The organism is Candidatus Finniella inopinata (genome assembly GCF_004210305.1).
Lineage (GTDB): Bacteria > Pseudomonadota > Alphaproteobacteria > Paracaedibacterales > CAIULA01 > Finniella > Finniella inopinata_A.
The window spans coordinates 115,344-162,565 of sequence record NZ_SCFB01000007.1 but is presented as its reverse complement, the minus strand read 5'-3'; the positions used below and the strand labels follow the sequence as shown (position 1 = coordinate 162,565).

Annotated in this window: 38 protein-coding genes (1 of these 38 only partly in view); 22 read left to right on the top strand and 16 right to left on the bottom strand. The window is 42.9% G+C overall.

All coding sequences use genetic code 11. The features are described 5' to 3' along the window. Positions 1–90: 90 nt before the first annotated feature. Positions 91–1,194 carry a hypothetical protein gene (locus tag EQU50_RS06595; RefSeq protein ID WP_130154339.1) on the top strand — a complete coding sequence of 368 codons (1,104 nt, stop codon included), beginning with the start codon at positions 91–93 and terminating at the stop codon, positions 1,192–1,194. A gap of 107 nt (positions 1,195–1,301) precedes the next feature. Here EQU50_RS06595 and EQU50_RS08585 read toward each other — a convergent pair whose 3' ends face one another. Continuing rightward, entirely contained in the window at positions 1,302–1,430 is a 129-nt protein-coding gene (locus EQU50_RS08585; RefSeq protein ID WP_277986313.1) for a hypothetical protein, read from the bottom strand. 256 nt (positions 1,431–1,686) lie between these two features. On the opposite strand from EQU50_RS08585, the gene EQU50_RS06590 reads away from it, so the two are divergent. From EQU50_RS06590 to EQU50_RS06575, 4 genes are all read left to right on the top strand, one after another. Next, positions 1,687–2,835 carry an ISAs1 family transposase gene (locus tag EQU50_RS06590; RefSeq protein ID WP_130153184.1) on the top strand — a complete coding sequence of 383 codons (1,149 nt, stop codon included), beginning with the start codon at positions 1,687–1,689 and terminating at the stop codon, positions 2,833–2,835. A gap of 328 nt (positions 2,836–3,163) precedes the next feature. Beyond that, the gene (locus EQU50_RS06585; protein ID WP_130154338.1) at positions 3,164–3,538 is read left to right on the top strand and encodes an NADH-quinone oxidoreductase subunit A; all 375 of its coding nucleotides are present in this window, start codon (positions 3,164–3,166) and stop codon (positions 3,536–3,538) included. Then, a complete protein-coding gene (locus EQU50_RS06580) occupies positions 3,529–4,092 on the top strand; it encodes a NuoB/complex I 20 kDa subunit family protein (protein WP_130154337.1) in 564 nt (187 codons plus the stop codon). Before EQU50_RS06585 ends, EQU50_RS06580 begins: the two co-directional genes overlap by 10 nt. A 151-nt stretch (positions 4,093–4,243) precedes the next feature. Further along, positions 4,244–4,702, top strand: coding sequence for an OmpA family protein (locus EQU50_RS06575; protein WP_130154336.1), 459 nt, complete (start codon positions 4,244–4,246; stop codon positions 4,700–4,702). A 37-nt stretch (positions 4,703–4,739) separates the two neighbouring features. On the opposite strand, the gene EQU50_RS06570 is transcribed toward EQU50_RS06575, so the two are convergent. From EQU50_RS06570 to accB, 3 genes are all read right to left on the bottom strand, one after another. Further along, complete coding sequence (locus EQU50_RS06570; RefSeq protein ID WP_130154335.1) at positions 4,740–6,005, bottom strand: hypothetical protein; 1,266 nt, start codon at positions 6,003–6,005, stop codon at positions 4,740–4,742. Positions 6,006–6,089: 84 nt separating this feature from the next. Continuing rightward, the gene (gene accC, locus EQU50_RS06565; protein WP_130154343.1) at positions 6,090–7,436 is read right to left on the bottom strand and encodes an acetyl-CoA carboxylase biotin carboxylase subunit; all 1,347 of its coding nucleotides are present in this window, start codon (positions 7,434–7,436) and stop codon (positions 6,090–6,092) included. A gap of 42 nt (positions 7,437–7,478) precedes the next feature. Continuing rightward, complete coding sequence (accB, locus tag EQU50_RS06560) at positions 7,479–7,937, bottom strand: acetyl-CoA carboxylase biotin carboxyl carrier protein (protein WP_130154334.1); 459 nt, start codon at positions 7,935–7,937, stop codon at positions 7,479–7,481. A 1,184-nt stretch (positions 7,938–9,121) separates the two neighbouring features. Between accB and EQU50_RS06555 the strand changes: the two genes are divergently transcribed. From EQU50_RS06555 to EQU50_RS06545, 3 genes are all read left to right on the top strand, one after another. Continuing rightward, positions 9,122–9,619, top strand: coding sequence for a hypothetical protein (locus EQU50_RS06555; protein ID WP_130154333.1), 498 nt, complete (start codon positions 9,122–9,124; stop codon positions 9,617–9,619). Between the two features lie 98 nt (positions 9,620–9,717). After that, positions 9,718–10,911 (top strand): response regulator, encoded by a 1,194-nt coding sequence (locus EQU50_RS06550; RefSeq protein WP_130154332.1) that lies wholly within the window; start codon positions 9,718–9,720, stop codon positions 10,909–10,911. A gap of 177 nt (positions 10,912–11,088) precedes the next feature. Beyond that, positions 11,089–12,258 carry a response regulator gene (locus tag EQU50_RS06545; RefSeq protein ID WP_130154331.1) on the top strand — a complete coding sequence of 390 codons (1,170 nt, stop codon included), beginning with the start codon at positions 11,089–11,091 and terminating at the stop codon, positions 12,256–12,258. 21 nt (positions 12,259–12,279) lie between these two features. On the opposite strand, the gene xseA is transcribed toward EQU50_RS06545, so the two are convergent. Beyond that, entirely contained in the window at positions 12,280–13,623 is a 1,344-nt protein-coding gene (xseA, locus tag EQU50_RS06540) for an exodeoxyribonuclease VII large subunit (protein ID WP_130154330.1), read from the bottom strand. Between the two features lie 95 nt (positions 13,624–13,718). Beyond that, positions 13,719–17,015 (bottom strand): alpha/beta hydrolase family protein, encoded by a 3,297-nt coding sequence (locus EQU50_RS06535; RefSeq protein WP_130154329.1) that lies wholly within the window; start codon positions 17,013–17,015, stop codon positions 13,719–13,721. 116 nt (positions 17,016–17,131) lie between these two features. On the opposite strand from EQU50_RS06535, the gene EQU50_RS06530 reads away from it, so the two are divergent. The 12 genes from EQU50_RS06530 to EQU50_RS06475 all read left to right on the top strand — a co-directional run bounded on the left by EQU50_RS06530 (position 17,132) and on the right by EQU50_RS06475 (position 33,323). After that, positions 17,132–19,225, top strand: a complete 2,094-nt coding sequence (locus tag EQU50_RS06530) for a hypothetical protein (RefSeq protein WP_130154328.1) — start codon at positions 17,132–17,134, stop codon at positions 19,223–19,225. A 118-nt stretch (positions 19,226–19,343) separates the two neighbouring features. After that, positions 19,344–20,513, top strand: coding sequence for an RIP metalloprotease RseP (rseP, locus tag EQU50_RS06525; RefSeq protein WP_130154327.1), 1,170 nt, complete (start codon positions 19,344–19,346; stop codon positions 20,511–20,513). Positions 20,514–20,516: 3 nt separating this feature from the next. Continuing rightward, positions 20,517–22,772, top strand: a complete 2,256-nt coding sequence (bamA, locus tag EQU50_RS06520) for an outer membrane protein assembly factor BamA (protein ID WP_130154326.1) — start codon at positions 20,517–20,519, stop codon at positions 22,770–22,772. A gap of 9 nt (positions 22,773–22,781) precedes the next feature. Next, positions 22,782–23,351, top strand: a complete 570-nt coding sequence (locus EQU50_RS06515; protein ID WP_130154325.1) for an OmpH/Skp family outer membrane protein — start codon at positions 22,782–22,784, stop codon at positions 23,349–23,351. A gap of 76 nt (positions 23,352–23,427) precedes the next feature. Continuing rightward, positions 23,428–24,348, top strand: coding sequence for an Rpn family recombination-promoting nuclease/putative transposase (locus EQU50_RS06510; protein ID WP_130154324.1), 921 nt, complete (start codon positions 23,428–23,430; stop codon positions 24,346–24,348). Then, positions 24,345–25,364 carry a UDP-3-O-(3-hydroxymyristoyl)glucosamine N-acyltransferase gene (gene lpxD, locus EQU50_RS06505; RefSeq protein WP_130154323.1) on the top strand — a complete coding sequence of 340 codons (1,020 nt, stop codon included), beginning with the start codon at positions 24,345–24,347 and terminating at the stop codon, positions 25,362–25,364. The genes EQU50_RS06510 and lpxD overlap by 4 nt, the downstream gene beginning before the upstream one ends. Positions 25,365–25,374: 10 nt before the next feature. Continuing rightward, the gene (gene fabZ / locus EQU50_RS06500) at positions 25,375–25,869 is read left to right on the top strand and encodes a 3-hydroxyacyl-ACP dehydratase FabZ (RefSeq protein WP_130154322.1); all 495 of its coding nucleotides are present in this window, start codon (positions 25,375–25,377) and stop codon (positions 25,867–25,869) included. Beyond that, positions 25,870–26,709, top strand: coding sequence for an acyl-ACP--UDP-N-acetylglucosamine O-acyltransferase (gene lpxA / locus EQU50_RS06495; protein WP_130154321.1), 840 nt, complete (start codon positions 25,870–25,872; stop codon positions 26,707–26,709). It abuts the gene before it with no gap. 201 nt (positions 26,710–26,910) lie between these two features. After that, a complete protein-coding gene (rho, locus tag EQU50_RS06490) occupies positions 26,911–28,170 on the top strand; it encodes a transcription termination factor Rho (protein ID WP_130154320.1) in 1,260 nt (419 codons plus the stop codon). A 156-nt stretch (positions 28,171–28,326) separates the two neighbouring features. After that, positions 28,327–29,778: a hypothetical protein gene (locus tag EQU50_RS06485; RefSeq protein ID WP_130154319.1), complete on the top strand. Its 1,452-nt coding sequence runs from the start codon at positions 28,327–28,329 to the stop codon at positions 29,776–29,778. Positions 29,779–29,989: 211 nt separating this feature from the next. Next, the gene (locus EQU50_RS06480) at positions 29,990–30,913 is read left to right on the top strand and encodes a TerC/Alx family metal homeostasis membrane protein (RefSeq protein WP_130154318.1); all 924 of its coding nucleotides are present in this window, start codon (positions 29,990–29,992) and stop codon (positions 30,911–30,913) included. After that, entirely contained in the window at positions 30,903–33,323 is a 2,421-nt protein-coding gene (locus tag EQU50_RS06475; RefSeq protein WP_130154317.1) for an ATP-binding protein, read from the top strand. The genes EQU50_RS06480 and EQU50_RS06475 overlap by 11 nt, the downstream gene beginning before the upstream one ends. A gap of 26 nt (positions 33,324–33,349) precedes the next feature. On the opposite strand, the gene EQU50_RS06470 is transcribed toward EQU50_RS06475, so the two are convergent. After that, entirely contained in the window at positions 33,350–34,621 is a 1,272-nt protein-coding gene (locus EQU50_RS06470) for a hypothetical protein (RefSeq protein WP_130154316.1), read from the bottom strand. Positions 34,622–34,733: 112 nt separating this feature from the next. On the opposite strand from EQU50_RS06470, the gene EQU50_RS06465 reads away from it, so the two are divergent. Then, positions 34,734–35,882 carry an ISAs1 family transposase gene (locus EQU50_RS06465; protein WP_130153184.1) on the top strand — a complete coding sequence of 383 codons (1,149 nt, stop codon included), beginning with the start codon at positions 34,734–34,736 and terminating at the stop codon, positions 35,880–35,882. Between the two features lie 147 nt (positions 35,883–36,029). On the opposite strand, the gene EQU50_RS06460 is transcribed toward EQU50_RS06465, so the two are convergent. Further along, on the bottom strand, positions 36,030–36,317 hold the full coding sequence (locus EQU50_RS06460; protein ID WP_130154315.1) for a hypothetical protein: 288 nt from the start codon (positions 36,315–36,317) through the stop codon (positions 36,030–36,032). A 297-nt stretch (positions 36,318–36,614) separates the two neighbouring features. Continuing rightward, positions 36,615–38,348, bottom strand: coding sequence for a hypothetical protein (locus EQU50_RS06455; protein WP_130154314.1), 1,734 nt, complete (start codon positions 38,346–38,348; stop codon positions 36,615–36,617). Positions 38,349–38,557: 209 nt separating this feature from the next. Here EQU50_RS06455 and EQU50_RS06450 point away from each other — a divergent pair, with 209 nt between their 5' ends. Beyond that, the gene (locus tag EQU50_RS06450; RefSeq protein ID WP_130154313.1) at positions 38,558–39,043 is read left to right on the top strand and encodes a DUF2948 family protein; all 486 of its coding nucleotides are present in this window, start codon (positions 38,558–38,560) and stop codon (positions 39,041–39,043) included. Between the two features lie 31 nt (positions 39,044–39,074). Here EQU50_RS06450 and EQU50_RS06445 read toward each other — a convergent pair whose 3' ends face one another. From EQU50_RS06445 to EQU50_RS06415, 7 genes are all read right to left on the bottom strand, one after another. After that, the gene (locus tag EQU50_RS06445) at positions 39,075–40,553 is read right to left on the bottom strand and encodes an NADH-quinone oxidoreductase subunit N (RefSeq protein ID WP_130154312.1); all 1,479 of its coding nucleotides are present in this window, start codon (positions 40,551–40,553) and stop codon (positions 39,075–39,077) included. Between the two features lie 39 nt (positions 40,554–40,592). Next, a complete protein-coding gene (gene rph, locus EQU50_RS06440; RefSeq protein ID WP_130154311.1) occupies positions 40,593–41,312 on the bottom strand; it encodes a ribonuclease PH in 720 nt (239 codons plus the stop codon). Positions 41,313–41,435: 123 nt separating this feature from the next. Then, a complete protein-coding gene (locus EQU50_RS06435; protein ID WP_130154310.1) occupies positions 41,436–41,855 on the bottom strand; it encodes a ribosome-binding factor A in 420 nt (139 codons plus the stop codon). Beyond that, positions 41,852–42,748 carry an Rpn family recombination-promoting nuclease/putative transposase gene (locus tag EQU50_RS06430; protein WP_130154309.1) on the bottom strand — a complete coding sequence of 299 codons (897 nt, stop codon included), beginning with the start codon at positions 42,746–42,748 and terminating at the stop codon, positions 41,852–41,854. Before EQU50_RS06430 ends, EQU50_RS06435 begins: the two co-directional genes overlap by 4 nt. 12 nt (positions 42,749–42,760) lie before the next feature. Next, on the bottom strand, positions 42,761–45,490 hold the full coding sequence (gene infB, locus EQU50_RS06425) for a translation initiation factor IF-2 (protein ID WP_130154308.1): 2,730 nt from the start codon (positions 45,488–45,490) through the stop codon (positions 42,761–42,763). Positions 45,491–45,505: 15 nt separating this feature from the next. Further along, a complete protein-coding gene (gene nusA, locus EQU50_RS06420) occupies positions 45,506–47,047 on the bottom strand; it encodes a transcription termination factor NusA (RefSeq protein WP_130154307.1) in 1,542 nt (513 codons plus the stop codon). Positions 47,048–47,108: 61 nt separating this feature from the next. Further along, on the bottom strand, positions 47,109–47,222 hold the 3' end of the coding sequence (locus EQU50_RS06415) for a ribosome maturation factor RimP (protein ID WP_130154306.1). It continues 360 nt past the right edge of the window; the window shows 114 of its 474 coding nt (coding positions 361–474); its start codon lies off the right edge, out of view; it ends in the stop codon at positions 47,109–47,111.

Here is a 47,222-nt window from a genome sequence, read left to right as displayed (position 1 = left end):
GCCAAATCTACAAAAGACCACACACAATTTACTAAAACCACCTTGTGATAATCAACAATGGTGGTTTTTTTGTGCCTGGTGTTGATTTAGATGAATATTATCTCTATGAAGAATATATTGCAAAAACTAGAACATATAAGGGCGAATGTGTTTAAGCACGCATTAATATCGTTTCTTTTGGCGATACCTCTAGAAATACCACAAGCTGGGGCATCCGTTGCAGCATCGCATCAAATTGCATCGAATGATGGAGTGCCCACATTCAAAAGCCTTGGCCTTACCATCGTGAAGCCGTTGAAATTCATGTCTGCGGCAGAGAAAGAACCTGAGGTATATGATGCTGAAACCCTAAAGTCATTGAATATGACCCAAGATGAGTTCATCCAGAGAGAATACGAATTAAGAGAGTTAGCAGCTGACACGCTTCTTGATATATACTTTCAAATCAATAGAAATACAATTTCTATTGATGCTTCCCTTGAAAAGAAGAATTACGTTATACCTGGCAATAATTGGCAGTCTATTACAGGAACTAATTATGAATATTTAGTTCCCGTTTTAGATAGAGATCTTTCAAAGGCACTTGATGATATCAGAGGCAAAGAAAAATACCATTGTGACTGCACGATTGCTTCTGGATTTGCCATATATGCTTTGATAGAGAAATTTTTCCCCGAGTCTAAAAATGAGTTCCTTAAGTCTACACGTATCAAACATGTTCAAGAGAAGAGAGAGTTACGACGGGCTGAGCTGCAATCACAAGGTAGGCCATTTTTTGTGGACGATTACAAACAACAACTCGCAATGGAATTGGCAAAAGGACACACAATGGAGCCTCTACAAGAAGGGGCAAGGGGTATAAAACCGGGAGACCATATTTATTTTGAAGGACATCCTCAGTATCTAGCTGTACATCCAGCAGGCACTTTTAGAGGGGAATATCTTTTTTTTGTTGGATACAATCTTAAGGGTTTAAAAATGTATATAGGCTGTGGCGAACTCTTTGCGAAAGGACCAAAAACAGCTCAAGAAATTCAGAAAAATCTGGCGGAAAAATATTTGAAGGGAATGACATTTTCAGGAGAGGAAGCTAGGAATAAAGAATTAGAATCTGCTTACCAGTTAATACGTGGGATTCTTCCAACTAATTCTAAGCTGAGTGTCGCAATAATACTTGATCTCCAAAAGCCTTAGGATGTAAGCCTGCCAAGAAGTTCTGTTGAATAATTAGAAAATAGAGGGGTTCATGACTTCCCCTCCAATTCCCTTGTTTTAACTGAATTGTAACTTACTGAGCAGGTTTAGAAACTGGGTGTTGGTTGATCCAGTCGACCTGCAAGATCTTTATAAACATGGGGTGTAGGGATTTTAGAAGGAAAAGGAATACCGACGGGATCATGGGCCCGATCACTAAACCCAAGAAGATACAAATCGGATTCCCCTATTCGTTCTCTTCCTGGTGCTCCTTCTTGCCCAGAAAGCTGTCCTAAGTGGGCTTATAATGTCTTTGGCAGTTTTTGGGGTATTCATCGTCTTTGGCGTTTCAAGGCGATGGGTATGCATGGCGATTGCACTGAAAATTAGTTTAGTATTCTAAAAATTATTTCCTAATTTTTTATTCGGCTTTTCTGCTGTTCTATCCGTTGTTATTATTCTTTTTTCTCAATAAAGAAAAAGGAAACAGGGATGCAGTTATCAGATACTTTCCTCAAACATTTTGAACCTCTTGCCGATCCTCGTATTGATAACCACAACAAGCTTCACAAATTGCACGATATCTTGGTAATAACAATATTGGCCACAATTTGTGGCGCTGATAACTGGGTTGATATTAGTGAATTTGGCAAAGCCAAATACGATTGGTTATCAACATTTCTCGAGCTGCCTAATGGTGTGCCATCTCATGATACTTTTGGCCGTGTGTTTTCCATACTTGACCCAGAGCAATTTGAATCCTGCTTTTATGCATGGATCAAGTCACTCTCTATCGATGTTAATTCTGAGATTATTGCTATTGATGGAAAAACGCTACGGGGTTCTGGCAACAGAAGAAAAGAGAAAAAAGCCCTACACATTGTAAGTGCCTGGGCAAGCAATCAAAGTCTTCTTTTAGGGCAAGTTAAAACGGATGAAAAATCCAATGAAATTACAGCCATTCCAAAATTACTCAAGATGATTGATGTTACTGGTAGTACAGTCACCATTGACGCCATGGGTTGTCAGCAGTCAATTGCTGAAGAGATCTTAATTCAAGGTGCAGACTACGTATTAGCTCTAAAAGATAATCAACCGAAGCTTCATGAAATGGTCAAGGCAATTTTCCATATAGGAGAATCACGTCAGTACAAGAAGATGCTTAATCGACGGAAAGTAGAGAAGATCCATGATCATGGTCGCATAGAAACACGTCGCTATACATTAGTATCAGCACGCGATCCGGCAGTATTTCAACTTCGTTGGCCTGGGTTAAAGGGTGTTGGCATGCTTGAAACAACACGCACAACTAATAATCAGGTTGAGCGTAGTACCCGCTACTTTCTAACAAGTTTAGCCTATGAAAATATTGATCAGTTTATGGTTGCTGTCAGAAAACACTGGAACATAGAAATTAACCTGCACTGGTCTTTGGATGTAGGTTTTAGGGAAGACCATAACCAGGTGCATGTTGGCCACGCGGCCAAGAATTTGGCTGTCATGAGACGTATTGCTTTGAATCTACTCAAGCAAGAAAAAACGAATAAACGAGGGGTGAGCTGTCGACGGAAGGTAGCAGGCTGGGACAACAAATACTTATTGAAAATTCTAACCGCTGACCACAATTTAAAGCGCGTTTGAGCGGATTGACTGATATAAACGGTAAGTCTTTTAAAGGGGAGGATAGTGTCTAAAAATAAAAAAAACAGGAAGTAGATCTCTCAAAACCTACAAAATCAAATCAATCTACAAAAGTTTGGGAAATAGCAGAAACCGTAATTTTAAAAACTAGGCTGAGGAGATGTCAGTGCAATCGCCATGGATGGGTATGTCGCACCTCCTGGGGTATATTCTTTTTATTTTAATAAAATTATAATCTAAATTATAATGGCGTGTCTGATAAAGTCACCCTCTATGATGAGATGATTCTGCTCTTGACAACCTACTTTAAAAGCCAGAAATTGGGTATATGATTGATTTCGCCGATTATCTTCCGATTTTGCTGTTTTTAGGGCTGGGGTTCGCTCTATCCCTGGTGATGATGGCTGTTTCCACCTGGCGCAGCAAAAGAAACGCCTATGCTCAAAAGTCTTCTTCGTATGAATGCGGTTTCGAAACCTTTGACCAGCCCAGCCAAAATGCCCGGGGGCGTTTTAATGTGCAGTTTTATCTGGTAGCGATTCTATTTATCATATTTGACCTGGAAATTGCTTTTTTATTCCCGTGGGCCATTTGTCTTAGAAAGTTGGGACTGTTTGGATTTTGGTCGATGGTCTTATTCCTTGGCGTCCTGACGTTGGGTTTTGTATATGAATATTGTAAGGGAGCGTTAGAATGGGATTGAAATCGTCTTTAGAAGATCTAAAACCTTATCTGTCAGCCGAGCTTCAAAATGAAGGCGCACTTTTTCAAACAATTAGGCAAGAAATTGACGAAAAGGGTTTTTTGCTGACCCAAATGGATAAGTTGGCTGCGTGGGCACAAAGTGGTTCTTTATGGCCTATGACATTTGGTTTGGCCTGTTGTGCCGTCGAGATGATGCATACTGCCGCCAGCCGATATGATTTAGACCGTTTTGGGGTGGTATTCCGCCCCAGTCCCCGCCAGTCTGATGTGATGATTGTGGCTGGAACCTTGACCAATAAAATGGCCCCGGCGCTTAGGAAAGTTTATGATCAAATGCCAGAGCCTCGTTGGGTGATTTCCATGGGCAGTTGTGCCAATGGAGGGGGGTACTACCATTATTCATATTCTGTTGTCAGAGGGTGTGACCAGATTGTGCCCGTTGATATTTATGTGCCAGGGTGTCCACCCACAGCGGAAGCTTTGTTGTACGGTATTTTGCTGTTACAAAGTAAGATAAAGCAACAGCACGTGTTTAATCGCCAACAGTTATGATCAAAAGTAATGTGTGGCTTTTTCCCTACAGCTTCAAATAATCCTTTTGCCAAAACCTTTTTTACGTTCTTTCCTAAATTCCCTTTGTTTGTTACCGTTAATATGGTTATGCTGTTAACAGCAAATTTGTTTTAATTAATAGGATTTTTAAATGAAAAAGATATTATTCCCCGTATTAGCAGCCGCATTGCTTTTGACAGCTTGCGAAACTGCAACTGATTCACAAAATGTAAACGTTGGAACAGCAGCTGCGCCAGGCACAGCCGGTGATTTCAAAAACAACATCAAAGACCGGGTTTTCTTCGCTTATGACAAGTCAGCTGTATCTGCTGATGCGAAAAAAGTTCTAGAAGCTCAAGCAGCTTGGTTGAAGACTTATGGCACAACATCAGCCACTGTAGAGGGTAAGACCGACGCACGTGGAACATCACAATACAACATGGCATTGGGTGCGCGTCGTGCGGATGCCGCTAAAAAAGCCTTGGTTGGTTTAGGTGTTGATACAAACCGTCTGAAGACAATGTCTTATGGTAAAGAGAAGTTAGAAGTTATGGGCGATACAGAAGAAGCTCATGCACAGAACCGTGTTGCTATAACCGTTATTAACTAACCGTTAAGTATCATACTTTTTGTGGAACCCGTTGTTTTTATGAGCAACGGGTTTTTTGTTTCCAAGCTTTTTGTAGAATACGAGCAGCTTGGTGTCTTCGGGTTATTTCCAGGTTCTTTTTTAAAGTGTCAGCTGACATTTGGTTAAGCGCTTCAGACGTATAAGCCGTTCGTATGATTGGCTTAAAGTTTAAAAAATCACTGACATTCATTTTAATAATTTCCAAACCATTTTTGATGGTGACTTTACCAGCAGGGCTTATCACATGATGCTGGTGCAGTATCTCGACAGATTGTTTTAAATTGTAAGGCGACGGACGGTAATGACCGCTGTTGTTGTCAATTTCAAGAATTTTTCCTTTTGCAAGTGTGCATTCACCTGCACAGATGACAGCTTCACCATTCAAAAATTGATTGTGCTTTGACAGCGATATGGTTCGCCAAAAATCAAGTTCGTTGTTGGTTTTTTGTTCTTGAGTTGTTTTTCGGGCTACTGCCAGGTCTGTTGGGTACACATGAAAATTTTTAGTAAGATCCAGAACATATAAGTAATTGCCCTCAAGAGGGTTGTTTTTCGAATTTAATACCAATCCACCCTCCTGATATATCGTTTGTGTGCTTGAATGAATGGTCTCTAAGTCATGTAAATTCCGAAGCTTCATTGTTTGTGTTTCTTGCCCCTCCAGCCACATGAAATAACTGGGGTCCGTTGGTGTTAGCCCCCGGTACCATTGGTAGTATAAGGGGCCAATTTGTCGATGACAGGGATCTATATCTTCGCAACCGATGGCAGCGGCAATTAGACCACGGGCCACATTATTATTGCCCCAAAAAGAGGGCAGTAGACGACTTTTAAAGATTTCTGACGGGGTTTTTGATTCCAATTTATAAAGTTGGCTTAAATACAAATGGCGGTTATCGACGTGCTTTTTCAGTTCGTTCCATCGCCAGGGGGAATTTTCCTGGATAAGGCCCTCCCTACTTTTGGGATGCGTTTCTAAAAGTTTTTCGACATTTTCTTGGATTGTTTTTAGATGATTTAAACGGACCGGTAATAATTTTTTGTCTATCTTTTTAACTGAATGGTAAGCATCAATGGTTATGCGCAGCGAATTAATATCAGGGGCTGCAGGCGCCGTTTCAAAGGGAGCAACACCAAAATATTCCTGGCTGGGCCTTAAATCGACCCAGGGCTTATCTTTAAAATAACTGAAAGGTGAATCCTTTGGATTGGAATCTGCCGCTTTAAGGGAAAATGCTATGGCAAATAAGATCAATAACTCAACGAAAAGGCGCAAAACCATACAAATTCCCCAAACAAAGGCGTTTGGGAAGTAAGTAGGGTTAAAAGATTAACAAATAGTAAATTTTGAGGTCTTCTCGTGAGCTTATTTTAGCGTTGTCTCAAGATTCTTCTCTAGCCAATGAATATCGTACTGACCATCCTTAATATCAGAAGAACCCACCAATTTAAGGTGCAAGGGCAACGTGGTCTTGATGCCATCAATCACATACTCGCCTAATGCGCGTTCCAGACGGCTCAGGCATTCCTCGCGCGTCTTGCCATGGGCAATTAACTTGGCGACCATGCTGTCGTAATGTGGAGGCACTGTGTATCCCTGATACAGGTGGCTGTCAACGCGAATGCCAAATCCACCGGGCGCATGGTAGCTGTTCACCTTTCCTGGTGAGGGGATAAAGCTCTGAGCGTCCTCGGCATTGACGCGGCATTCAATCGCCCAGCCGTTAAAAGTTATGTCCTTTTGGGTAAAAGACAAAGGGAAGCCAGCGGCGACTCTGATCTGTTCTTTCACCAAATCAATACCCGTTACCATTTCAGTAATGGGGTGCTCAACTTGAATGCGGGTGTTCATTTCCATAAAGAAAAATTCACCATTTTCAAATAAAAATTCAAGGGTCCCAGCGCCGCGATAGCCCATCTTGCCAACGGCCTTGGTTACAATTTCACCTAAGTGGGTTCTTTGGGCGGTTGTAAGGCCTGGGGAAGGGGCTTCTTCCCATACCTTTTGGTGGCGCCGTTGCAAGGAACAATCCCGTTCGCCCAGATGCACCACATTTCCATAGGAGTCAGCCAAAATCTGAACTTCAATATGGCGGGGTTTTTGCAAATACCGTTCCATGTAAACCTGGTCATCGCCAAAGTTGGCCTTGGCTTCGCTTCTAGCCAATTGAAAGGCGTTGACAACTTCGTCGGCCGTTTTAGCAACTTTCATGCCCTTGCCACCACCACCAGATGTGGCTTTGATCAAGACCGGGAAACCGATTTTTGTTGCCATCTCTATGGCCTGTTCTTCGGTATCGACAGATCCGTCCGATCCCGGAACCACAGGAATACCCAGATCGATCATGGTTTTCTTGGCTGTAATTTTATCGCCCATGCTGCTGATATGTTCGGGAAATGGGCCAATAAACGTCATACCGTGTTCTTCGATCATGGTGGCGAAGGTCGCGTTTTCCGATAAAAATCCCACACCGGGGTGAATCGCATCAGCACCTGTGACCTCGGCCGCACTGAGGATGGCTGGGATATTTAAATAACTTTGACGGGACGGTGCGGGGCCAATACAAACGCTTTCATCGGCCAAACGGACATGCATCGTATCTGCATCGGCCGTTGAATGAACCGCCACCGTTGAAATCTTTAATTCTTGGCAAGCGCGCAGGATGCGCAGGGCTATTTCGCCACGATTGGCGATCAGAACTTTTTTAAACAGTTTATGCGTCAAAGTATTAACTCTTTTTTTGAATTGCGAAGACTATTCGATCACTAAAAGGGGCTCGTCGTACTCTACGGGGCTGGCGTCTTTTACAAATAGGTGTGTTATTTTACCAGAGGTAGGGGCTTTGATGGGGTTCATGACCTTCATGGCCTCAACAATTAGCAGAGTTTGGCCTAAAGAGACGGTATCGCCAACTTTAACAAAAGGTGGGGCGCTGGGCTCTGGTGACAGGTACGCGGTGCCAACCATGGGGGATCGAACCGTCCCAGGATGTTGGGAAGGGTCAACCGCAGCGGGTGCCGCAGGTGCTGCATCAACAGACACGGGATGCGCAGAAGGGACGGAGTGATTCACAGCGGCTGTCGTCATCTGTTGTCGTGAGACGTAAATCCTGTTTCCTCCAGCCTCATATTCAATTTCAGTAAGTCCGGTTTCCGTCAATATTTCCGCCAATTTGCGTACGGCTTCACCATCAAACTTGAATGTTGCTGTCATGAAATATCCTGTTTACCTATTGTTATAACGAATGCTTAAATGTGCTTAAGGTATATACCCATTTCAAACCATTTCCCAGGTTTTTCTGTTGGGTCTTTTACCCATAAACGGCGTTTCAAAATCCTTCCATAGCTGGCTATGCCTGTATTTCTCAACTTGTTTCTGGGTAAAATCTCTGCCATAAAAATCCTGCAAAATGATCTGAATTGGGTATAGCAACTCACGCGCTAAGAAGCAATCTTGGTGTTATGTCGATTTCGCTTCGAAATCTATGAAGTGATCGGCTCTAATTTTCAGATTTGTTTTTCTAAATTTATAGGGAATGAAAACTATACATGTGAAAAAAATTCATTATAAGGTTGTGGTGTTTGTGAAATAGGTTTACAGTTAATCTGTATAGAATATTTTTAGTGTATCAGAAAATGTTTTTTGTTCTTTTCTATTTATTCCTTTTTTTGTCTATTCGGTGTTTTGCTTTAGCAAGCGAAGTTGTGCCGTATAAGCAAGATCAGTCCAGAATTCTGTTGATTGAATCCAACTTCCAAGATGCGAAACCAATCAGTGAATACGTCGAAACATTAAATAAAAAGAACTATCGTTTAATCCTTGATTGGGCCAGTGATTCTCAAGAAGGAATTGATAAGTACAAAAAAAGTATTTATAAGCCTTTTTTTTGTTGTTCAGCAGGGGCAGTGCCTTTTAGTTTTATTTTCATGGGACTACAAATATCTAAGGACTCCCATAATATTCAGAACAGCTTTGAACAGGGGAATTCGACAGTAACAACGTTTTGTAAACTTGGGTATAAAGGGTACGTATGCGCAGTAATCAATGATGGAGCAGATTCAAACCTCCTAATGGCCACACAGGGCTCTTTGTTTGCAAGTTGGGGAGGTAGGATAAGCAGTGCTGATGAGTTGGAGTACATGATTCAACACTCAGGGCAACGTCCCCCCCCACTGAAACTCAGTAGTGTGCTCACCAAGCCAGAATTAGGCTCCGTCTCCAAAAGACCCCCCACCCCTAGGGCGCAGGATATTTCCCCCCTTGTTAAAGAACGAAGTATACGTCGAGGGTCATCAAGGAGTTCTGGTATCGTTCTGGCAAACTCTTCTTTGTCTCTAAGAAGTCCTCCCATAAAAGACGTTTTCGCAAAGCTTGATAAGTCTGTAAAAAATGGGGTTATGCCAACTGCCGTTGATCAGGGTTCAGAATGCATCGTAAGACGGGTCCTTTCTCCTAAACAACCGACTGCCTATCAACTTGAAGTGACAAAAAACTTAAAATCAACATCACGGGCAATATCACCCTCAATTTTCAAATCTTCGAAAAGATTCGCTAGGCAGGCCATTATCATAATTCCTGAAACTAGGGGGATTATACGTTCTCAAAAAACAAGAATTCGCCACAAACATTCCCCAATTCGAATTGTAATAAAATCGGGAACGCCAAGTACTTCATCGGACAATATAAAAACCCAAAGAATTAAATCACCAAGCTTTTTAGAGGCAAGAAGAATGAGTTTAAAAGAAAGGATGAAAGCCTATAACGCGTTTATGCTTGAAGCAGAATTAGAAGAAACTTCTAACCAAGAAAAAGTTGCGCAGAGTTCTAAGCAGATTCCATCTACTTTCACTCCGTTTAGTGACAACGGTCATGCAGCAGTCCTACCGTTGAATTGAAAGGCTATTGGTGTATATAAATAAACTGTTCTATGTTCTTGATTTTTGAACAAAAAAAACTATTTTTTATTTAAAAGATACTTTTTATTGTGTTTAAGATGTTTTTTTTATTTTTTTATTTTTTTTATTCGGTTTCTAATGCGAGTGATTATGTTGTTCCATATACATCGCCGCCCAGCAAAAAAGAATTTAGAATTTTATTGGTCGAAGATATCTTAGGCATGGGGGGAATGGGCAAAAAATTTGTCCAAACTTTAAATGACCAAGAAGATTATAAAATAACTCTTGATTGGGTAAAAAACGGAAAAGATGCCGTTGATTCTTATAAGAAATCCATCTCAACCTCTTTCTTTTGTTGTCTGTCAGAACCCCAGGTGCCCTACGACCTTATCGTGATGGATATAGAAATACCCAATACCCACGAAAGTCTTGCAGTGAACCCTTATGGAGGTTTTAAAACTGCAAGAAAAATTCGTAAACTGGGATACAAAGGCGCCATGTGTGCTGTAACATGTTATTTTGACCAAGATCTTTTCAATCTAAAAGTTGAATGCCCTGAATTATTCACAACCTGGGGAGGCAAGATTAGAAGCTGTGAAGAATTGAAACATATGCTTTGCACTTCAGGGCAGCGTCTCAGTTCCATCCCACACGAAACCCCAATCGATACGCCAATCGTTAGTCCAAGGGTTATGAGGCCAGTCGTTATCAATCAAGAAGTGGTCTGTAAGCCAGGAAGACCTTTAACTCCGAGGCCAGGGGATCTTAGGCCTCCTATGGATGAAAGATTAGCTCAGGGGCAATACGCCATAAGCACCGTTTTTGTTGAACTCAATACTCCAATGCAGTTAGAAAGCGGTTGCAAAGATGTTGTCTTAAAAAAAACTGATCAGTTTTCGCATGATACATTAAGCAGCGGGAGAGATGCATCTGAGCAAATTGAACCTCATAATCCTCTTTCACTCCACCAAGCTGCCATCCCAACAACATTAAGTGCCGAAATCAAGAAATCCAACCCGCCAATTCATTCGCCAAGAAGTGCCAGGGATGCCGTTCTTATAAGTCCTGCCCCTTCAGGCGGCGGAATGTGTTTTAGCCGAAAACCAAGAAGACGGCTCTACCATGCGCCAATACGAATTTCCTCTCCACCATTAGCGATGAATATTTTAATAAACAAGAGGGACGTTAAGTTACCAGGTTATTTTATATCCAGAAGACATTTCTTAATAGCAAGGCTAGGTTACCCAATACTGGAAAAACAAAAATGGGTTCAGATGGATCCGAGACATTAGGTCGAGCGAAGCGCCCTGAATGAATTAAGATCCAGTTTTTAACTTATACATAACAGCTTGATTTTTGAACAAAAAAAACTAGTTTTTATACATATAAGAAATTTTTTTATTGTGAATGGTATGTTTTTTATATTTTTTTATCTATTTTGTTCGATTTCTAATGCGAGTGATTATCTTGTGTCACATACTTCCTCGCCCAGCAAAAAAGAATTTAGAATTTTATTGGTAGAAGATATGTTAGGCATGGGGAGAATGGGCGAAAAATTTGTCCAAACTTTAAATGACCAAGAAGATTACCAAATAACACTTGATTCGGTAAAAAATGGAAAAGATGCCGTTGATTTTTATAAGAAATCCATCTCAACCTCTTTATTTTGTTGTCTGTCAGAGCTCCAGGTGCCCTACGACCTTATCGTGATGGATATAGAAATACCCAATACCTATGAAAGTTGCAGAGTCGACATCTATGGGGGTATTAAGGCTGCACAAAAAATTCGTGACATGGGATACAAAGGCGCCATGTGTGCTGTAACCTGTTGCGTTGATTATAATCTTGAATCTTTAAAAATTATATATTCTCATTTATTCACAAACTGGGGAGGTAAAATTGGAAGTTGTGAAGAATTAGAACATATGCTTCTAAAGTCTGGTGCGCGTTTCTCATCTTCAGATTACCATAAGTCATGTGTTGGGATTAAAAGGTTGCATAAAAATCCAAGCGGACACTGCCAAATGCCTCATCCCAAAGAACGGTGCACTATAATCCCTTTGCCTCCACACTTGGGTAGGTTTGAACTGGTTTTGGTTGAAAAATCATCCCCTGATCAGGGACCTTCAACCGATACACAAAGTTCTTCTAGAATGATATTAACGCCCCGCTTCGTCCCCTCGCCCCGTGTGTTTCCAAGCATTACTGGGGACGATATTGTATCCAGCAGACAAGCGGTTTCATCACAAAATTTGAGTCTTCCAGGACAGACTTTTTCAAACAATCTGGAAGCATCGCCCAGAGAAATATCAATGTTTGGTTTGAGTTCTTCTCCTAGAGTGTTTTCAAGCAATGTCGAGGAGAATTTGGCATCTGCCAGACATGCGGGTTCATCAGAAAACTTGAGCCCTTCAGGACAGATTGTTCCAGGCAGCCTCAAGGTGTCGCCTAGGCACATCTCAACAAAGCCGTTTTTTGATTCTGCGCCCTGTTTGTTTCCAAAAGGCATTGAAAGTCCTGTGTCGGGCAGACGTCCGGCTGCTTCTGACTACTTGCGTCCTCCGGGGCCAATGCTATCAATCAATGTCCAAAATTCCCCCAGAAGAGTGGGTACCCCGAGATTAGAGGCCAATCAATAAGCGTGGTATCAATTTCATGGCCTAAGGCCTGAAAGCATTGGTTTCGACTTTTACCGTTCCATCTGAAAAATGCAAATCAACGGATGCATGGGGGTTCTGACGGAAATAGTCCACGCTGCTGACCACATGGTCACCAACGGTGATAAGAGAAAATCCCCGTTTCAAGATGCGCTGGTACGAATTCTGCTCTAAACAGGTGCTTTGTAAAGTCAGACGATCCATCAGCTGGTTCAAAAATTGCTGCTGGCTGTATATTAAACGATCCGCCAATTGACCCACTTTCTGGTTCCCTGAGTCTAATAACGGCAACGGGGCACGCAGACGGGTCCGTTGAAAAACCAAAGATTGATGTTTGTAATTCAAAAATACACCATAGGCCTGTGATAGTCGGTCACCCCAATCATCGACCCGCAGCATGGTTTGTTCCAAGACTTGTTGAGGGGATGGCAAAGCTCTTGCCAGATTGGTTAAATGAAGGCTGTCGTTCGTGAATTGACGATCCACCAAATTATAAAGCCGTTGGCTGTGTTGCCGGATGGTGTAACGGACCTGCGAAAGAACAGGCGTGGCCAGTTCGGCTGCAGCCGTTGGTGTGGGGGCTCTAAGATCAGAGGCCCAGTCAATAAGTGTGGTGTCGGTTTCATGACCCACGGCCGAAATCAAGGGGATCTGACTGGCAGCAGCTGCTCGGACCACATTTTCCTCGTTAAAGCACCATAAATCTTCCAGGCTGCCGCCCCCTCTGGCCACAATCAGTAAATCAGGTTTTTGCTCAAGGGCGTTAAACCCGCGAATGGCTGCTGTGATTTGATCGGCAGCGCCAGGTCCCTGAACCAAAACTGGCCACACCAGAACGTGACACGGGTAACGGTCACTCAGGCGGTGCAAAATGTCTTGGATAACAGCACCTGTGGCCGAGGTGATCACGCCGATGGTCTTGGGAAAAGCGGGCAGGGGGCGTTTGTGTTCAAATAACCCTTCGGCCTGAAGGCGTGCTTTTCTCTCCAGCAGTACCTTTAATAGGGCGCCTTCGCCAGCGGCTTCGGCTCCATCCACCACAATTTGATACTTGGACCGCCCAGGATAGGTTGTTAAACGGCCGGTAACAATAACTTCCAAGCCATCTTGCAACGGGGCCTTTAGGTTTGTGCCCCGCCAAGATACCGCATCAATGATCGAATCTTGGTCTTTTAGGGTGAAATAGGCATGGCCCGATGTGTGACGCTTGAACCCAGAAATTTCGCCACGCACTCGCACCCGCCTAAAATGCCCCTCCACCAGCTGTTTCAAACTAAGCGATAGGTCGGTCACCGACAGAATCGGCAACTCGACAGGTTGTAGGAAAGAGATGGGCTCGGGTAACATGGCTATATTTCGCTATTCTATTTATATCTTACTTCATACCTTATAAGAGGGGGAAAAGGGTAGGAAATCTCAGAAAACTTTTGTTGGAAATCCGCCTATTCAATGGATAATCCAATCTCTTTTTCAAGTTCACCGGTGGGCTTTCCTTCCATTAAGGCGGCCACAAATTCGGGGTAACAGGGATGCGCTGGAGGGTTATGTCTGCCAGAATGCAAATATAAAGGGACATTTTTACGCGCTTTTTTTAGAGCCTGTTTAAAGTCTTTTATATACGCCGCAGAACAACGCACGTCAGTAACGCCATGCACAAGGTATAGAGGTGCTGACAAAGGATCTGTCACCCTGTTAATAGGCATGATTTTGCGGAAATAATCTGCTGGATTACCTAATGCATCATCAGGTAAGGCTATTGCAGATACATCAGGGTTCGAATCCGAACTGACCAATGCAGCATCAGCCACAATGGATTGGAAATGAAATTCCTCCGCAAGACCGGCTTCTTTGTGCAATTCTGACCAACGCAGGGCAAATGATGCGGCAACAAATCCACCATAGCTGTGGCCATACAAGCTGACTTGGTTGATGTCTGGAATTAAACCTTTTACTTTCGCATCGTAAAAAACATGAAGAAGCTGATGTAAGTTTTTGCGTCCCATTTCTCCAATGCCTTTTATAAAATGCTTCCAACCATATCCAGTACGCAAACTTTCCTGGGGTATGATCACTTGCCAGCCATTTTGCGTATAATAATGGATTATGTCTGAGAAGGCTCCTTCATAATAACCAATAGGGCCACCTTGCATAAGGATTAGAGTTTTTTTATTGTTATCTTTAACGGGTGGCAAATAATAATAGGGTACATCATGACCATCGACTTTTACTGTTTGAGCTTGAAGAGGCGGATGCAACGTGTGATTAACTTTATCAAAATATTCGGACCACTCAACAAGCACCTCTTCCCCCTGCAAAGAAGCTAGCCCATTTATGGCCATGTTTTGATGGAAGAAAAAAGCTATTTCACAAATTTGATTATCGTTCAGCTTGAACTCTGAAACTGTTAAAGGAGCAGTTGCGAATTCTCTACCTTCTTCCGTCCATTTTGCCTGGAGTTTGTCACGAAAGCTGTCATATTGTTTAGAAAGGTTGGTATCTAAAAATTTCCATTGTGCTAGCCCATTGTGGTAGTCTTTGACAGCCACAATAACACGCGGATCTTCTTGTGACACAATAAAATCCCTGCTCTCATGATCTGTTACGGATACAAGTGTATTCTGTACGTTTGTGGGTTCAAAGGATAATGTATCGGGATTTAAAAGCTCTAATGTTAATCCGGCCTCATTATATGAAGACCTGTACACCCTGTCGGTGTTGGCGAAATTTACTTTGTTTAGACAATATTTGAAATTTTCTCCATTGTACAGCAGATGCCATTCGCCGTTTTTTAAAGTCCAATATTCACTTTTTCGTCCATGGTTTGTTACGCGTGATGCCAATAGAAGATCACCATGACCATTAAATTCAACTTCGTGCCAGTTTTCTATAGTTTCGTGAGGGGGCAATGCATTTTCAAGAACGTCGTTAACAAGTTTCTTCGCACAAAGTTTTCCATCTAGCTCTTTGTAAGATACTACACGAGTATTACCAGGCACATACACGATGCTGTCGGCCTGAGCGACGAAAAGTTGGCGTTCAGAATAGGTGCGCGCTCCAGGATTCCTGGTGAAAATAACGAACCTTTCCTGGGTAACAGTCTTTGGGTCACAAAGTGATGTTAAAATTTCGTTAGGGGAGTAACTAAAAAAATTTATCCCTATTTCTGGATATTGGGCCTTAAGATATGCCTGCGCTTCATCAGAAGAAAGTTCACGCTCGTCTTCAGAAAGCTGTTTCCAACTGTCTGTGTCAGTATTGTACGACCAATACTCACATCCCTCTGCGCCTGGTTTTTTTGTCTTAATCTCCAAAGTCCGCTCTTTATATTTATATGTATACGAGAGAATATCAACATATTCTTGGGGATATAATGACTCTAAACAACGGTCGACACCAGAGCCCTTAAAACGCATTAAATGCCACTTTTTATCAGGACTCTGCCAAGCTAAAGTTTTGCCTGTTGGATAAAGAAATCCGTCTAAATGAATATCACCAAAATCCTGAATTTCAACAGAACAATCGGGTTTTTGTGTGGACCAGACTATTCTCTGGAAACCATTTTCCCCTTTAAACTTGACAGCCGTTGAAAAATGAAAAGGATCAAACTGTTCACTTTCCAGTTCAACATTCTCCGCGGTTCCAAATTCTTTCTTAAGGGCGGCTTTTAGGCGCTCAAGAATATCTTGCCTATTTTTAATCGGATTCCATCCGGGAAGCCTTTTGCTCCACTCAAATTCTTTTGACCAAATCCACCAACATCCTTCGGCCTTTGCAAAGAACAGAAAGCTGTTACCGCAGTAACTTGTATACGTGTCTTCCCACTCAACAATACTTGGGTGGAATATCGGGGTTCCAAAATAGTGAAATCCAGGCACATTAAACGGAACGTTTTCTTTTTCTGGATTTATAAGACTCCATGCCAGTGTTCTGAAATTTGGGTGGCCATAAATACATGACAACGGATTTTGATAATGAATTTGCCCAAGGGTTTTTTCAAAGGAAGGCAGAAAAAATGATACGTTGGTGGATAGCCTAAAATCGTCAACTGAGTATGGGTCCACCCCCGATGTCGCGCGTAAGTGGCTATAAACCGATGCGGCACATTCTTGCAGGGCTGCGAAATGAGCAGTCTCTATTGGTGAGGATTGTGCTTTTTTGGATTCCAAGGATTTTATAATACCAAGCGGGTAGTATTCATGAACCGTAGCCAGCCCAGAAACAACCCGACCATAAATCCTCTTCAAATGATTGATAGTATCGTCAGGTGTAGGTTGGTCAGAAATTCCCCAACATCCTGCAAAAATTTGTTGCATGAGTTGGTCGAATAAAGTGGGGGCATAGAAATAAGCGTTGTCATCATCGGCACTTTTCCCTGAATAGGCCGCAAAAAGTCTGGATTTGGTTTGGTCTAACAAATCGATCAAGTCAACGGTTGAAAATTGTTTTTTTGTGACCTGTTGATAAAAAGTCACCCATGCATTGACGTCGGGTTGATAGAAAAGCCTGCGCAACTGTTCGTCATCTCCTACGCGCATATGGTTAACAACCGCGTCTATAAGTTGGCTGCAGTCATCAGGGGCGTTTGTGAAAGGCGACGCTGATTTGTCATCTTTGAAGGTATCGCCAAGAAACTTCGCAAGTTGTGATTGTTCAGCTGGGGCTTGTGCCGTGTGTCCTTGAAGGTTAATGATGGTAAAAAAGACAAATAAAAATAAATTTCTTATAAATAGTAATTGCATTAATGCTCTTTGTTGTTGGGTTTATTTTTCACTAGTGTATTAGACATTCAATAGTATTCAAAATTTTTTTTGGACCCCATTTTGGGTGCGGTATGGCCAGAATTTCCCTGTATCTGATGAAAGAAACTGATTTAAACAAGCGTCCCCTTGAATTTATATTATATTGTGCGGTTCAGCTACTGTATAACTTTCTGGTTTTTTTTAGGCAGCTTGTGTATTATAGATTCGTTATGTTGATTTTATCTGAAGGTATAAATATGAATAGCTTATTTCCATGTGTTGTTATGCTGATTGTGTGTTGTGTTGGCAGTCCTTATGGCTATGGCGGAGCGGAACTTTCAGATCCTCTTAACGCCTCGGAGTTGAATAAGCCAAAAGAGATACCGGCCATGGTTTGGTTTTGGGATCTTGTAGAAAAAAGAGATAAATTTGAAGAGCTAGCAAAACCAGAGAGTGACAATATAGAGGAGGTGATTAGAAATATATATAAGTTTACCAAGGAAATCTGCGCCTTGCTGGGTGGTAAATATGGTATCGATAATACCAGGCAAGCAACGAAGGATGAAAGAGAGGCGATTTATACATCTATATATAAAACGCGCTACTTTTTCCCCGCCGAGGCAAACATAATACCCAATCTATACCTTGATCAGGGGCTGCAGAATGGCCGCGAAAACATTCTATCTGATGATCAGTTGGCACAAAAGGCCAACAGTGCAGGGGTGGATTTAGAAACGTATAAAGCACACATAGCCACAATAGCCGCGGCTGATGGAGCTAGCTTTTTATTAATAGGTGCTAAGCCTCCTTCCCCTTTAACCTCTGAGCATATGATACAGGGTGTCCTTTATACCCACCACCAGGTATATCGGCAGGGTTTGGGCGAGTTGCTTGCAAAGCATGTAGGTGATGAGGGCAAAAATGCCATCATTAAAACCCTAGCGGAAATAAATAAGGTTTCAGGAGGCTCAAATGATATGTTCCTAAACTTAAGCCGAGAGAAATTTCGTCAGTGCATTAAGGTTTATATCGGAAAAACATCAACATTAAACGATGTGACTTACATCGATGCCTATCCACCTTTGGGCGTTGAAAGTTTCGATGCTTTCTTGAAAGATATTTCAGATATTACTGGTTCTAATAACCAATATGTATCTAGAAAAGGTGCTGAACTGCAAATAAGCCGTCCCGATGCAACACCTGATCATTTAATAACGGCATTGGGAAATGTGCCCCCCAATGATTCTGATGTGATTAAGGAAGCTTCGCTAAAGATAATGAACCATCCTGAGGCAACGCCTTCTGAGTTGATGATTGCAGGGCGGGAGTTGCGGCGCTGCAACCTGAAAGAGCTCTCAAAAGCGGCTTTGGTAAAGGTTCTAAAACATCCCGAGGCAATGGCTTCTGATTTAGTGAAGGCAGGGGAAGCTTTGCTATGGAATAAAGAGTATGATTTAGCAATTCAGGCTGGGGTAAAAATACAGAACCATGAGAGCGCAACCACTGGTGATTTTGTGGAAGCCCTTAGATTCTTTATAGCAGGGAAGATGGACGATTTAGTAACAACACTTCTTGAGCGGATAAAGAATCAGCTAACCGCCAAACAATTGAACAATGTAGCATTCAATTGTTATGCCTTTGAACAAAAAATGCGAGCCGTGGAGCTTTATAAAATGGTAATAGATCGTGCCGATGCAACGATCTCTGATTTAGAGACCGCGGCCAAATCGTTAGAAGAATTATTAAAGGGTACGAATGATGCAAAGATAATAGAAGCTTGGAAAAAGGTGGGAGCCAAATTACTGAATGCTTTTGATTCCACTGTTCCTGTCTTAGGTGACGTGGCTAGAAAACTAATTGAACTAAATGAATCCGCATTAGCGAAGCAAATGTATGAGAAAATATTGAAAATGCCTATAAGAGGTGAGCAAATTACTCGTCAAGGAGGGATTGGGGCTGGTGGGCAACTCTATTCATATGATCGCATATCTTCCCAACCTATGCTAGACGATCTTTACAGATTTCAAGGCGTTGCGATGGATTTGGAGAGATTTCGAGAAATAGATTTAGCAAAGAAAGCTTGGGAGAAAATAAAAAATTTTAGTAATAATAATGCTGGATATTGTTGGGAATTTTCCACTCATGCGGAGGCAGCTTTAAAAAGGTTGGAACCCGCCACTTCTTCTTCTTCTTCTTCTTCTTCGAAATAACTTATAACGTTTGAACAAGATGGACCAACATATTAAACGCACGCACGCTGACCAAGATCCGCCTCTTTTTTTTACACAAAATTAAGTCATATTTTCGTAAAAACAGAAGGGGTGGTTTTTGTTAAAAGAAAATGCTACCTTGTCCCCAACTTCATATTCTAGCTGGAATGCTTTTGTGTCTTGGGTCATCGCTAAATTCCTTCCCTTCTTTGTTATTCTGACCATTTTGGTTTTTATTCATGAAATGGGCCATTTTTTGGTGGCGCGTCGAAATGGCGTAAAGGTGACTGTCTTCTCCATTGGGTTTGGTCCTGAATTATTTGGATGGACCGATCGGCATCAAACACGCTGGCGTTTCAGTCTGGTTCCTTTGGGCGGCTATGTAAAGATGTTGGGTGATGCTGACCCCAGCAGCGGCCGGTCCGCTGACGACGGTCTTAGCGAGGAAGAAAAAACACAAACACTTCACAGTAAGACCCCTTTGCAACGTATGGCCGTCGCTGTCGCGGGCCCTGCGGCCAATATGATTTTTGCTGTTGTGGCTTTATGGGCATTAATTGCCATCAAGGGTGTTCCTTTTTTGGAGCCTGTAATTGGTAAAGTTGAACCAGGCATGCTTGCTGAAAAGTCGGGACTTATGGTTGGTGATAAGATTGTGAAGGTTGACGATGCATCCATTGAAGATTTTCATCAGCTGCGTCATGCCATTACCCAATCTACAGGTAAAGATGCCGTTTTTCAGATTGAGCGAGCCGGCGCTCAGCTCACAAAAACAGTATCCTTTTACGAGACTGACACAGCAACCCAAGAAAAAAAAACCATCGCCCGTTTAGGAATTGCGCCAGGTGAACCCCACTACGTTCGTCATAACCCCCTGATGGCGGCTTTTTACGGTCTCAGTCTGTGTTGGGATTTGACTGTGGAAACCATTAACAGTTTGTCGCGGTTGGTAACGGGCAAAAGCGGATCCGGTGAATTGGGGGGGATCTTGTCTATTGGAGACATGGCAGCGCAAAGCACAAAGAACGGTATATCATCGGTGATTTGGCTGATGGCCCTGTTGTCCATTAATTTGGGGCTGATCAATCTTTTGCCTATTCCCGTTTTGGACGGAGGGCACATCCTTTTGGCTGGCCTTGAAATGGTACGAGGAAAGCCCTTGTCGGTAAAGGCGCAAGAGTATATCTTCTTGGCTGGGTTTCTGGTTGTTGCGGCCGTCATGTTGTATGCCACATGGAACGATTTGCTTCGTTATAAAGTTTTTCACATTATTAAAAGTTGGTTCTAAGTCATGTTTAAAAAAGCCTTTCTGTTTACTTTTGTATTCATTTTTTCTCAATCCTTGTGGGCTGATCCTGTTACGATTAAGGACATTAAAATCCAGGGTAACCAACGTATTGAGTCTGAAACGGTTCTGTCCTATTTGTCTGCAAAAGTTGGCCAGACCTTAGATCAAGGAAAATTAGACCAATGCTTAAAGGATTTGTTTGCAACCGGTTATTTCATCGATGTGCATGTGCGAATCAATGGCCAAGTTTTGATTGTTGAGGTTGAAGAAAATCCGATTATTAATCGTGTTGTCTTTGAAGGGAACAGTAAATTAAAAGACGACATTATCACCCAGGAAGTTCGCTTGCGCCCCCGTGAGGTTTTGTCTCGGACGCGCATTCAAGAGGCTCAACAACGTATCTTAGAAATCTACCGTCGTATGGGGCGATTCGGGGCCAGGGTTGATCCAAAAATTATCAAGTTGCCGGAAAACCGTGTTGACCTGGTTTTCGAAATTAACGAAGGGCCTGTCACGTACGTGCGGTCGATTCAATTTGTTGGCAATAAGCATATTTCCTCGAAAAAGTTAGAGGAATATATGTTGACTAAACGGGCCCGCTGGTACCGTTTCTTTGCTGTTGATGATGTTTATGACCCCGATCGTTTTATCGGTGACCAACAGACCCTTCGTAAGCTTTATAATGACAGCGGTTATGCCGATTTTCGCATATTGTCCGCTGTGGCTGAATTAAGCCCCGATCAAAAAGACTTTTACCTGACCTTTACCGTTGAGGAGGGTAAACTGTATACGTTTGGTAAGGTCGATATCGTGTCGCATATTCCAAGCATCAAGGCGGAAACTTTGCGCAGTGAAATTGCCTTTGCTGAAAAAGAAACCTTCAGTGGCCGTCTGATTGAAAAAAGCGTGAATGCTATCACGCATGCCGCAGGAACACAAGGGTTTGCGTTTGTTTCCATTGAACCCAAAGTTGTCAAAAATCCTGAAACGCAGACGGTTGATATCACGTTTGAAGTCAAAGAAGGTCCCCGCGTTTATATCGAAAAAATCGTTTTGGTTGGTAATGATCGCACCCACGATGATGTGATTCGTCGTGAGCTGATGCTTCATGAAGGGGATGCCTATAATGCAGCCAAAATTAAACAATCCGAAATGAATTTGAAAGACCTTCAATACTTCAAAACAGTTACGGTGGAAACAGAACAAGGCAGCGCACCGGACCAGGCGCAGTTGATTGTAAAAGTTGAAGAGCAGTCTACGGGTGAGTTGGGCCTGTCTATTGGGTATTCAACGATGGATGGACCTTTGGCAAACGTAAAGATTGTGGAAAGAAACTTCCGTGGAAAAGGTCAAGTTGTGCATGCTGACTTTACCGTGGCCAAAAAGCGTCAGGATTTTGATATTGGTATTATCGAGCCTTATTTCTTGGGGCGGAACCTTCAGGCCAGCGCCGATATTTTTAGTGTTCGGTCTACGCGTTTTAACGCCTATCATCAGCTAACGAACGGTTTTAATTTGGGCTTGGGTTATCGTCTCAGCGATTATTGGAGCCAGGGTTGGAACTATGGTTTAAAGCAAGACAAGGTCGATCATATCTCCGTCTTCGCATCGCCTATTATTCGTCAACAGGCCGGTAACTCCCTGACATCTGCCTTGACTCATACCATTTCTTATGACAGACGGGATAGTCGCGTCATGCCAACATCGGGTTATATCTTAAGCCTTAGCAACACGTATGCAGGTCTTGGGGGCAGCGTTAACTATTTGCGTAACGATGCGAATGCCAACTGGTATTATTCCCCGTTGGAAGAAGTCGTCTTGGGTTTGAAGGGTGCTTTGGGTGGCGTAGAGCGTGTTAACAAGACCATTCGCGTCACAGACAGCGTTATGTTAGGGGCCGATTCTTTCCGCGGTTTTGCCTATGGTGGGTTGGGACCAAGGGATATGAGCACACAAGAAACGGATCCTTTGGGTGGTACGCGGTATTGGACAGCAACCGCAGAAATGATGTTCCCACTTGGCTTGCCTTCAGAGTTTGGTATTCGCGGCGCTATCTTTACAGATGTGGGTAGCCTGTGGCGTCCTGGTAAGTCGAGCAGCACCGTCATTGACAAAAGAACGATGCGCCAGTCAGTGGGTATAGGTATCGCTTGGTCATCACCGTTCGGGCCTTTGCGTATCGACTATGCTCTTCCTGTTAGAAAAGAGAAATTCGACAAAACTCAGCGCATATTGCTTGGTTTTTCAACGCGCTTTTAAGAGTGAGACGTGAATCGATTTTTTAGAGTCTCTTTTGTTGTTTTCAGTGTCGCGGTGTGTACCATTGCCGCGACATTTTATTTCGTTTTTTATTCGCACAAGATTGAGTCCAAATCCATTCGTGTGGCTGTTGTAGATAGTAACTTGATTAAGTCTCAGTCGTTGCCGTTTGCAAAAGTGCGCGAATTGTTAGAGGAAGAACATAATCGTATTCACAAAGACATTCTTGAGCAAGAGGCGAGTCTTCGTGAAGAGCATCAACGCCTAAAAAAGACAAAAGCCAAACCAGAACAAAAGTTGGAATTTGACAAGAAAATCTCAGGCCTTGAACAACAAGTACAAAAAACAAAAGAGAAATTAGAAAAACAATTTACTTTATTAACAAATTTGGTGGAATCAACTCTCAATCAGGTTATTGCAGATATTGTTAAAGAGCATGGATTTAACTTGGTTTTGAACATGACAATCCAAGAAACCAGGTCTATTTTATACCATGAAGAAGCTTTGGATATTACGGCTGAGGTGATTAAGCGACTGGATAAAATTCTGCCGAATTTAAAGTTGCCCGCGGTGGAATGAAACTCTTTTTCTATTTTTCTTTTGAAGGCCAAATTTATGCTATACTTAGCGTCAAAGTAAAGCCGGAGAGTAACATATGCTAACCAAATTCTTAGATCCTAAAAATGATGTCGCCTTCAGACGCATCTTTGGCACCGAACGGAACAAGGACATCCTGATCGATTTCCTGAACGACATGATCACCTTTAAAGAAAAAGCGACGATTACGGATGTGACGTTTTTAAAGACTGTCCAAGACCCTGAGGTGGCGGCCAGAAAGACCAGCATTGTGGATGTCCTGTGCACCGATCAAAACGGCCATACCTATGTGGTTGAGATGCAGGTTGCGAAGGAAAAAGGTTTTGAGAAACGCGCCCAATATTATGCAGCGAAGGCGTACGCTTCTCAGCTAAAAGTTGCCGGAAAATACTATACCCTTAAAGAGGTTATTTTCTTGGCCATCACGAACTTTGTGATGTTCCCTGATAAGCAGGCCTATAAATCCGACCATATTATTTTGGATAAGGTCAGCCATGAACATGATCTGAAAGACTTTTCCTTTACCTTTTTGGAATTGCCCAAGCTGGATAAAAGCCTTGAGGAGTCCACCACCAAGATCGAGAAATGGGTTTATTTCTTTAAGCATGGGGAAGGTACGCCTGAAAAAGATGTGGAGCATTTGCTGAAAAACACCAACACCCTTTACCGAGCCTATGAGGAGCTGAACCGCTTTTCTTGGAGCGAGCAAGAGCTGATGGCCTATGAACAGGCCGAAAAGCAAGAGGCTGATTATATCGCCGCCATTGACCAAGCCATTGATGATGGAATTGAACGGGGAAGAACTGAGGGCAGGGCTGAGGGCAGGGCTGAGGGCAGACAAGAAGGCAGAGAGGAAGCAAATTTAGAAACCGTCTTAACACTATTAAAAATGGGTTTAAGCGACGATGATATTATCAAGGCAACCCAGTTAACCCCTAAACAATTGGAAATCCTTAAACTAGGTCAGCACAAGATATGATTGATCCACGTTTCTTTAAAAAATCAAACCCATTAAGTTTGGAACAGATTTGTCAGCATTTGGACGTTGTTGTCCCCGATGGTTTTGACAAAGACAGAATCTTTGAAAGTGTAGCTGTTTTAGGTGATGCTGATTCAAAAGATGTTAGTTGTTATAACAATGCCAAATATTTGGAAGACTTAAAGCAGACCAAAGCTGGTTTGTGCTTGATAACGGCCAAAGAAGCGTCGAATGTGCCATCATCAACCCTGTGTTTGGTGGTTGATCATCCTTATCGGTGTTTTGGAAAAATTGCCAGTTTGTTTTACCCGTCCTTTGCCAACCATCAAGGAATTTCTGATCATAGTTTTATTGACCCAACGGCAAAAGTTGGTCGTCATTGCGTGGTCAGTGCCTTCGCGGTGATTGAAGCTGACGTCATAGTGGGTGACAACTGTTTTATAGGTCCCCATTGCGTGATTCAAAAAGGAACAATTCTTGGTGATAATTGCCATTTAGAGGCCCATGTTACGGTTGGGTGTGCCATTCTTGGTAATCACGTTTATATCAAGCCAGGGGCGCGGATTGGTCAGCCGGGTTTTGGTTTTCATATGGACGAGAAAGGCCATTTTGATATTCCCCAACTGGGACGCGTAATCGTTGGGAATCACGTACATATTGGTGCCAATACGACCATTGATCGGGGAAGTTTCGCCGACACACTCATTGGAAACGGTGTTCGTATTGACAATCTGGTTCAAATTGCCCATAACGTAGAGGTTGGTGATAACAGCGTTTTGGTGGCGCAAGTTGGGATTGCAGGCAGCACAAAGTTAGGAAAATTTGTGATTGCCGCGGGCCAAGTCGGCATCGCTGGTCATTTGAAAATTGGTCATGGTGTTAAAATTGCTGCCCAAAGTGGTTTGATGCGCGATGTCGCTGACAAAGAGACTGTGGCTGGTTCACCCGCTGTACCTGTGAGAGATTGGCACAAACAAACGATTGCCGTACAACGACTAATCAAAAATAAGGTTTAAAAAGTATCTTATGTCCATTCATCAATTGAGACCCCAAAACATCATGCAAAATCTAACAATTAATGCTCAAGAAATTAAAGAGCTTATTCCCCATCGTTATCCATTTTTATTGATTGATCGGATTGAACAGGTGGAGTTGGGGCAAAGTGCGGTTGGCATTAAAAACGTGTCTTTGAATGAATGGTATTTTCAAGGGCATTTCCCTGAACATCCCATTTTACCCGGCGTTTTGATTATCGAGGCCATGGCGCAAACAGCAGGCGCCTTAGTTGTTAAAACTTTGCTGTCTGAAAATCAAACCACTGAAAAGCCCAACAACATGGTTTATTTTATGTCAATAGAGGGAGCAAAGTTCCGAAAGCCTGTTGTTCCAGGGGATGTTTTACAGCTGCGTGTCAAAAAAGAAAGAAGTCGTGGGCAAATTTGGAAATTTAAGGGTGAAGCTTGGGTTGGTCAAACGCTGACTGACGAAGCCACCTTTACCGCGATGATTATGGATCAATAAATGAACGTTTCCGTCAGTCCATCTTATCAAAACACCGTCCATCCAAGTGCCAAAATTCATCCGACGGCGATTGTTGAAGGGGGATCAGAGGTTGGCGCAGATGTCGTCATTGGCCCCTATTGTCATTTAGGTCCACAGGTCAAACTGAAGGATGGCGTTAGATTAGTCTCCCATGTTTCGCTGGCCGGTGATATCACGTTGGGCGAGCGGACGTTGGTTTACCCGTTTGCTTCTTTGGGTCACCCCCCGCAAGATTTGAAATACAATGGCGAACCTTCGCAGACAGTTATTGGTCACGACACAACGATTCGTGAATATGTGACGATCCAGCCCGGTACAAAAGGCGACAAAATGTTAACCCAGGTTGGGAATCATTGTTTGCTGATGGTGGGTTCTCACGTGGCCCATGATTGTATGGTTGGTGATCATGTTATTCTGGCCAATAATGCAACTTTGGCAGGACATGTGCAAATTGGTAATTATGTGATTCTTGGGGGATTGTCAGCTGTTCAGCAATATGTTCGTATTGGTGAGCATGCTATTATTGGCGGCATGTCGGGTGTTGAAAAAGATGTGATTCCGTTTGGAATGGTTTTAGGTGAGCGCGCGTATCTAAATGGTTTAAATTTGGTGGGTTTAAAACGCCGAGGCTTTTCATCAAAGATTATTCAACAATTGATGGCTGCCTACCAAAGTTTGTTTGAAGGTGATAAAATCATGCCTCTTGCAGATCGTATTCAAAAGGTAGAGGTTGATTTTCAAGACAGCGCAACCGTGGCTGAGCTTTTAGAGTTCATAAAATATGATTCTAAAAGGGCTTTGTGCTTACCGAAGGGGTGAGATACCTGACCCCTGCACAAAAATACTTTGCGTTTTAGGCGCACTTGTGTTTCAATCCTTTTTAGATCATCGTCGTTGGTTCCTGCTAACGGTACTCATAAAAAAAACCCCCTGACTTTAACGAAATATCATCATTATCATCTGTGTGATTATTAAATCCTTCTTTAAACCTTCCCTTAAATCTTTGTCTTAGGAACTTTTATGAACTTGCAAGAATTAAAACGAAAATCTGCAGCTGAACTTTTAGTGATTGCTGAACAGCACGAAATCGAAAATGCCAGTGCTTTACGCAAACAAGATTTGCAATTTGCAATTTTAAAAAAGCTGACAGAAAAAGATATTATCATTTTAGGCGAAGGGGTTATTGAGCTTTTGCAAGATGGATTTGGCTTTTTGCGATCACCGGAATCAAATTATTTGCCAGGACCCGACGACATCTATGTTTCACCAAACCAGGTGCGTCGTTTTGGCCTTAGGACGGGCGATACGGTCGAAGGGCAAATTCGTGCCCCTAAAGATGGCGAGCGGTATTTTGCGCTTTTAAAAGTGAACAAGATCAATTTTGAAGAACCTGAAAACGTTAAACATCGTATAAACTTTGACAACCTGACGCCTTTGTACCCAGAGCAACGCCTTCACTTAGAAATCGAAAACGATCAAACAGGCAAAGATTATACATCGCGAGTGATTGATTTGGTGACCCCCCTTGGTAAGGGGCAACGTGCATTATTAGTGGCCCCACCTCGCACCGGAAAAACAGTGATGTTACAAAATATTGCCCATTCAATTACGACCAACCATCCTGAAATTTATTTAATTGTTTTGTTGATTGACGAACGCCCAGAAGAGGTCACTGATATGGCCCGCTCAGTTAAAGGCGAAGTTGTCAGCTCGACCTTTGACGAGCCAGCGTCCCGCCATGTACAGGTGGCTGAGATGGTTATTGAAAAAGCCAAAAGATTGGTTGAACAGAAAAAAGACGTGGTTATTTTGCTGGATTCGATAACCCGCTTGGCCAGAGCGTATAACACCGTTGTCCCATCATCTGGTAAAGTTTTAACCGGTGGTGTGGATGCAAATGCGCTGCAACGGCCTAAGCGTTTGTTTGGTGCGGCCCGTAATGTGGAAGAGGGCGGATCGTTGACGATTATTGGTACAGCCATGATTGATACGGGTTCGCGCATGGATGAAGTAATCTTTGAAGAATTCAAGGGTACTGGTAATGCCGAAATTGTGATGGATCGCAAGTTGTCTGATAAGCGTGTGTTCCCCGCCATTGATATCAACAAGTCTGGTACCCGTAAGGAAGAGTTGTTGGTTAATAAGGCTGAGCTTTCCAAGATGTGGGTTCTGCGTCGTATTTTAAACCCTATGGGCACGACCGAGGCTATGGAGTTCTTGCATGACAAGCTGAAATACAGTAAATGCAACGCCGACTTTTTTCAGTCGATGAATTCATAGTTTCTTTTAGGTTAATGTCATCCTCACGCAAGTGGGGATTTCAAAAAATCTCTTCTCCCAGTTTATTTGCTTTTTAAAATTTCTTAAAACTTTATTCATACTCTCAAATTTATAATATTCAATATTAGAGTTTTTATTTAACATTGGGATTGTGTTTTGAAGAAAGAAATTTACGTATCGGCCATTCTGTTGTCGTCCATCGCATCAACCATAGCTGCATCAAGTTCCTCGGGTTCTGGATCTTATCACCAAAGTCTTAGAAACTCTGATTGCTCCGATGAGGATTTAGCGCTTTTTAGCGGATGCGCACATGGTGCTGCTTTGGCCTACCCCATAAATCATGAAGAAGATTCATTTTCAAGGCATCGTCCATCAATTTTAGAAGGATTTGAATTGCATAATTTTCGTTCATCAAAAGATGGAAGCATTCATGTTTTAGCAATTTATGATGAAACAACAAATACGGGTAAAATCATCTTTAGAGGAACAGACACAAGTAATCCAAAAGATCTTGAAGCTGACTATGGGATTGGTATTGTTCTTGCGAATACGCTAACTGGGGACCAAAGAATACCAGATTATTTTGGCAACGTTGTTGTGAACGCCACGTCAGCTTTTCTAGGATCACGCCCTTCATCCGTTGTAAGCTCAGGCGCCACATACTCAGGTTGGTTTTCAAGATTTGCGTCCTCTGGCACGCTGAACGTTAGAACACTTGGGATTCCTGTTGTAAGCAATGTTCTAGATTTGACAGTGTCAGCGTCTACATTAAAGAAATCTGGAGCAAGCCTCATTTATGATGTATCACGAGGAATGAAATATGGCGCTGGAATAGGTGTGGCTGTAGGGGGGCCGGTGGCCTGTACTGGTTTTGGGGCGATTGCGGGGGGTTCTTTTGCGCTGGGAGCAACGGCAGTTGGTTTTGCTGGTGGCTTGATAAAAGGGTCTTATAACATGATTACACAGGGTGGGTATGCGGCTTGTGATAAAGGTTATGAACGCAGACTGCATTTAGAAGCCATGAAGGAGAACGATCCTGGGACTTTGGCTCTCTACCTTGAACATGGAGCTGATTTTACGAGCGAGGCGATTAAAATTTTTAGACGTGAATCACATGATGGGAACCCAAAAATCATTTTTGTTGGACATTCTTTGGGAAGATTTTCAGCAGGGGCAGCTTATTTGAATTATTTAGGAAGACAGGACCGTGTGCAAGACAGCGGGCCTGGGGAAGAAGGAAATCAATTGGTGAGCAACATTGGTTATAATGGTCCTGCAGGGTGGCAGGGTTTGGGGGGATTACCCACACTTCCTCAGGAGATTAAAAATAATATAGCCCGTGCCACTAGTCATTCTCAAGTTTTTACAAGGATGATTCATATCAGACGTGAAAATGATGTGGTCGCAAGTCTAGGACAAGAGCTACCCCAAGGAACAGTTTATTCTGTGCCTGATGTTCGTATAACTATGGAGACAGGAGCGGCGGAAGCTGTTCTTGCTAACCATGGGATTAAACAAATGGTAGCGGATTTGCAAGCTCCACGACGAGACGAGGAAGAAAAGAAAGAGAAAGAATTATCCAAGGATGAGATTGCAGATTCTTTGTAAGAATTCAATATTATACCCCTTTCAGATGATTTTTCTGGTTTTTCTGTTTGATCTTTTTTCCATAAACGCCGTTTCCAAATCCTTACGTAGCTGGCTATGTGCGGATTTTTCACCTTGTTTCTGGAAAAAATCTCTGTCACAAAAAGCCCGCAAAATTATGTGAAATGGGTATATGATAAAAAGATAAAATAATAATCTATCTTTAGTTATCATGTCATCTTACTCACACACCCTTTTGCCTTGGCTTGTTTTCAATGCTGGCGTGGTTTTTATGCTGGCCTTGGATTTGGGATTTTTCCACAAAAAAGCCCACTTACCCAGTTATGCTGAAGCTTTACTGTGGAGCTTTGTTTGGTTCATTTTTGCCCTCCTTTTTGGAGGGTGGATCGCTTTTGATCAAGGGCTTGATTGCAGCCTGTTATTCTTTACAGGGTATGCCATTGAAAAAAGCCTAAGCCTTGATAACATCATGGTGTTCGCGATTGTTTTTCAAACTTTAAAAATCCCCAACCAATATCAACACCGTGTCTTATTTTGGGGTATTATTTCCGCCTTGTTATTGCGCCTGGCGATGATTTGGGGGGGCATTCTGCTGCTGCAAAAATTCCATTTTATTCTTTATATTTTTGGGGGAATCTTATTTATAACGGGTTTGAAAATTTTATATCTTGGTGACCGCGAGACAGATTTAAAAAACACGTGGGCATGGAAAAGTATGCAAAAATTTTTCCCCCTTAAAGACCAACTTAATGGTGATAAATTTAGCATTAAACAAAATGGTAAGATTTATGGGACGCCGTTGTTAGCAGCTTTGATTCTTATTGAATTTTCCGATGTTATTTTTGCCCTTGATTCTATTCCCGCCATCTTTGCAATCACCCAAGACCCATTTATTATTTATACCGCGAATGTGTTTGCCATTTTGGGGTTACGATCCCTTTACTTCTTGTTGGTGAATGCCATGGATGATTTGCGTTTCTTGAAAAAGGGATTAGCAGCTATACTGTGCTTTGTGGGTTTAAAAATGCTGGGGATTGTTAACATTCAGACTCATCATTCTTTGTTTGTTATTTTAATAATCTTAGGTGGCACTGCGGTTGCCTCGTATGTTGTAAGGAAAAAAGATGGCGTCTAAACGGCTGGCTTATCTTCTTGGTTTTGTGGGGATCGTTTTGTGGGGTGGCAGCCTTCTTGCCATCGCTACCTTTTCTGATGATTACCGAATCACCATTGCCTTAAGCGTACTTGGTGCCCTTAGTTTGGTTGGAATGGGGATTTACTTCTTTTTCCAGCGATTTCATAACAATCATCTTCATAAAACCAATCTGACAGCTGTTATTCACAACACCTTGGCCAATTATCACGAAGTTCATCTTTTTGATGAAACGGGAAAAACTCTTTTTAGTACACATCCTCACCTGTACGCGCATAAGAAAGAGTTTTTGCGTCGCTTGATGCTGCGCGTTCAGGCAAGCCCCGAGACAACGCGGTTTAAAAAATGGCTGGAAGAACATTATCCGGGCGAGATTCTGTTGGCAGAGGGTGGGGATGGACTGGGTCAACAGCAGCGGTGGTGGCTGGCTCATGTATCGCCGATTGATCCTTTATTGGTTGGTGGGCGACATCTTTTGTTGGTGACCATGACAGAGGTTACAAAATACTTAACACCGTATCACCAACTGAAAGCCGCCTATCATCAGTTGGAAAGCTTTTTAGATAACGCCCCCTTTGCCCTTTTTTATACCAATCGTACCGGGCATATTGTGGGTTCTAATGATACATTTGGGCAATGGCTTGGCCTTGATCGCAACGAAATTTTGGGCCAACCACTTGCAGCCTATATTGAAAACTGGAACAGCGGGCAGGCGTTGCCTTTAAAGCCCTTAGTGATCACCTTAAAACCATCCAAAAAATCTGCATTTAAAGCCCTGTGGTTCCCGCCGTCTTTACAATCAAAAGACCAAGTGTCGTTTTTATGCCGTCTTGATGATCAATTGATCGCAGGCGGATTGCAAACCCATAAAGGGGGCGGCATGGATGATACCTTTAATCAGGCCCCTATTCCAGCCGTGGTGATTCAAGAGGATGGGCGCATGTTGTCCTTTAACCCCGCCTTTGCTGCCATGATCAGTGACGTTATTACCGTTAACCACGATCGCTTAAAACTTGGTGGTAATTTATATGAAATTGTTCATCCCTCTACCAGAGGCGAAATTGCAAATCGTTTAAGAAATATTGCCAGCCAACAAACGGCGGCCATCCCTTTTGAAATGCGTTTTGAAGGGATTAAAACTCACACGACGGCCTATGCCACCCCCCTAAAATCATCCATGTCGCTCCAGCCATCTTTGTTGATTCAGTTCATTGATATTTCTGAGCAGAAACGTCTGGAACAACAGTTCATTCAATCGCAAAAGATGCAGGCGGTCGGTCAATTGGCGGGAGGCATTGCCCACGACTTTAACAACCTGTTAACGGCCATGATTGGCTTTTGTGATTTGTTGTTGCAACGGTACATGCCAAGCGATCCTTCTTACACGGATATCATTCAAATTAAACAAAATGCGAATCGGGCGGCAAATCTGGTCAGGCAACTGCTGGCTTTTTCAAGGCAACAAAACCTGCAGCCAAAGGTGATTAACATTACCGATACGTTGGCCGAACTATCAGCCCTTTTACGGCGTCTGATTGGCGCTGGCATTGACTTGCAAATGATTCATGGGCGCGATTTGTGGCCCGTTCGCGTTGATGCGAGTCAGTTGGAACAAGTCATTATCAATCTGGCTGTGAATGCCCGTGACGCGATGTCACAAGGGGGAAACCTTATTATTCGCACCGGACATTACCAATTGCCACGGCCCCGGCAACTGGGGCATGAAACGATGCCCGTTGGGGATTATGTGCTTATTGAAGTTGTGGATACCGGTCATGGCATTCAACAAGAACATCTGGACCATATCTTTGAACCTTTCTTTTCCACGAAAGAGCTGGGCTCTGGCACAGGTCTTGGGTTATCAACCGTGTATGGGATTGTCAAACAAACTGGTGGATTTATCGCCGTTGAAAGCGAACAAGATCACGGTACTATTTTTAAACTTTTTCTGCCGCGTTATGATGGGGTTGAACCCATCAGCACCATAGAACACGAACAACAGACGACCGATTTAACGGGGTCTGAGACCATCTTGTTGGTGGAGGATGAAGACGCGGTTCGGTTATTCAGCGGGCGTGCCTTAAGGGAAAAAGGCTATCGCGTTTTAGAAGCCAACAGCGGGGATGCAGCGCTTGACATCATCAAAAAAGGGGAGGTTTTGGATTTGCTGATCACCGACGTGGTGATGCCAAAAATGGATGGACCCACGTTGAACAAAAAGGTTCGTGACCTGTTGCCCCACATTAAAACAATTTTCATTTCAGGTTATGCCGAAGACACCTTCCGCCGAAATCTGGACGATAATGCCCAGATCCATTTCCTGGCCAAACCGTTTACGTTAAAAGATCTAGCGGCCAAGGTGAAAGATGTTTTGCATGCGAAGAAAAGGTAAGGGATTTTCTTCATATTAACCTCTTCTTACATCCAGCTGCTTATATAGCCAGGTGTTAGCGTGATGCCTGTTTCCTGTTCCCGTTGGGTTGCCTTGACCCAGTCAATCAACGTTTGGGGGGTGGTTTTTTTGGGGATCAAAACAGTGGCATGGTCCTTATTATTATAGGTGTGACTGAGTGATGAAAGGGGGAATTTTTGAGCAAGCTCTTTATCGTTATGGTCTTTTAATTCAATTTCGTTGTCTTTTCCTGTGGGGCTCCAATTAACAAATGGCCTTTGATTGGGGATCAAGAGGTACAGTGTGTTCATAACGCCAAATAAATCACGCACATTAGATAGGCTTCTTTTTGAATCTTTAATAACTTCATTTAAAATTGCGTACAGGAATGAGGGGTCATTTTGCAAAAACCCTAAAATCTGTTTAAAAGTAGGTTTGTTTTGGAGGCCGGGGATTGCTTGTTCTTCATTAATTTTTTTCCAGAATTCATCATAAGTCATAGGCAATTTTTCTTTGAAAAAATCGTTTAATTTTTGTGATAAATGATCCCGCCCGGTGGTGCCGAGCATGTAGATTACATTATTTACCGCAAAATTTAAAAACTGCGCCATGATGGCTGGTTCGTCTGTCAGATTGTCAATTAATAATTCCACCATGTCCCACGGTTCTTCAAAGCCATAGTCATACATCTTTGAATACCAATAACACCCGTTATTGGGGTTAATAGCAAAAGCCATCATTTCATGGGTGGTTGTGTTCGTTTTAAAGCTTTTTCTTTTATCTGCTGCCTTTTGTTGAGCACGGACTTGATATAAGGCCAGACTCTCAAGTTTTTGCAAAGCAGTGCCTGCTACGCCCCATAATTTGGCATTAAATACTTCGTTACCAAAAAAATCCCTTTTATAAATCTCTTTCATCCAGGTGGGAAGATGGCGAGTGTTAATGCCACGCCGCACAAAAGTTGGCAGATCAGCCTGTTCTTTTGGGCTGGCAAGCTCGACTTGAACAGAACGGGCAACAGCATACACAACAGTTAAATGGCGTTGTTCATCTTCATTTTTTACGTGTCCTTCAAGATTGTTCTTATCTTTTGATAGATAAGCCCCCTGTATCGTTTTTTTAGAACCATAAGGTTTATCTTGCTCTGGTTTGCAAAAAGAAAAGGAATAATGCCCATCACTTAAGGCTGCAGCTGTTTCAATTGTCGAAATGGCATTAAATAAAGCCTTTTCCTCATCAGGGTTCGCATAGCAGTTATCACCATGGGTTTCCCGGGTACGGATCCATGGCGATTGCACTGAAAATTAGTTTAGTATTCTAAAAATTATTTCCTAATTTTTTATTCGGCTTTTCTGCTGTTCTATCCGTTGTTATTATTCTTTTTTCTCAATAAAGAAAAAGGAAACAGGGATGCAGTTATCAGATACTTTCCTCAAACATTTTGAACCTCTTGCCGATCCTCGTATTGATAACCACAACAAGCTTCACAAATTGCACGATATCTTGGTAATAACAATATTGGCCACAATTTGTGGCGCTGATAACTGGGTTGATATTAGTGAATTTGGCAAAGCCAAATACGATTGGTTATCAACATTTCTCGAGCTGCCTAATGGTGTGCCATCTCATGATACTTTTGGCCGTGTGTTTTCCATACTTGACCCAGAGCAATTTGAATCCTGCTTTTATGCATGGATCAAGTCACTCTCTATCGATGTTAATTCTGAGATTATTGCTATTGATGGAAAAACGCTACGGGGTTCTGGCAACAGAAGAAAAGAGAAAAAAGCCCTACACATTGTAAGTGCCTGGGCAAGCAATCAAAGTCTTCTTTTAGGGCAAGTTAAAACGGATGAAAAATCCAATGAAATTACAGCCATTCCAAAATTACTCAAGATGATTGATGTTACTGGTAGTACAGTCACCATTGACGCCATGGGTTGTCAGCAGTCAATTGCTGAAGAGATCTTAATTCAAGGTGCAGACTACGTATTAGCTCTAAAAGATAATCAACCGAAGCTTCATGAAATGGTCAAGGCAATTTTCCATATAGGAGAATCACGTCAGTACAAGAAGATGCTTAATCGACGGAAAGTAGAGAAGATCCATGATCATGGTCGCATAGAAACACGTCGCTATACATTAGTATCAGCACGCGATCCGGCAGTATTTCAACTTCGTTGGCCTGGGTTAAAGGGTGTTGGCATGCTTGAAACAACACGCACAACTAATAATCAGGTTGAGCGTAGTACCCGCTACTTTCTAACAAGTTTAGCCTATGAAAATATTGATCAGTTTATGGTTGCTGTCAGAAAACACTGGAACATAGAAATTAACCTGCACTGGTCTTTGGATGTAGGTTTTAGGGAAGACCATAACCAGGTGCATGTTGGCCACGCGGCCAAGAATTTGGCTGTCATGAGACGTATTGCTTTGAATCTACTCAAGCAAGAAAAAACGAATAAACGAGGGGTGAGCTGTCGACGGAAGGTAGCAGGCTGGGACAACAAATACTTATTGAAAATTCTAACCGCTGACCACAATTTAAAGCGCGTTTGAGCGGATTGACTGATATAAACGGTAAGTCTTTTAAAGGGGAGGATAGTGTCTAAAAATAAAAAAAACAGGAAGTAGATCTCTCAAAACCTACAAAATCAAATCAATCTACAAAAGTTTGGGAAATAGCAGAAACCGTAATTTTAAAAACTAGGCTGAGGAGATGTCAGTGCAATCGCCATGGGTACGGATCCCTCCCACTCCCTCGCCTTCAGCAATAACGCGCCTTAAAACCTGAATACGTTTCAGAGCTTGTCCCACATCTTTTTCTTGTTCTAGTTGACGGACCAATTCGTTAACAACCAGAACCGCTGGCGCCATGTTACTTTTTACAGATTGATGCTGTTTTAGCAATTTTTCTACCGCAGCAAAATCAGTGGATTGACCACACGAGACGAATGAAATCAACAACAGTAAAATATGTAATGATTTTTTCATTTAAGGTTATGTCGAGAGAAATTGTACTTGGTATTTATTGTAGTTATCTGAATATTAAAATGCAATAAGAATTTTTATTGTCGTTTTATGTTTCGATACTGAGTGATAATGCACAGATCCATTTCCTGGCCAAACCGTTTATTCTGAAAGACCTGGCGGCCAAGGTGAAGGATGTGCTGCATGCGAAGAAAAGGTGATTTTCGTTAAGCTTATATGGGATTGAGGCGGTCCCAGCCTTGTAAAGGAGTGAGTATTTTTACAATGCCCACCCCCCTTGTTATTTTTTCAAGAAAGTTATTAACCAAACAATCTCGACAATGGCCAAGGCCAACTTGACTTGGAAGTGCTGGCTAAGCTGGTATTAGACTCAGCCGTTGGAGCAGAACCAAGATCAACCATATGTTCGATCCATCCCGTTCCAACAGACTTTCCATTCATCAGAACAACGGCTCCACTTTCAAAGTATTGTGTAAGATTCTTTGAAAATACCGTATTTTGGGTAAAAGAATAAGGAACTTGTACCGTCAAAGTTACAGGCTTAGAAACATCATCAAAGACCTTAGGGTTCTTTCTATGGGCGTAGGCAGCCAAAGCATACCGGATCTGAGTATGGGGTCTAATCGTCAAATCAAGGCTTGTGATCCATGGAAAAGTAAGGCCATATTTTTTTTGATCCGCATATTGATTCACTTTAACTTGAAAAAAGTTAGTCCCTTTAAGATCTATATTAGACCCTGGATTCCCAACTTTTAATGTTTCAGGCGTCACATAGGTTGAAGCCACGTCATTAGCAAGATTGCCTGTGTAGAGAGCGCTGAATCCAGTGTAACACCAATTCGAATCATCCGAATTTTGTGAGGGAGGATTAGGGATGTTTTTATTCCAAAAAACTGACGTAGAAAGAGAACATCCTTCATAGATACTTTCCTGAAGCATAATAGCAATCCAGTTACCGTTATAAAGAGACCAACTCTTGTCTTTAGGAGCTTCTGCCGCAACCATACCTAGGGATTTTGCTAGGCTAGGGTTTTTTTCTGCAATAAATTGGGGGAGTCCTGCCAAAACCTTGCTTCTTATATTTGGAGTGCTTCCATAGGTGTATCTTTGAAAATCTGCCCAAAGAGTTCCCTGAGTGCCTCCAAATTTGTATTCTGTTTTGAATCCATCTAGTGGTTTTTCTGAAGAGGTTAACACCATTGACCAATTCTGAATGGCTAATAAAGGTTGTGCCATTTGATAGCATTCCATTGGGGTGCTGGCATTTTGAGAGTTCGTTGATGAAACCAATGCCGGCCCGACATAACTTCCCCCAAAACCTTCTGGCGTAAAACCTCTGGTATCTAACAACAGGAAGCTAAAACTGTAAGTATAAGGCATGATCTCAATCTGTCCTCCGGCACCAAATTTCCACAAAAAGGTCGATCCTTTGCTTTCCAAGGCATAACCGGCGCCGGGTTGTCCAACTTTGCCTTGATATAGTGGTTGTTGTGAGGAGGAACTGACTTTTTTAATGGTGAAAGATGGTTCCAATGGTGATTCTAATGTATATCCTGCGATACTGAAGGTTTCTGACGATGTTGGTTCCGATTGTATCCGACAGAGGCCTTGTTTAAGAGCTTGAAGGACCCTATCCTCTCCGCCGTAGGTGTTCTGGGCATAAAATTGCTGATTTGTCTCATCTTGAAAAGCGAAATAAACTCCAAAGAATCCGACGCCATTGCTTCCAGATCCTGTTATATCACCCAAGAAAGTTTCAAATGAACATCGTTGTTTCGTAGCAGCATCTTCAGGCAAACCGACATAAAACCATGTATGACCATCTCCCTGTGCCGATGGAGGACACAAACAATCAGGGAGGGCTGCATATGATAAATTTCCCGTTGGTACAGGCAAGACGGGGGTAGAACTTGGTGATTTGATGCCAATACTTTCTTCTTCTTTTGAACCAGCAGGCGATATATCACTTGCGATTGCTGCGACGGACAAAAAAGAAAAAAGGGTAAAGAAATAAGGTATGGTCCTTAGCTTCACGATGTTACTCCAAAGTTACTAAAATTTTAATAAAAAGCGCTATGTTTTTTACATTCCCCCACTCTGCACAGAATGTCAATCGCCTTCAGTGGGGTTGAAATTTGTATTGCTGAAAGCCACATTGCATTATCTTAGGCTGTTTTTACCTTGTTACAGTGACCTTGTAGGGTTAAGATGAATAAACATAAAAATTGTTTAAAATTAAAAAGATGACTCACTTAAATTTTGTCCCCCTAAAGCTTTTGGCAACTTCTGCCGAGGATTTATCCATTGTATCAACCCAGCTACAGGACGGATTATTATCCTTAACGTCCCTTGAGTATGATCAAGAAAGTAAACGTGTCACAGGATTGATCAATTGGTTTTGTTGGGAACATGCTCACGAACATAAGAACGAACAAGGGCAACTTGACAGTTACTATCGGGTGCATGCGGGATTTTGTATCCACCATGTGGAAAGCATGCACATGAAAGGATTCCATCAAGGGGGAGGGCAAAGAATGTTCAACCTTTTGACGCTAACCCTTGGGACGGATCTTACTTTAACGCTTGTCTGTTCGGGCGAGCATTCTATAAAATTGAAGATAATGGCTTTGTATGTCCAACTCGCTGATTTGGATCAACCGTGGCCAGCGGCCCATAAACCAAAACACCTGCATGAGTATGTGGATGATTTTGATAAGAAAAGGGCTTAGGGGGGGCAGCTTATTTCTTTTAAAACTTTGATTACAAATACATCAGGCTGATTGTTGCCCGATGAATAATGTTCAAAAGCGGCATGGGGTACAATAAGGAAACCAGCAGAGCCACCACCAAAGAAGCTAGGACAAGGTTCATGCTTAAGTCATATTTACGGTATATAGACATTTCCCTTGAGGTCGTTTGTTGAGGTTTATCAAAAAACAAAGCTTTTAAAATAATCAGATAATAGGCAGCGGCTACAACACTGTAAATGGCAGCGAAAATGGCTAATGCATAATTTCCGTGGGATACTGCGGCCATTAAGATCATCAGTTTTGGCAAGAAACCGGGCAAAGGAGGGATGCCAGCCATCGATAAAACAGCGAACCCCAGCAAGCAAGCAATGACCGGGAAAGAACGCCCAATTCCATTTAAATCTCGGATGGTTTCGACTTGCTTTCCATTGCGCAAAAGATAGGAAAGTCCTCCAAAAAATAGAAGAGTCGCCATTAGATAAAAAATGCTGTAGGTGATTGAGGCGTTTACCCCAGTCTGGTTAGCTGCTATGACGCCGATCAAAATAAACCCCATGTGACCAATGGAGCTGTACGCAAGAAGACGTTTTATATTGGATTGCGTTAAGGCGGTCAAAGACCCCACTGTCATTGACAAAACCGCCAAAACGATAACGAGAGGTCTCCATAGATTAATCAAACCTGCAAAGGGGTTCATTAAAATGCGCATCATAATGGCTACACCGGCAATTTTAGGTGCTGTTGCCAAAAGCATTGTTATAGACGTAGGTGTTCCCTGATAGACATCGGGAGCCCATAAATGAAAGGGCGCTGTGGCAATTTTAAAACCCAATGAAATGATGACTAAAACCATTCCCACCACCAAACCGATCGATATACCTTGGGTTAGTTGTTGGTTTTGAAAAAAACTCTCAAGGGTCTGAAAGTTGGTTAAGCCGGTAAATCCATAGATAAGGCTGCAACCATACAAAAAAATACCCGTCGAGAGAGCCCCTAAAATAAAATACTTAAGAGCGGCTTCGCTTGATTTGGGATCTGTTCGACGCAAGGCAACAAGAACGTACAAACTTAAACTTTGTAATTCAATTCCCATAAATAGACTTAACAGATCATTGGCAGAAATCATGACCATCATGCCTGCTAAGGCTAGTAAAAGAAGAGCTGGATATTCAAATTTGTTTATTTCCTCCTGTACAGCAGTCAGACGGCTAAGAATCAAAATAACGATGCCTGTTATTAAAATTGCCATTCTTGTAAATATAGTATAAGAATCATTAACAAACATACCATTGAAAGTAATTTGAAGACCTGCTGGCTGAGAGTATAAAGCCAACAGAGAAACAACCAGCGTTGTTATAGCCAGGAAAAAACACCAATTAAGGGTATTGTTTTTTTTGAATAACCCCACCATAAGAATTTTAAGCGCGCCTAAGCTGACAAGAATTTCGGCCAAGGCGGGCATAAACGTGGGTTTGATCGCAAGAATCATTTAAATACCCTGAAAGCTTTTTTTAGACAAGACAACTGGCTAGTCAATTTTAAGCGCTTGCTTTTGTAATGTTATAAGCTCCTGCGTGCCCACACGAGCCAGGGCCAACATACTTTGAAATTCCTCTTCAGAAAAAGGATGTTTCTCTGCCGCTGCTTGGACTTCCACCAGTTTACCACTGCCTGTCATAACAAAATTGGCATCAACCTGGGCGTTCGAATCCTCCTTATAGTTTAAATCAAGCATTGCTTGCCCTTCAACAACTCCGCAAGAAACCGCCGCAATTTGATCGATTAAGGGAAGTTTGGCTATTTTCTTGGCATCAACAAGTTTTTGTAACGCCTGATGTAGGGCGACATAAGCCCCTGTAATGCTGGCGGTACGGGTGCCTCCATCAGCCTGAAGCACATCGCAGTCAATTTTAATTTGACGTTCCCCCATGGCTTTTAGATCAACCACTGCCCGCAAAGTGCGTCCAATTAGACGTTGGATTTCTTGGGTGCGACCTGTTTGCTTACCCCTAACCGCCTCACGATCGATTCGTTCATGCGAAGAGCGCGGCAACATTCCATACTCAGCCGTTACCCAGCCTGACCCTGTATTGCGCAGGAAAGGGGGCACTTTTTCTTCGATAGTGGCAGAACAAATAACATGTGTATCGCCGAATTTAACAAAGCAGGACCCTTCCGCAAATTTGACAAAACTCGGCCCTAAAAATACGGCCCTTAATTCGGTTGGTTTTCGATTTTGTAAACGCACTTGATAAATTCCATTCGCTTTTTTTTAACACCGTCAAACCTTACAAAGTCTGAAGGCTTTTGGAAAGAGCGTTTCCTCAAATGGTTAGGTACTGTGATAGTTGTAGAGATGAAAAACGATCCACTATTCCTCTGATTTATCCGAAAGCGTTTTTAAAACCTTATCGATTTGCGCCATTTTCCCAAAACTGGGGTCAATGTCAAATTTTAAGGTTGGCACGCCCCTAAGCTGTAGATGGCTGGAAATTTGTTTGCGCAAGTATCCCCCAACAGATTCTAGAAAAAGCTTGGTTTCTGATTGAAACTCTCCACCCAAAGGCATGACCCAAACGGTTGCCTGTTTTAAATCAGCAGATAAAGTTACATCCGTGATGGTAATCAGGGCAGGGGGTTTTAAATAGTCACCGTTTTCATCAAAGCGAACAGGCCACTCATTGCGTAAAAAAATAGTCGACAGACAAAAGCGTATCTCTTGCGCAACACGTTTCTGGCGATGGCTAGGCGCTTTACTGGGCAGGAATAGATCAAGAGGTTTTTTAGTCATAACGTAGCAATCTGATTTAGGGATAGTCCGGTTATTTGTGAGACCATTCTTTGTTCCATACCAGATTCCAACAATTTGTGAGCAATAGCCAGCTTTGCCGTAGTTTCTCCCTCAGCTTTCCCTTCTTCTATGCCCTCAGCTTTCCCTTCTGTAAACCCCTTGGCTTCATATTTTCTAAGGGTGTTGGCTTCTACCCTAAGCCATTTCAGGTGCGATTCGTAAAGTTCCCTTTCTTCTGCTCCAAAGTTCATGACGTCCAGAACATTCAAGGCTTTTTTAAGGGCGGGATTGTCCATTCTTGAAGGCAAATGATCTTTGTTTAGCAAATCATGACGGGTTAAAAACGCAACCCACATGTCCAGGGAGTTTTTGACTTTGGCAACAATGTTTTCCAATCCTTCACGGGCATTATTCGAAAACTTCTTCAACTCAACGGTATGCAGCTCCAAATCCTTGAAATAGGGCACGCCCGTCTCTCTTTCTGTAACGTGAAAAACGTTATGGTACTTTTCCACACCCAGAATGGATGTAAAATTTAGGATGTGAATGCCAATCGCTTTGGAAAGAAGAGCATAATCTTCGCCAACCTCCAGCTGCTCTGTATAGAGCTTTACCCAATAATAAAGGGCGCGCTTGTCATAGTCAGCCTCATCACTGATCTGGATTTCAATGTTAAACCGTTTGCCGTCTGCGCCTTTGGCCTTGACATCTAAAATGGAAAGTTTGTCGTTCTTGAAGTTTTTGGGATTGTAGGGATTCAGTAAAGTCACTTCTGCAACCTGATCCTCTTCCCCGACTATGGAATTGATAAGGGAGATCAATAAATCCTTATTCTCCTCGACGCCAAAGATTTTCTTGAAGGCAATGTCTACGCGAGGGCTAATCTTTTCCATAACTTCACGCTTCTATAACTGGCGGCTAATGGATTCAAGTTCAAAACATTCAATCAAGTCGCCAACTCGTATATCACTGTAATTCTCAAATGCCATACCGCATTCATATGATTCCTTAACTTCTTTTACTTCGTCTTTAAATCGTTTAAGCGTTTTCAGGTCACCTTCGTGGATCACCACGTTATCACGCAGTAATCGAACCTTGGCACCTCTTTTAACGGTCCCCTCGGTCACGTAACAACCAGCAACTTTTCCAACCTTAGTAATGTTAAATACGGTGCGAATTTCTGCATTGCCAAGGAAGTTTTCGCGAATGGTCGGGGCTAACATGCCGCTCATGACCGCTTTCAGGTCATCAAGCGCATCATAAATAATCGAGTAATAGCGAATCTCAACCCCTTCCCTGCGGGCCAAATCACGGGCTTGCGGATTGGCACGAACGTTAAAGCCGATAATGATACCAGAGGATGCCTTGGCCAAAGTTACGTCGCTTTCATTGATGCCACCGACAGCCCCATGCAGGATACGGGCAGAAACTTCTGTGGTGCCTATTTTAGCAAGGCTGCTCGTAATGGCTTCTAAAGATCCTTGAACGTCCGTTTTGATAACTAAAGGTAGCTCGCGGGTCTCACCAGCTGCAATCTTCGACATCATCTGTTCCATCGTACCGCGTGCCATATTCGCAGCAAGGGCTTCACGACGACTGTGCTGACGATATTCTGTAATTTCGCGAGCTTTGGCTTCCGTTTCAACAACAACAAATTCTTCACCCGCTGCTGGCGTTCCGCTTATTCCCAACACCTCTACCGGCATAGAAGGAAGAGCTTCCCGCAAAGCTTTTCCATGATCACTGACAAGGGCACGCACACGACCCCATTCTGTTCCAGCCACAAAAATATCACCTTGTTTTAAGGTCCCTTTTTGCACCAAAACGGTGGCCACACTGCCTCGGCCTTTTTCGATTCTAGCCTCAACGACCACGCCTTGTGCGGATCGATTTGGGTTTGCTTTAAGGTCTAAGACTTCGGCTTGTAATAAAATGGCCTCTTCTAACTTATCAAGGTTAAGACCTTTTTTGGCCGAAACCTCAACGTCCATAACATCGCCGCCGAACTCTTCTAAAACAACTTCGTGTTGCAACAACTCACTTCGAACGCGATCGGCATTCGCATCGGGTTTATCCATTTTGTTGATTGCCACAACAATCGGAACTTTTGCAGCTTTTGCATGGCTGATTGCCTCGATGGTTTGTTCCATAATGCCATCATCAGCAGCCACAACCAAAACAACGATATCGGTAACATTGGCGCCACGGGCCCGCATTTCGCTAAACGCTGCGTGTCCAGGTGTGTCGATAAAGGTAATTTTTTGCCCAGATTTCAAAGTTACCTGATATGCACCAATATGTTGTGTAATACCACCGGCTTCACCCTTTGCCACATCGGTTTTGCGCAAAGCATCCAACAATGACGTCTTACCATGATCAACGTGTCCCATTACCGTAACGACGGGGGCCCTAAATATCATGTCCTCAGTTTTGTCTTCGTCTCCGCCCAGACCCAACTCAATGTCGGAGTCTGCTACACGCTTAGGTTTATGGCCAAATTCTGTACACAGTAATTCGGCAGTATCGCCATCTATGATTTGGTTGATCGTCACCATCATGCCTGATTTCATCAAGGCTTTAACAACGTCAGCCCCCCTCACGGCCATACGGTTCGCCAGTTCGCTGACCATTATGGATTCTGGAATAATGACTTCACGAATAACCTTTGCTGTCTCGCCATCATCTTGCTGCATCTTGAATTTTTGACGGGCACGCTTCAAGGAAGCCAATGAACGAGCTCGTCCCTCCAAGTCTCCCTCTAATGCCTTTGTAAGAACGGTACGGTTTAATTTTCGAGGTGCCTCAAAAGTTTTACGAGCCGCTGGCGCCCGTTTGACATCCACGCGGGAAGTCTTGCGACGACCTTCTTCCTCATCTTTATCGGTAACAACAGCTTGCTTAAATTTGTTGGCCTTGAATTCTTCGTCTCTGTGAGCCGGACTTTTGACGACCTCTTCTACTTCACCAACCTTAGGTTCAAGCTTAACAGGCGGTTTCGCGATGCCATAGCCAGCTGCACGCAACACAATCGGCGCAAAGTTTTCAGGGGGCGGGGTTTTTTTCTTCGACAGTTGAATTGTAGGTTTTTTTACAAAGGGTTCTGGTTTTTTTGGAGCAGGTTCTGGTTGATCCGAGGCCGTGGCCGGCAAAGGTTGTTCCGGCGGGGTTACCTCAACAGAAACTGTCTCGATCGTTTGTTCGGTGGGCTGATCGGCAGTGGCTTCAGCCTCAGCCAAAGCTGGCTCGGCTTCAACAGTCTTTTCGGAATCCGCGTCGTTTTTCATGGCCTCTTGCAAAGCCTTAAGGCGATTTTCTAATTCACCATGAGTCAGCCTAGCGGCTTTTGAAACGTCGGCTGATGGCTGTTTTTGCGGTTCCAAAACGGGCTTTTTTTCTACCAAAGATTCGTTTTTTACGAACAGTTCTGGTGCTTTCTCGGACCCTTTATCACCGATAACCAGCCGTTTACGTTTAACCTCAACCTCAACCGTTTTAGATCGGCCATGGGAAAAACTTTGCCTAACTTGGTCTTTGCCAATAGGCCTTTTTAACTCTAACGTCTTACTTAGAGTGAGTGTCTTTTTTACCCCATCAGAGCCTGCGGTTGGGCCTTTATTATCCGTTGTTCCGGTCATGCTGTCTCTTTAAGTTTATTGTTGGTCTTCTTCAAACCAATGGGCCCGTGCGGCCATTATTGTTTCATTCGCCTGATCTACAGACAAGGACTTGTTGCCCACTATTTCGATTAATTCGTCACCAGAAAGTTCAGCCACCTCATCCAGGGTGCGAACTTTTGCTTCTGCCAAAGAAGCCAACATCTCCGGGGTCAAATTTACCAATTGGAAAACGGGTTCTTCGACTCCCAATTCGCGGGTGCGGGCCATTAAACTCTCATTTCTGTTTTCCAAAAAGAGAACGGCTCTATTTTGTAGTTCTTGGGCTATTTCTTCATCAAATCCCTCGACATTAGAAAATTCGGCCAAATCAACTTGTGTGATTTCTTCAATACTAGAGAAACCTTCAGCGATTAATAATTGTGCGATCATTTCATCAACATCCAAAGCTTCCATGAACAATTGCGAACGGTTTTCCGTGTCTGCCGCTCTGCGCTTAGCTTCATCCTCTTCGGTCATCATATCAATATTCCAACCGGTCAACTGTGATGCTAATCTAACGTTCTGTCCGCGTCGGCCAATCGCCAGACTTAGCTGGTCTTCGGCAACCACCACGTCAACGCGCTGAGCTTCTTCATCAATCACGACTTTCATAACTTCTGCTGGCGCCAAGGCGTTAACAACAAACGTCGCTGGATTTGACGACCAGGGAATAATGTCAACTTTTTCACCTTGCAGCTCGTTTACCACAGCTTGGACCCTACTGCCCCGCATCCCAACGCATGCACCCACAGGATCAATACTGGGGTCAGATGTGTATACGGCAATCTTAGCTCGACTGCCTGGATCACGGGCAACGGCCTTAATTTGAATGACACCATCGTAAATTTCAGGAACTTCTTGCTCGAACATCTTAGCCATAAATTGTGGGTGTGTTCGTGACAAAATGATTAAATGCGTGCGAGCATCTGGGTTAATCTCAGCAACAAAAACTCTGATGCGATCACCTGTACGAAATGTCTCACGGGGAATAATATCTTCACGGCGCAAAACACCCTCGGCGCGCCCCAAATCCAAAATAACGTTACCAAACTCTACCCGTTTAACAAGGCCGCTGATGATCTCCCCAACCCGGTCTTTAAACTCGGCATATTGACGTGTCCGTTCTGCGTCCCGTACCTTTTGGACAATAACTTGGCGGGCAGTCTGGGCCGCAACACGACCAAATTCAATAGGCGGTAACGTTTCTGTCAATTCATCGCCAACTGCCGCTGTATCATCTAATTTTTGAGCTTCTTCCAACGTTATTTGCGTTAGGTCGTCCTCTAGAACGTCAACCACAGTGCGCACACGATGAATAGCTACATCACCCAATGTGCGATCAATTTCAACCCGAATATCGTGCTCAAACCCGTACTTAGACTTGGCGGCCTTTTGAATAGCTTGCTCCATCGCCTCTAGGACTTCATCACGTTCAATGCCCTTTTCACGGGCGACTATTTCAGCAACCTGCAATAATTCATGGCGAGGTTGAGCGGTTGCAACTTGTTCAACAGGTTTAATTTTTCTACTAACCAAGGGATTTATCCTTTTGCTTTTCTTTCAAAATAAGACTTTCAAAATTAAAATTGGCTGACTTTTAAACGATCGCCTTCAGGCGGGCCGATCGAATATTCGCGTATTCAATCTTTACCAAAGCCTCTTCAGCGGCTGATGGGGCATCCAGTGTTATTGTTATAGCTGTTTCTTCCGC

What these genes read in the sequence shown, in the direction of transcription:
- EQU50_RS06595 (WP_130154339.1), top strand. Translation starts at nt 91, where the DNA reads ATGAATATTATCTCTATGAAGAATATATTGCAAAAACTAGAACATATA.
- EQU50_RS06590 (WP_130153184.1), top strand. Translation starts at nt 1,687, where the DNA reads ATGCAGTTATCAGATACTTTCCTCAAACATTTTGAACCTCTTGCCGAT.
- EQU50_RS06585 (WP_130154338.1), top strand. Translation starts at nt 3,164, where the DNA reads ATGATTGATTTCGCCGATTATCTTCCGATTTTGCTGTTTTTAGGGCTG.
- EQU50_RS06580 (WP_130154337.1), top strand. Translation starts at nt 3,529, where the DNA reads ATGGGATTGAAATCGTCTTTAGAAGATCTAAAACCTTATCTGTCAGCC.
- EQU50_RS06575 (WP_130154336.1), top strand. Translation starts at nt 4,244, where the DNA reads ATGAAAAAGATATTATTCCCCGTATTAGCAGCCGCATTGCTTTTGACA.
- EQU50_RS06570 (WP_130154335.1), bottom strand. Translation starts at nt 6,005, where the DNA reads ATGGTTTTGCGCCTTTTCGTTGAGTTATTGATCTTATTTGCCATAGCA.
- accB (WP_130154334.1), bottom strand. Translation starts at nt 7,937, where the DNA reads ATGACAGCAACATTCAAGTTTGATGGTGAAGCCGTACGCAAATTGGCG.
- EQU50_RS06555 (WP_130154333.1), top strand. Translation starts at nt 9,122, where the DNA reads ATGCCAACTGCCGTTGATCAGGGTTCAGAATGCATCGTAAGACGGGTC.
- EQU50_RS06550 (WP_130154332.1), top strand. Translation starts at nt 9,718, where the DNA reads ATGTTTTTTTTATTTTTTTATTTTTTTTATTCGGTTTCTAATGCGAGT.
- xseA (WP_130154330.1), bottom strand. Translation starts at nt 13,623, where the DNA reads ATGTTACCCGAGCCCATCTCTTTCCTACAACCTGTCGAGTTGCCGATT.
- EQU50_RS06535 (WP_130154329.1), bottom strand. Translation starts at nt 17,015, where the DNA reads ATGCAATTACTATTTATAAGAAATTTATTTTTATTTGTCTTTTTTACC.
- EQU50_RS06530 (WP_130154328.1), top strand. Translation starts at nt 17,132, where the DNA reads ATGAAAGAAACTGATTTAAACAAGCGTCCCCTTGAATTTATATTATAT.
- bamA (WP_130154326.1), top strand. Translation starts at nt 20,517, where the DNA reads ATGTTTAAAAAAGCCTTTCTGTTTACTTTTGTATTCATTTTTTCTCAA.
- EQU50_RS06510 (WP_130154324.1), top strand. Translation starts at nt 23,428, where the DNA reads ATGCTAACCAAATTCTTAGATCCTAAAAATGATGTCGCCTTCAGACGC.
- lpxD (WP_130154323.1), top strand. Translation starts at nt 24,345, where the DNA reads ATGATTGATCCACGTTTCTTTAAAAAATCAAACCCATTAAGTTTGGAA.
- fabZ (WP_130154322.1), top strand. Translation starts at nt 25,375, where the DNA reads ATGTCCATTCATCAATTGAGACCCCAAAACATCATGCAAAATCTAACA.
- lpxA (WP_130154321.1), top strand. Translation starts at nt 25,870, where the DNA reads ATGAACGTTTCCGTCAGTCCATCTTATCAAAACACCGTCCATCCAAGT.
- rho (WP_130154320.1), top strand. Translation starts at nt 26,911, where the DNA reads ATGAACTTGCAAGAATTAAAACGAAAATCTGCAGCTGAACTTTTAGTG.
- EQU50_RS06480 (WP_130154318.1), top strand. Translation starts at nt 29,990, where the DNA reads ATGTCATCTTACTCACACACCCTTTTGCCTTGGCTTGTTTTCAATGCT.
- EQU50_RS06475 (WP_130154317.1), top strand. Translation starts at nt 30,903, where the DNA reads ATGGCGTCTAAACGGCTGGCTTATCTTCTTGGTTTTGTGGGGATCGTT.
- EQU50_RS06465 (WP_130153184.1), top strand. Translation starts at nt 34,734, where the DNA reads ATGCAGTTATCAGATACTTTCCTCAAACATTTTGAACCTCTTGCCGAT.
- EQU50_RS06460 (WP_130154315.1), bottom strand. Translation starts at nt 36,317, where the DNA reads ATGAAAAAATCATTACATATTTTACTGTTGTTGATTTCATTCGTCTCG.
- EQU50_RS06450 (WP_130154313.1), top strand. Translation starts at nt 38,558, where the DNA reads ATGACTCACTTAAATTTTGTCCCCCTAAAGCTTTTGGCAACTTCTGCC.
- EQU50_RS06445 (WP_130154312.1), bottom strand. Translation starts at nt 40,553, where the DNA reads ATGATTCTTGCGATCAAACCCACGTTTATGCCCGCCTTGGCCGAAATT.
- EQU50_RS06435 (WP_130154310.1), bottom strand. Translation starts at nt 41,855, where the DNA reads ATGACTAAAAAACCTCTTGATCTATTCCTGCCCAGTAAAGCGCCTAGC.
- EQU50_RS06430 (WP_130154309.1), bottom strand. Translation starts at nt 42,748, where the DNA reads ATGGAAAAGATTAGCCCTCGCGTAGACATTGCCTTCAAGAAAATCTTT.
- infB (WP_130154308.1), bottom strand. Translation starts at nt 45,490, where the DNA reads ATGACCGGAACAACGGATAATAAAGGCCCAACCGCAGGCTCTGATGGG.